At 71.1% G+C, this 45,183-nt stretch carries 25 protein-coding genes; 10 read left to right on the forward strand and 15 right to left on the reverse strand.

Annotation, left to right across the window (positions count from 1 at the left end; all coding sequences use genetic code 11):
* The coding region (locus FNH04_RS05445; protein WP_194236564.1) for a VOC family protein at positions 1 to 133 on the reverse strand (133 nt) is incomplete at its 3' end.
* Between the two features lie 249 nt (positions 134 to 382).
* On the opposite strand from FNH04_RS05445, the gene FNH04_RS05450 reads away from it, so the two are divergent.
* Positions 383 to 1,036 carry an ATP-dependent Clp protease proteolytic subunit gene (locus tag FNH04_RS05450; RefSeq protein WP_152780850.1) on the forward strand — a complete coding sequence of 218 codons (654 nt, stop codon included), beginning with the start codon at positions 383 to 385 and terminating at the stop codon, positions 1,034 to 1,036.
* A gap of 2 nt (positions 1,037 to 1,038) precedes the next feature.
* Positions 1,039 to 1,641 carry a ClpP family protease gene (locus FNH04_RS05455; RefSeq protein ID WP_152780852.1) on the forward strand — a complete coding sequence of 201 codons (603 nt, stop codon included), beginning with the start codon at positions 1,039 to 1,041 and terminating at the stop codon, positions 1,639 to 1,641.
* A gap of 27 nt (positions 1,642 to 1,668) precedes the next feature.
* Here the strand turns inward: FNH04_RS05455 and FNH04_RS05460 are convergent, their stop codons facing one another.
* Positions 1,669 to 2,151 (reverse strand): helix-turn-helix domain-containing protein, encoded by a 483-nt coding sequence (locus FNH04_RS05460; protein ID WP_322722625.1) that lies wholly within the window; start codon positions 2,149 to 2,151, stop codon positions 1,669 to 1,671.
* Between the two features lie 89 nt (positions 2,152 to 2,240).
* Here FNH04_RS05460 and FNH04_RS05465 point away from each other — a divergent pair, with 89 nt between their 5' ends.
* From FNH04_RS05465 to FNH04_RS05470, 3 genes are all read left to right on the forward strand, one after another.
* The gene (locus FNH04_RS05465; protein WP_152780854.1) at positions 2,241 to 3,023 is read left to right on the forward strand and encodes a class I SAM-dependent methyltransferase; all 783 of its coding nucleotides are present in this window, start codon (positions 2,241 to 2,243) and stop codon (positions 3,021 to 3,023) included.
* Entirely contained in the window at positions 3,010 to 3,075 is a 66-nt protein-coding gene (locus FNH04_RS49320) for a hypothetical protein (protein WP_386576081.1), read from the forward strand. Before FNH04_RS05465 ends, FNH04_RS49320 begins: the two co-directional genes overlap by 14 nt.
* Before the next feature lie 296 nt (positions 3,076 to 3,371).
* Complete coding sequence (locus tag FNH04_RS05470) at positions 3,372 to 4,841, forward strand: FG-GAP-like repeat-containing protein (RefSeq protein WP_152780857.1); 1,470 nt, start codon at positions 3,372 to 3,374, stop codon at positions 4,839 to 4,841.
* A gap of 63 nt (positions 4,842 to 4,904) precedes the next feature.
* On the opposite strand, the gene FNH04_RS05475 is transcribed toward FNH04_RS05470, so the two are convergent.
* Positions 4,905 to 6,188 (reverse strand): DUF6777 domain-containing protein, encoded by a 1,284-nt coding sequence (locus tag FNH04_RS05475; RefSeq protein WP_322722626.1) that lies wholly within the window; start codon positions 6,186 to 6,188, stop codon positions 4,905 to 4,907.
* Between the two features lie 269 nt (positions 6,189 to 6,457).
* Here FNH04_RS05475 and FNH04_RS05480 point away from each other — a divergent pair, with 269 nt between their 5' ends.
* Positions 6,458 to 7,747, forward strand: coding sequence for a streptophobe family protein (locus tag FNH04_RS05480; RefSeq protein WP_152780859.1), 1,290 nt, complete (start codon positions 6,458 to 6,460; stop codon positions 7,745 to 7,747).
* 28 nt (positions 7,748 to 7,775) lie between these two features.
* Here the strand turns inward: FNH04_RS05480 and FNH04_RS05485 are convergent, their stop codons facing one another.
* The 4 genes from FNH04_RS05485 to FNH04_RS05500 all read right to left on the reverse strand — a co-directional run bounded on the left by FNH04_RS05485 (position 7,776) and on the right by FNH04_RS05500 (position 12,208).
* Positions 7,776 to 8,723: a serine/threonine-protein kinase gene (locus tag FNH04_RS05485; protein ID WP_152780861.1), complete on the reverse strand. Its 948-nt coding sequence runs from the start codon at positions 8,721 to 8,723 to the stop codon at positions 7,776 to 7,778.
* Positions 8,716 to 9,342, reverse strand: a complete 627-nt coding sequence (locus FNH04_RS05490; protein WP_152780889.1) for an SH3 domain-containing protein — start codon at positions 9,340 to 9,342, stop codon at positions 8,716 to 8,718. The genes FNH04_RS05485 and FNH04_RS05490 overlap by 8 nt, the downstream gene beginning before the upstream one ends.
* Before the next feature lie 5 nt (positions 9,343 to 9,347).
* A complete protein-coding gene (locus FNH04_RS05495; RefSeq protein WP_152780863.1) occupies positions 9,348 to 11,699 on the reverse strand; it encodes an FHA domain-containing protein in 2,352 nt (783 codons plus the stop codon).
* A gap of 98 nt (positions 11,700 to 11,797) precedes the next feature.
* Positions 11,798 to 12,208 (reverse strand): hypothetical protein, encoded by a 411-nt coding sequence (locus tag FNH04_RS05500; RefSeq protein WP_322722627.1) that lies wholly within the window; start codon positions 12,206 to 12,208, stop codon positions 11,798 to 11,800.
* Positions 12,209 to 12,741: 533 nt separating this feature from the next.
* Between FNH04_RS05500 and FNH04_RS05505 the strand changes: the two genes are divergently transcribed.
* Entirely contained in the window at positions 12,742 to 13,020 is a 279-nt protein-coding gene (locus tag FNH04_RS05505; RefSeq protein WP_152780865.1) for a DUF1905 domain-containing protein, read from the forward strand.
* 354 nt (positions 13,021 to 13,374) lie between these two features.
* On the opposite strand, the gene mgrA is transcribed toward FNH04_RS05505, so the two are convergent.
* Positions 13,375 to 14,364 (reverse strand): L-glyceraldehyde 3-phosphate reductase, encoded by a 990-nt coding sequence (gene mgrA / locus FNH04_RS05515; protein WP_152780867.1) that lies wholly within the window; start codon positions 14,362 to 14,364, stop codon positions 13,375 to 13,377.
* Between the two features lie 115 nt (positions 14,365 to 14,479).
* On the opposite strand from mgrA, the gene FNH04_RS05520 reads away from it, so the two are divergent.
* Entirely contained in the window at positions 14,480 to 15,367 is an 888-nt protein-coding gene (locus tag FNH04_RS05520; RefSeq protein ID WP_152780869.1) for a LysR family transcriptional regulator, read from the forward strand.
* A 12-nt stretch (positions 15,368 to 15,379) separates the two neighbouring features.
* On the opposite strand, the gene FNH04_RS05525 is transcribed toward FNH04_RS05520, so the two are convergent.
* The 7 genes from FNH04_RS05525 to FNH04_RS05555 all read right to left on the reverse strand — a co-directional run bounded on the left by FNH04_RS05525 (position 15,380) and on the right by FNH04_RS05555 (position 32,183).
* Positions 15,380 to 16,879 carry a hypothetical protein gene (locus FNH04_RS05525; RefSeq protein WP_152780871.1) on the reverse strand — a complete coding sequence of 500 codons (1,500 nt, stop codon included), beginning with the start codon at positions 16,877 to 16,879 and terminating at the stop codon, positions 15,380 to 15,382.
* 159 nt (positions 16,880 to 17,038) lie between these two features.
* On the reverse strand, positions 17,039 to 22,243 hold the full coding sequence (locus FNH04_RS05530; RefSeq protein WP_152780873.1) for a family 43 glycosylhydrolase: 5,205 nt from the start codon (positions 22,241 to 22,243) through the stop codon (positions 17,039 to 17,041).
* Positions 22,244 to 22,616: 373 nt separating this feature from the next.
* Complete coding sequence (locus FNH04_RS05535) at positions 22,617 to 27,197, reverse strand: FtsK/SpoIIIE domain-containing protein (protein ID WP_322722628.1); 4,581 nt, start codon at positions 27,195 to 27,197, stop codon at positions 22,617 to 22,619.
* 60 nt (positions 27,198 to 27,257) lie between these two features.
* Entirely contained in the window at positions 27,258 to 28,511 is a 1,254-nt protein-coding gene (locus FNH04_RS05540) for a hypothetical protein (protein WP_152780875.1), read from the reverse strand.
* Positions 28,508 to 28,993 (reverse strand): sigma-70 family RNA polymerase sigma factor, encoded by a 486-nt coding sequence (locus tag FNH04_RS05545; protein WP_194236565.1) that lies wholly within the window; start codon positions 28,991 to 28,993, stop codon positions 28,508 to 28,510. Before FNH04_RS05545 ends, FNH04_RS05540 begins: the two co-directional genes overlap by 4 nt.
* Before the next feature lie 452 nt (positions 28,994 to 29,445).
* Positions 29,446 to 29,751, reverse strand: coding sequence for a hypothetical protein (locus FNH04_RS05550; RefSeq protein ID WP_152780879.1), 306 nt, complete (start codon positions 29,749 to 29,751; stop codon positions 29,446 to 29,448).
* A 188-nt stretch (positions 29,752 to 29,939) separates the two neighbouring features.
* Positions 29,940 to 32,183, reverse strand: a complete 2,244-nt coding sequence (locus FNH04_RS05555) for a collagen binding domain-containing protein (RefSeq protein WP_152780881.1) — start codon at positions 32,181 to 32,183, stop codon at positions 29,940 to 29,942.
* A gap of 251 nt (positions 32,184 to 32,434) precedes the next feature.
* On the opposite strand from FNH04_RS05555, the gene FNH04_RS05560 reads away from it, so the two are divergent.
* Both FNH04_RS05560 and FNH04_RS05565 read left to right on the forward strand, forming a co-directional pair.
* Positions 32,435 to 42,496: a scabin-related ADP-ribosyltransferase gene (locus tag FNH04_RS05560; RefSeq protein ID WP_152780883.1), complete on the forward strand. Its 10,062-nt coding sequence runs from the start codon at positions 32,435 to 32,437 to the stop codon at positions 42,494 to 42,496.
* Positions 42,493 to 45,174, forward strand: a complete 2,682-nt coding sequence (locus FNH04_RS05565; protein ID WP_322722629.1) for a right-handed parallel beta-helix repeat-containing protein — start codon at positions 42,493 to 42,495, stop codon at positions 45,172 to 45,174. Before FNH04_RS05560 ends, FNH04_RS05565 begins: the two co-directional genes overlap by 4 nt.
* Positions 45,175 to 45,183 lie beyond the last annotated feature (9 nt).

The raw sequence follows: 45,183 nt of genomic DNA on the forward strand, positions 1-45,183 counted from the left end.
GGCCCATCCCGCCCTCGGTGTAGCGGGTGATCCGGCCGATGCTGGAGTTCTTGAAGAGCGAGACGTAGTAGTGCGCGGCCTCCTCTGCCTGGCCGTCGAACCACAGACAGGTGGTGAATCCGTTCGCGGGCATGGTTGCCTCCTCGGGCACGCGTGTGTCGTCACCTGTATCGACCGGTCCTCGCCCGCGAACTCATCGGTGGCTCGGTAAGGATTTTCCGGCCCTGTGCAGTGAGCGTGACGCGCTCGGCGCCCTCTGCCCGTGGCTAATCTGCCACGGGCAGAGAAATCCCATGTCAGCGGCCATGTGCGGCAAGAGTGGAGAGGGCGGCGCCAAACCGCCGCGTCACGTTCACGGTCACCTTCACGACAGGGAGAGCCCATGACGCCACTCATCACCGGCCGGGAGCCGGCCCTCGCTCCGCGGGCCGAGGAGGGGGACACCCTTCCGTCCCGGTTCGACGACCACCTGGCCGCACAACTGCTCGGGCAGCGGATCGTGTTCCTCGGAACGCAGGTCGACGAGGTCTCCGCCAACCGGGTCTGCGCCCAGCTGCTCCTGCTCTCTGCGGAGGACCCGCGGACCGACATCAGCCTCTGCATCAACAGCCCCGGTGGATCGGTGACCGCGGGCCTGGCGATCTACGACACCATGCGTCTCATCCCGAACGACGTGTCCACGCTCGCGATGGGCTTCGCGGCGAGCATGGGCCAGTTCCTGCTCAGCGTGGGCGCGCACGGGAAGCGGTTCGCGCTGCCGAACGCGCGGATCATGATGCACCAGCCGTCGGCGGGTATCGGCGGCACCACCGCGGACATCGAGATCCAGGCGGAGAACCTGGAGTTCACCAAGAAGGCCATCGAGCGGATCACGGCGGAGCACACCGGACAGACCCCGGAGACGATCTCCCGGGACGGCGACCGGGACCGCTGGTTCACGGCCGAGCAGGCGAAGGAGTACGGGATGGTCGACCAGGTCGTGGAGTCGCTCGCCGATGTCCGGCCGGCCGCGTCGCGACGCAGGATGGGGCTGTAGACATGGGGACGTACACGATTCCGAACGTCGTCGAGAGGACCCCGCAGGGCGAGCGGTCGTACGACGTCTTCAGCCGGCTGCTGTCCGAGCGGATCATCTTCCTCGGCACCGAGATCGACGACGGGGTCGCCAACGTCGTCATCGCCCAGCTCCTCCACCTGGAGTCGGCCGCCCCGGAGAACGAGATCGCGATCTACATCAACTCGCCCGGCGGATCGTTCACTTCACTCATGGCGATCTACGACACGATGAGCTACGTCCAGGCACCGATCTCGACGTTCTGCGTCGGGCAGGCGGCCTCCACGGCGGCGGTGCTCCTCGCGGGCGGCGACCCGGGCCGGCGCTTCGTCCTCGAGCACGCGCGGGTGCTGCTCGGGCAGCCCGCGAGCGGCGGCCGCCAGGGAACGGTCTCGGACCTCGCCCTCCAGGCGAAGGAGATGGTCCGGATCCGCTCCCAGGTCGAGGAGGTCCTCGCCCGGCACACGCACCACGATGTCAGGACGCTCCGCACGGACATGGACCGCGACAAGGTCTTCACCGCTCAGGAGGCCGTGGCGTACGGGCTGGCCGACGAGGTGGTGAGCCGGCGGCTCGTGGGGGTCTGACCCAGCCGGGCCGCCGGGGTGCCCGGGTCAGGCGGCGAGGCAGAGTCCGCCGTACGGCGATGTGCCGGTGGTCCTGGTGGACGTCGCCGTACGTGTCCGGGCGCGCCGTGCCAGTTCGCCGTGGGCCAGGGAGAGCAGGTCCCCGAGGCCCAGTCCGAGGGCCTGGGCGGCGGCCGCGAGGACCTCCGACGAGGCCTCCTTGCGGCCCCGCTCCAGCTCCGAGAGATACGGCATCGAGATCCGCGCCGCCTCCGACACGTCCTTCAACGTCCGCTCCTGCGCGAGCCGTTCCCGCCGCAGCACGTCACCGACCAGGTCGCGCCAGAGGGGTTCCTTGGCGGGCGGTGTCCCGGGGGCACCTGCGGGGTGGGGGCGTGGAGCGAGAGTCGGCTGCCGCGGGGTGCGCGGGGCAGCCGCCTCCGTGCGAGGGGGAGCGTCCTCGCGGGCCGGAGTGGCCGCCGCCGGGCGCAGGGGAATGACGCGGGCTTCGTTCGACGCTTGGTTGCTCACTCCTTCAGCCTAGGAGCCGGGAGCGCCACGGGAAGGGAGCGGCGTTCCGCCCTGAGTGGAATCGCGGTCCGATGGGGAGAGTTGAGGCCATGCTGCGCGACACGTTCAACGAGGCGGCCGAACTGTACGACCGGGCTCGCCCGCGCTATCCCCGCGCCCTGGTGGAGGAGTTGGCCGGGCAGGTGGGTCTGGGTCCCGGCACCCGGGTCCTGGAGATCGCTCCGGGGACCGGCCAACTCACCGTCCCGCTGGCGGATTCGGGCTGTCACCTCACGGCTGTCGAGCTCGGCCCCGCGCTGGCCGAGGTGGCCCGGCGCAACCTGCGCCCCTTCCCGCACGCCCGCGTGGAGGTGGCCGACTTCGAGCAGTGGCCGCTCCCCGTCGAGCCGTTCGACCTCGTGGTCTGCGCGACCGCGTTCCACTGGCTCGACCCGGCGGTACGGGTCCCCAAGGTGGGCCGGGCGCTGCGCCCCGGCGGCATGTTCGCGCTCGTCACCACGGAACACGTCAGGGGCGGCACCGTCGACTTCTTCGCCCGTGCCCAGGAGTGCTACGAGCGCTGGGACCCTGCCACGCCGCCCGGGCTGCGGCTCCAGGACGAGGCCGAAATCGTCACGGACACCGGCGAGTTGGCGGAGTGGGACGGCCTCCGCTCGTATCGCTGCACCCGGGAGGTCACGTACACGACGCAGGAGTACATCGACGTACTCCTGACCTACTCGGGCCACCGCGCGCTCGACGCGGCTTCCCGGGAAGGGCTGTTGGGCTGCATCCGTGACCTGATCGACACGCGTCACGGCGGCCGGATCACCAAGTGCTATCTGCACGAGCTGATCACGGCGAGGCGGCCGGCGGAGGCTGCCGGCCACTGACCGGCTCCTGGCCCACCCGGCCGTCGACGCGTCCCGCCGGAGGTCCGGGTGAGCGTTGCGCCGGCCGTGCCCGGCGACCGTCCGGACGAGGACCTCGCGGGGGCTGCTCGGCTCGTCGCCGGTGGTGCCGGTGACGGAGAGACCGGGCGCGTCGGTCCGCGAAACGCTGGGCGAAGGCGACTTCGGCGCGCCACGCGTCCGGTCGGGGCAGCGGTGCGCGGAAGGTTCTTGGGAACACCTGTACAACCCTTGTGCCGCATGACGTGTCAAACAGGGCGCCGGACAAGGAACGGGCCCTTTCCGGACACCCCCCGCGCTGCCCGGCCGTTTTTCTTTCAGGAGCCGCACATGCGCAAGAACCAATCGGCTGCCCTTGCCGCGGCCGTGTTACTCATCGTCTCCGGCGCGGCCATCGTCGCCGCGCCCTCCGCGTACGCCGGTGCGCCCGGAGGCACGCGAGCAAGTGACCGCAACAGCGACTTCAACGGCGACGGTTACGAGGACGTGCTGGTCGGCGCGCCCGGCGCGACCGTCAGCGGCAAGAAGGGCGCCGGTCTCGTCACCGTGCAGTACGGCTCGTCGAGCGGTATCGGCACGTCCAGGGTGGCGCGGTTCAGCCAGTCCACGGCCGGGGTCGCGGGTGCCGCGGAGGTGGGCGACGGCTTCGGGAAGGCCGTGGCGACCGGCGACCTCGACGGGGACGGCTACGACGACGCCGTGGTCGGCATTCCCGGCGAGGACATCGGTTCCGTCACGGACGCGGGCGGGGTCGTCGTCCTGTGGGGGTCGGGGTCCGGGCTCTCCGGGAGCCTCAGCGACTGGCTGGAGACCGAGGAGCCCACCGCCGGTGAGCAGTTCGGCGTCGGTCTCGCCGCCGCGCACTTCACCGACGACACTCCGGGCGACGTACTCGCCGTCCTCGACCGGTACGACCTGGAGCTGTTCGCATACCAGTCCGGGACGCAGAACTCGCTGAAGAAGCGGTCGACGCAGCGTCTGTCCGCGCAGGCGGAACCTCGCGAGATCCTGCCCAAGTCGCTGACCACGGGCGACTACGACGGCAACGGTTACGCGGACCTGGTGGTGTCGGGCCTGACGGTCGGCGACGAGCCGGGGGACGGGTGGTCCGTCCAACTGTCCGGTCACGCCGACGGACTGGCGTACGAGCGGGATTTCGAGGGCGGCCCGGTCGCCGCGTCCGGTGACATCAACAATGACGGGTACGACGACCTGGTCACGGGTGAGCCGCACGGCCCCGACGACGTCTACGGCGAGGTGTGGGCAGGGGGCGTGCTCGTCGAGTACCACGGCGGCCCGGGCGGTCTCTCGGAGGAGCCCGAGTGGTGGACCCAGGCATCCCCCGGCGTGCCCGGAAACCCGGAGGTCGGCGACGGCTGGGGCACGGACCTGTCGATCGCGGACACCAACGGCGACGGGTACGCGGACGTCGCGGTCGGTGCGGCGGGTGAGGACATCGGGACAGTGGCCGACGCGGGCGCGGTGTGGGTGCTGCGCGGCTCGGCCGACGGCATCAGCGAGACGGGCGCCAAGTCGTGGGACCAGGACTCGGCCGACATACCCGGCGTCCCCGAGAAGGGCGACAAGTGGGGCGCCCAGGTCCGTCTCACCGACCCGAACGGCGACGGCCGCTTCGGCCTGCTCGCCTCCGCGCCCGGGGAGAACACCGGTGACGGCTTCATCTGGGTGCTGTCGGCGGGTTCGGGCGGCGTCACGGCCTCCGGGTCGTGGACGTACGACGCCGCGTCGCTGGGCGCACCGTCGGCGGACGCCGCGTTCGGTGCGGCGATCGACGAGTAGCGAGGAGCAGCGGGTGGGGGCGCCCGCCGAGGGACACGCCGGTTCCCGGCGCCCCGGCCGCTCTCACTCGCCCGGTGCTACGGGCTCCGTCTGGGGGACACTGCCGACGGTGCCCGAGGCGGTGGTCGTGTCGTCGCCGGTCGGGGAGTCCGGCGGCGGCTCGGTCTCCGTCTCCGTCTCCGTCTCGGGCGAGGTGGGCGGCGACTCCGGTTCGGTGGGCGACGTCTCGGGCGTCGAGGGCTCGGAGGGGGACGGTGTCGGTGACGTGGGCGGGCACGGGCTGAGGCTCGGCGACCCGTCCTCCGTCTCGCTCGGCGTCCTGCCCTCCGAGAGGGTGACGCACGGTGACGGCTGCTCGCTCGCCGGCGGCGAGTCGCTCACCGAGATCGACGGTGACGGCTGCGTCGTCGGCGGGGACGTCATCCTGTCCCCGCCCCCGGTGTCGCCCGCGCGGCGCTCGAACCAGCCTCCGTTGTCGGGGTCGTAGACGACGAAGGCGTTGATGATCGTCGTCGACTGCGAGACGACCACGACGTTCTGCGGCCGGTACGAGGGCCACGAGTCACCTGTCGGCTTGGGCGTGGACTTCTGCGGGACCGGCGGCCGCAGCGGATTGCCGCAGGCGCACCGCACCCGGGGCACTCCCAGGTCGTCGACCAGGACGGCCGTACCCGCCTGCAGGACCGCCTGGTAGGGGGTCGCCCTGCCGCCGCGGTAGCCGTGGTTGGTGACCCGGGTGTCGAACCGGAGCTGGAGGGGGGTGAGCGAGCGGAGGTAGGCGGGGACCTCCGAAGGCCGGATGCCCTGGGCGGACGCGAACGCGCCGTTCTTGGCCGGGTCGGCCCGGAGTGCGGTGATCTGCTTCTCCACGTCGCAGCTGGAGTTGTTGCGGGTGCCTCCGTAGAGGCCGGGTGAGGAACCGTCGATACCGCGTGTCACGTTGGCGGACTGTGTGGGTGTGCGGGTCTCCGTGGGCGTCGCCGGTGGTGCGGAGCTGTCGGTGGCCGTCGACCCGGTGAACGGGTCGGGACCCGACGACGCGGCCGCCTGGAGGAAGACCTCGTTGTCCGAGCCACCGTCACCGCCGGAGCGGCTGAACACGATCGCCAGCACCACGGCCGCGATGACCGCGGTGGCGATGACGGCGATCCGCGGCGTCGATCTCCACCAGGGCCGTTCGGGTCCCCCGCCGCCCTCCGGTCCGGGAGGCCCCCCGGGACCGGAGGGGCCGGACGGACCGCCCGAGCCTCCCCCGCCGGGCCGTGCCCGGCTCGGCTCTGACGGGCCCGCCAGCGGGCCCGACGGGGGCCCGGTGGGGCGGCCGGACGACGGCTGTTCGACGCTCACGAGCTCTTCTTCCGCCGTAGGGAACGTTCTTCCCCGATGGGGAACCTGCGGCACTTGAGAAGATTTGGGCCGCTTTGTGCACAACAGGCCCATTGTGTGTCCCGGTCCGGCGCGCCTCGCAAGCCGACGCCGTGCGGATCCGGGTGACGCTACCGGTGGAGCTGCGCGGTGCGGATCGCCGGTGGCGCCCGCAGGCCGCCCGGTCGGACCCGCCCGGCGCGCGGAGCCTCCCGGCCCTGCTTAGCGTGGGCAGGGTGAGTTCCCGGGCCATGCGCTCCCAGCCCCCCTCCGACCAGGCCTCGCATGGCCGCGAGGCGGCTCGGCACGGCTGGGTGGAGGCACTGGTGACGGTGCTCGCCGGGCTGGTGGTGATGCTCGCGGTCGCCGCGCTGGGGCTGTGGGCGGCCGGTGCCGCGGATCTCCCCGACAACGCCTTTCCCCGGGTCGCCGCGGCCGCCGTCGTGACGGCGGTCGGCGGCACGATCGAGCTCTCCGGTGATGCCGGGGAGCTCGCCGAGACCCAGGGCGGGCTGACCGTGATCCCCCTGTCGGTGACGCTCGCGGGGGCGCTGGTCATCGCCGCCGGGTTCCTGCGGCCGCTGCGCCACCGGGCGGTGGCGGGGACGCCCGAACTCCTCGGCTGGGCCGCACGCGTCGCCGTGCTGTGGGTGCTCGCCCTGATCGGCCTCGCCCTAGCGGCGCGCCAGACCTTCCAGATCTCCTTCGGCGACGACACGCTCGAGGACCTGGGGGACCTGTTCGGCATCCCCACCCCGGAGGTGGGCTTCACCACCGACGTACCGCTGACCGTGCTGTTCGGGCTGCTGTGGCTCGCCGGCGTGCTCCTGCTGGCACTCCTGGTGGCGCGCGGGGCGCCGCTGCCTGCCCGGCTGGTGCGTTTCCAGGCGTCGGTGCGTCCGGCCGCGTACGCGATGGTGCTGCTGTTGCTGGCGTGCGTCGTCGTGGGACTGGTGATCGCGCTGGTGGTGGCGGGCACGCGGGGGTACCCCAGGGAGACGTTCGCGGTGATCCTGCTCGGGCTGCCGAACCTGACCTGGCTCGCGTTCACGATCGGGCTCGGGGCTTCCTGGGAGGGCCGTGTGGAGGGCCCGTTCGGGCTGCCCATGCCGCATCTGCTGGACCAGGTGCTGCGGACGCCGGACGACTCCACGCTGAACCTGCGGACGCTCGCCGAGTACGACGGCAGGGTGTGGTGGCTGGTGGCCGTGGACGCCGTGCTGCTGCTGGGCGCCGCGTTCGTGATGGCCGCCCGCTCCCCGGCCCGCGTCCGGCTGTGGCAGCACGCCGTGCACATGGCGGCAGCCCTCGTCCTGACCGTGCTCATGATCTGCCTGGTCGGCCGGGTCAGCGCCCGCCTCGGGTTGTCGGTGCTCGGCATCGGCGACCTGGGCGGCGGACTGTCCGGTGAGCTCTACCTGCGGCCGCGGCTGTGGACCGCGCTCGGCTTCGCTGCGCTGTGGGGGCTGGTGGCCGGATTCCTCGGCGGGATGCTCGCGAAGGGGGTACGGCGACGGGGTGAGGTCACGGACGGGAGCTAGCGCCCCGGCAGCCCCGGCAGGCAAGGCCTCATCGGCGCGGCTGGTGGCGGAAGACCGGGCGGGCCCACAGCGGCGGTTCGGGTACGGCGGGCCGACGCGGCGCGCGCACGGAGGCGGCCCGCAGGGCGGCCACGAACGCCAGGCAGGAGCCGTAGCGGTCGTCCGGGGTCTTGGCGAGCGCCTTCGCGAGAACGCCGTCGACGGCGGTACCGAGGTCGGGGCGCCCGGCGCTGACCGGCGGCGGATCGTCGTACTGGTGGGCCCAGAGCAGCGCCATGTCGTCGTCGCGCCGGAAGGGCGGCCGGCCCGTGAGGATCTCGTGGACGACACAGGCCAGGCTGTAGACGTCGCAACGGCCGTCGACGGGCTTGCCGGAGATCTGTTCCGGGGCCACGTAGTCGAGGGTGCCGACGAACTGGCCCACGGTGGTGAATCCCGTCAGCGACAGCGATTTCTTCGTCAGGCCGAAGTCGGTGAGGTAGACGTGCTCGGGGTGGTCGCTGTCGGTGCCCGGAGCGACCAGGATGTTGCCGGGTTTGACGTCCCGGTGCACCAGCCCGTGGTCGTGGGCCGCGTCCAGCGCCGAGGCGACCTGCGCGGCGATCCGCGTGGCGGCCGGGATCGGCAACGGGCCCTCCCGGTCGAGCAGCTGACGCAGATCGCGCCCGGCGACGTACCGCATCGCGATGTAGAGGACACCGTCCGTCTCGCCCGCCTCGAAGATCGGCACGATGTGCGGGTGGTCGATCGCGGCTGCCACGCGCGACTCGTGGGTGAAACGGCGCCGGAAGGTGTCGTTGCGGGCGAGTTCCGGGGCGAGCAGCTTCAACGCGACCCGCCGGTCCAGGCGCAGGTCCCTGGCCTGGTAGACGACGGCCATACCGCCCCGCCCGAGCTCCGCCTCGACCCGGTAACCGGCGATCTGCCGTCCGACGAGTTCCGAGGGGTGCTCCCCGTACGACCGGGCCTCACTCATCGTGCGTCACCGGACGGACGACCCGCGTCGGTTCATGAGGGGCCTGGCCCCGTCCGGGCTCCGCCACGAAACGTGTCGGCTCCTGGCCCTCCCCCTCGGCTTCCTGTACGACGCGCGTCCGCTCAGGGGGCGGGGCCGTCGTCGGGTCCCCGGAGGTGGCGTACGTGGTCAGTCGTGACCCGTCGGAGTAGAGCCACCGCTCGCGGTCGGTGTCGTAGAGCCACAGCGACTCGCCGTCGGCGACGAACCCGATCCGCAGTCCGTCCAGGCGGGCGTGAAAGGACTCGGCGTCGAGGCGGCCGGCCACGAGGTCCTCCACCGCGCTCCGGTACGCCGCCAGCGTCTCCTCGATGTGGGCCAGCAGTGGCCGGGGGTCCTCCTCGCGGGAGGGGGCTCCCCCGGGTGTCGGCGGGTCCTGCGGTACGGCGACGAGGAGGCGGCCGTCCACCCAGGCCGACCAGCCGTTGGCGCACACCACTTGGCCCCAGTCACCGCGCCGTTCGACGAGCTGGACCGGCAGGAGGGCGTCGAGCGACGCGGTGGGCCGGGACGGATCGGGGCTCTCCCAGGCCGGCAGACCGTCCCGGGGGACCACGTGCGTGGGGCGGAAGCCGGGCATGGGCGTCACCGCTGCTTCCGCATGACGGCGGGTTCCTGGCGGCGCAGCAGACGGGCGACGGCGAATCCGCAGGCGGCGGAGAGGACGAGCAGCATGCCCAGGTCGAGCAGCCACACGCCGGCCGTGTGCTCGAACAGCGGGTCGTCGCCTTCCGGCGCGATCCGCACCAGGTCGATCGTGCCCGCCATCGCCGCGAACGCCCACCGGGACGGCACCAGCCAGGCCGCCTGTTCGAGACCGGGCACGCCGTCCACCCGCAACAGCGTGCCGCAGAAGACGACCTGCGCGATGGCGAGGAGCACCAGCAGCGGCATGGTCACCTCCTCCTTGCGGACCAGCGCGGAGACGACCAGGCCGAGCATCATCGCCGTGAAGGCGAGCAGCGCCACGGCGATGGTGATCTCCACCAGCGGTGGCATCAGGACACCCTCGCCGCCGGGCGCGCCGAGGTCGACGCCGACCAGGGCGACCAGGGTGAGCACCACGGCCTGGAGGACGGTGACGATGCCGAGGACGACGACCTTGGACATGAGGTACGCGGATCTGGACAGGCCCACGGCCCGCTCGCGCCGGTGGATGACCCGTTCCTTGACGAGCTCGCGCACGGCGTTGGCCGCTCCGGTCAGGACGGCGCCCACGCACAGGATGAGCAGCGCGTTCAGTGAGGTCTCGCGGTCCAGCCGGCCCCCGGCCAGGGCCCTCGTCATCCCTCCCAGGACGAACGGAAGCGCGATCATGATGGCCAGGAAGACGCGGTCGGCGCTGAGCACGGCGGCGTACCGGCGCACCAGCGTGCCGAGCTGGGCGGTCCGGCTCTGCGGTTTGGGCGGCTTCGGCGGCGGTTCCCCGGCGAGCGGTTCGAGCTCGGGCAGGTACGGCCGGTCCATCGCCGCCTCGACGTACTGGCGGTGGAACGGCGAGTCGTGGTACTCCCCCGCCCAGTCCCGGTCGAGATCCTGGTCGAAGGCCTCGAACGCCTCCGGCCACTGCTCGAAGCCGAAGAAGGCGAGCGCGTCGCCCGGCGGCCCGTAGTAGGCGGTCCTCCCGCCGGGTGCGAGGACGAGGAGCCGGTCGCAGACGTCGAGGCTGAGGACGCTGTGGGTGACCACGATGACCGTACGTCCGTCGTCGGCGAGGCCGCGCAGCATGTGCATCACCGAGCGGTCCATGCCGGGATCGAGGCCCGATGTCGGCTCGTCGAGGAAGAGCAGCGACGGCTTGGTGAGCAGTTCGAGAGCCACGCTGACCCGTTTGCGCTGACCGCCGGAGAGGCTGTGGATGGGCTGCCGGGCGCGCTGTTCCAGACCCAGCTCGCGGATCACCTCGTCCACGCGTGCCCGCCGCTCCGCCTTGGCCGTGTCCTGCGGGAAGCGCAGTTCGGCGGCGTACGTGAGGGCCCGGTGGACGGTCAGCTGGGTGTGCAGGATGTCGTCCTGCGGGACCAGCCCGATGCGCTGACGCAGCTCGGCGTAGTCGTGGTAGAGGTCGCGGCCGTCGTACAGGACCGTGCCCGTGTCGGCGGGGCGCTGCCCGGTCAGGGCGTTGAGGAGCGTGGACTTGCCGGCGCCGCTGGGCCCGACCACGGCGAGCAGGCATTTCTCGCCGACGGGAAAGGTCACCTTGTCGACAAGCCTCTTGCGGCCCTGGTCGACGGCGACGGAGAGTTCCTGGACATCGAGCGAGATCTCGCCGGTGTCGACGTACTCCTGCAGCTGGTCGCCGACGAGGCAGAACGCGGAGTGCCCGACGCCGACGATGTCACCGGGTGTGATCCGGGCCCGGTCCACCGGCAGCCCGTTGAGGTAGGTGCCGTTGTGGCTGCCGAGGTCGGCGATCTCGTACGTGCCGTCCGGGCGTGCCCGCAGTTCGGCGTGGTGCCGGGAGACGATGAGGTCGTCGATGACGAGGTCATTGTCGGCGGCGCGGCCAATACGGACGGTCCGCTCGGGCAGCGGGCGCACGCTGGTGGGCTGCCGGAACGTGCCGGTGGAGGCGGGCCGGTGGACGCCTGAAAGGCGCTCCGGGGCCCGCTCGGGAGCCCGGCCGGTGAGGACGGCACGGGGTCCGTCGGAGGGACTGCCGAAGCGGATCACGCTGCCCGGGCCGACATCCCACGCGTGGACGCGGTGGCCGTCGGCGTACGTGCCGTTGGTGCTGTTCTCGTCCTCGATCGTCCAATGGCCGACCCCGGCCCGGAGCACCGCGTGGTGCCACGAGACCCGGTCGTCGTCCAGGACGACATCGCTCAACGGGTCGCGCCCGACACGGTATTCGCGGCCCGGACTCATCACCGTGAAGCCTGTCTCGGTTTCCAGGACGAGTTCGGGCGCGGTCGGTGCGACCGGCCGTTCCACCATGCCGGAATTCTATCGATTCGCACCGATGTGCGCCCGATCGGGCAGCGCGGGCAGTGCGAGCCCGGTTCAGCGGGGGGCGGGAGCCGGACCGGTTCGGCTCAGGCGGCGGGGGTGGCGATCACTCGGGCGGTGCGCTGCATCCGGAGCGCGTCGACGGACTCCGCGAGCAGCTCGTACTCGGTGGTGTCGTCACTGGTGGCGATACGGACCAGGTTCCCGGCGGCCAACTCCTCGGCCACCAGCTCCTGTTCGGTCGCGTTGCCGCTCCAGGCGCGCAGCGCGCTGGGCACGTCCGGGACGGTGTCGGCCACCGGCACGACCGAGTTCGGCGGGTAGGTGGGGTTGTCGGGGTGCGGGTCGAGCCGCTCGGCGATCCATAACGCGCGGTCGCGCATCCACCACAACGCCAGGGCCAGGGTGGGAGCGCGGTACGTCCCCAACGGCACACCCACGCGCTGCCCGCCGCACACGCCGTACGCCGTGACATGGCACAGGAATTCGTCGTGCACGTTCGCTCCCCCATCGCACCGCTGACTGCCGGGCCGGCCCCGCTCGCCCTGAACCTCGCCCGCCTGCCCTGCCCTTGGCACACGCCGGGTGACGCACCGATCGCGCACGGTGGCGCCGGATGTTCATGGCGCAATCACCCTACGAATCGAGTATCGCCACTACTGACGCTCTGTCACCATGCCATTCCAGCCAGTCTCCTGGCATATGCGTGGCCGGAGTTGGCTGAAACGATTCGAAACAGCGGCCCGCAGGCGCTTTGCGGCGTCATCCCGAAGGCGATCGGCGTCTGCCGGACGGTCCGGGCATGGCTGCGGCACCGGATCACGGCGGCCGTCCCTGGCCCTGGAGTTCGCCCCTGACCAGCACATACGACATCTACGGGGGTTGACCGCCGAGGTCCGCGAACACCGAGCGTCACGGACTCCCCGACCGGAGCCGTGCGGGACCCGCCACACAGCGCGCGGGGCTCGCGATGAGTTTCCGTACGTCCGGTGGTCTCGTGTATAGGGGGCCACCGGGAGCGGAGGGCACCATGAGCAGGTTGCACAAGCAGTTCACCGCGGAGCTCCGCAGGCGCCCCGGCAAGGGCGGCTGGACCTGTCTCGTCTGGCCCGGGTCCGTGGAGTACTTCGGCACCCGCGGCCTGGTGAAGGTCCGCGGGACGATCGACGGGCACCCCTTCCGCAGTTCCTTCATGGCCCTCGGCGACGGCACGCACATGCTGCCCGTGAAGGCCGACGTGCGCAGGGCGATCGGGAAGGGGGCAGGGGACACGGTGACCGTGTGTCTGGAGGAGCGGCTCGGCACGTGACCGCGGCCCCGTGAGCGTCGCGGGCGGGGGCCAACGTCCGCATGCGGTGGAGGGGCACGGTCGGTGTCGTCCTCGGGCTGGTACTGGTGTCCGCGGCCGGTTGCGGCGGGGGCGACGACGGTGACGCCGTCCGCCGGACGAACCCGTCCGCGTCGGCTCCCGCCGGGGGCGGAAACCCCACCTCGACGACGCCTTCCCCCACCCCTGGCACACGGGTACGTCGACCCGGCCGTCTACACCACCGGCCGCGGGCCGGCGCGGGAGCAGCCGGCCCGCAACGGCTACGCGGTGCTGCACACCGACTACGGCCTGCTTCGAGCGGCACCTGGACTGCGCCAGGGGTGACGGAGAGGCTCAGCTCTCGACGATCTCGTCGATCCGGGCCAGCTCCTCCGGCGCGAAGTCCAGGTTGCCGATGGCCGCCACGCTGTCCTCCAGCTGCTGGGGGCTGCTCGCGCCGATGAGGGCCGAGGTGACGCGGCCGCCGCGCAGGACCCAGGCGAGCGCCAGCTGCGCCAGGGACTGGCCGCGGGACTTGGCGATGTCGTCGAGGGCGCGGAGCCGCGCCACGAGGTCCTCGGTGAGCTTGTCGGCGTTCAGGAACGGGCTGTCGCTCGCGGCCCGCGAGTCCTCCGGGATGCCGCCCAGGTAACGGCCCGTCAGCAGGCCCTGCTCCAAGGGGGAGTACGCGATGGAGCCGACCCGGAGCTCGTCCAGGGCGTCGAGGAGCCCGTCCTCGGGACGGCGGTCGAGCATCGAGTAGCGGGGCTGGTGGATCAGCAGCGGGGTACCCAGCTCACCCAGGATGCGGGCGGCCTCACGGGTCTGCTCGGGCGAGTAGTTGGAGACGCCGACGTACAGCGCCTTGCCCTGCTGCACCGCCGAGTGCAGCGCGCCCATCGTCTCCTCCAGCGGAGTGTCCGGGTCGGGGCGGTGCGAGTAGAAGATGTCGACGTGGTCGAGGCCCATACGGGCGAGGCTCTGGTCGAGCGAGGACAGCAGGTACTTGCGTGAGCCCCATTCGCCGTACGGGCCGGGCCACATGAGGTAGCCGGCCTTCGTCGAGATGACGAGTTCGTCGCGGTAGGGCGCGAAGTCGGCCTTGAGGGCCTCGCCCAGGGCGCTCTCCGCGGCACCGGGTGGCGGGCCGTAGTTGTTGGCCAGGTCGAAGTGGGTGACGCCCAGGTCGAACGCGCGGCGCAGGATGGCGCGCTGCGTCCGTACCGGCCGGTCGGGGCCGAAGTTGTGCCACAGGCCGAGGGACAGCGCGGGGAGCTTCAGGCCGCTGCGGCCGGTGCGCCGGTAGGGCATGTCCGCGTAGCGGTCGGGGTGTGCGGTGTACAACGCGTACTCCTGGTGAGCCGGATGAGCCTGGGAACCGGGGACCACTCTCCCCCGCGCACGGTACGGCGGTCCAACAGGGGAATCGGATGGTATTCAGCGTCTAGGCTTCTCAATCATGGAACTGCGTCACCTGCACCACTTCGTCGCGGTCGCCGAGGAGCAGCACTTCACCCGGGCGGCGGAGCGGCTCATGGTCTCGCAGTCGGGTCTGTCCGCATCGATCCGCTCGCTGGAACGGGAGCTCCAGGCACCGCTGTTCGTGCGCACCACGCGCCGTGTGACGCTCACGGAGGCCGGGCGGGCGCTGCTCACCGAGGCCGAGCGCGTCCTGGCCCAGGTCCGCGCGGCCCATGACGCCGTGGCGGCGGTACGGGGCGTGGTGCGCGGCACCCTGTCGCTGGGCACCGAGCAGTGCACCGCAGGGGTGTGCGTGGCCAAGCTGCTGGCTGCCTTCCGCAGGCGCCACCCGGATGTGGAGATCCGGCTGCGGCAGGCCGGTTCGGGCGCGCTGGCGGAGGAGGTGGCGGCCGGGCGCCTCGACCTGGCGTTCGCGGTCACGACCCGCGCCGACACCGCGCAGCTGCGCTGCATCCCGCTGGCCAGTGAGCCGATGACCGTGCTCTGCCATCCCACGCACCGGCTGGCGGGCGGGGGCCCGGTCACTCCGGAGGACCTCGGCGGCGAGGCCTTCGTCGACTTCCATCCGGACTGGGGCCCGCGCCGCACCACGGACGCGGCCTTCGCCGCGGCGGCCGTGCACCGGACGGTCGCCCTCGAGGTCAACGACGTGCACAGTCTCCTCGACCTCGTCCAGGAGGGCCTCGGTATCGCCGTCGTCCCCCGGCACTTCGGCCACAAGCGCGAGGCGTCGGTCCTCGCCGCGGTTCCGTTGAAGGGTGGCGGGGAGACGTCGTACGACACCGTCGCCATGCTCCCGCCCCCGGAGGCCACCAGCCCGGCGGCGCGGGCACTGATGCTGCTGCTGGACGACGGGGCCCGGTGACGGACCCGTGCCTCAGCCTCGGGGGCGGGCGCTCGGTGCCACGTAGAAGTCGAGGTGACCGGACCGGTGGACGGGCCAGCCGCGGGCGTAGTCGGGCGGGGCGGCCCTCGGCGGGGTGAGCACGGCGAACGGAGTCCGCCGGGAGGTGCGCAGGAGTTCCGCCCGGGTGACGTTGGTGTTGTTGCCCTCGGTGTAGACGGAGGAGCACCCGGCGTAGAAGCCGATCGGGATGGCCAGGTGACCGGTCAGCACACAGGGCGGCCGCACGCCGAGGCGGTGGAGCTCGACGGCGGTGCGGTCCCAGTCGCGGCGGGCTTCGACGGTGCGGTTCACCGTGCGCGTGAGCACCGCGAACTGCCCCGCCAGATGCCCGGCCAGCCCGACCACCACCAGCGTGACGGCGACCGTGCGCCACTTCCCGCCCGGCACCCTCACCAGGCGCGCCAGCCCGTCGGCGACCGGGATCGCGAGCAGCGCGTAGGCCGGGAGCAGGAAGCGCGGCGCCGCGTATCCGATCATGAACAGGTACGGGACGGCCGCCGACGCGGCGCAGGCCACGAGGACCAGCGTGGGCGCCGGGCGCCGGGCCCTGACCGCGACCAGCGTCCCGAGGGCGGCGAACAGCGGGAGAGCGTACCACCAGGCCGCCACCGCGATGTGGGCCGGCGGTCCGGTGCACGGGCGGCAGAGGGTACGGCCGCTCAGGCTGCGCAGCTGGTCGTCGACGGCGATGTTCCACCCCAGTCCGCCCTGGATCCGGGAGCCGTCGGCCAGCCGCTGCCCGAGGCCGCCGTAGCTGATGTACGCCTCGATCACCCACGGGGCCGTTCCCGCGGCGAGGCCCGCGAGAAGGGCCGCCAGCAGCCCGAGGTGCCGTCGGCGCGGTACGCAGAGCAGCAGGCCCAGAAGCGGCAGGGTCGCCCACACCGCGTCGGTGGGCCGCATCAGCGCCATCAGCGCCGCGCCGGCGCCCACGCCCCACAGGGCGGCCCGGTCGGAGCGGTCGGCCCGGGCACGCAGGAAGCAACCCGCGCAGGCCAGGGCGCCGATCGCCACCCAGTAGTTGGGCATGGCCTGCGGGCCGTAGTAGAGCGTCACCCACAGCGAGGCGAAGAGCGCTCCCCCGAGGGCCACCACACGTTTCGGGAAGACCCCTCGCCAGACGCGCAGCGCCAGATAGAGCGCCAGGCCCGACAGCAGCGCGAGAAAGATCCGCAGGAGAGCGGTCGAGGACGACCACGCGGCGATCGGCGCGACGATCCACGAGACGCCTCGCGCGCGCGGGGCGCTGAAGAACGCCGCCGGTGCGTGCGGGCTGACCTGGCTGACGTACACCGTCTCGTCCCAGCCGAGGCCCATTCCGGGCCGTACGAGGGTGAGCTGGGCGAGCGTAAACGCGGCCGCCACCGCGAGGAGTAAGGCGTCGCGGCGTATTCGCCCCGGCCTGCGGGCGGCCAAGGGCGGCCCGGCCTGTGAGGCGCCCACGAGCGTGGCGTGCGGGCTGTCGACCATCGTCCACCCTCCATCCGTGACAGATGGGGACAAATTAGGCTGAACAGCTTGTATGTGCAGACCGGACGTGGTCCATCCGGCGCAGGCGGTGCCGCGACACGCCGACGGCGCCCGGGGCTTGCCCCGGGCGCCGCTCGGTGGAGTACGGCCTGATTCCCGCTACAGCCGGCCGATGGTGATGCCGGCCGTGCTGGCGCCGGTCTCGTTGTCGTAGACGACCTGACCGGTGGACTTCTTCCAGATCTTGATGCGGTAGGTGTCCGGGCCGTCGGTGGCGGTGATCCGGAAACCGTAGCCGCTGGTGCCGCCCACGGTTCCGGAGCCCTGGTAGACGGCCTTCGAACCGGTGACCACGAGCCACTCGGAGCCGGTGGAGCGGAACTTCAGCTTGGCGCCCAGGAAGTCGAAGGTGGCACGGCCTGTCGGCACCGTGGCCCCCTTCTTGTAGTGGGCGTCGAACGAGAAGCCCGCGATTCCGGTCAGCTCCGGCTTGGCGGGGTAGGCGCCGACGGGCGAGAAGAAGAAGCCGACGCCGATCGCCGGACCCGCCGCCCGGTCGTAGACGACCAGCTCGGGGAGGGTCGTGCTGTCCGAGCCGCCGTCGTCGTCGGTGACGGTGATCTCCGGGCGGTGGATGCCCGCCTTGGTGTAGGTGTGGCCGGCCGTGCAGCCGGAGGACGTGACCGTGCCGGAGGTCGGGTCGCTTCCGTCCTTCCAGTCGACCCGGCAGGTCTGGGTGTCGTCGGAGCCCAGGTCGGTGAAGTCCGCGGTGACCACCGTGGACTTGTTCGCCGCCACCGGGTCCTTCGGGCCCGTCGCCGCCGTGATCACCGGGGCCGCGTTGCCGACCGTGACGGTGAGCGAGTCGCTGCTGCGGCCGCCGGTCAGGGTGACCTTGTAGGTCCCGTCGTCGTCGCAGGTGATCGTGGTGAGGATGGCGTCGGGGTCGGCGAAGACGCAGGGTGCGCCGTCCTCCACCGTCCACTTCGGGTCGCCGGCTCCGGAGATGGTGCCGGTGACCGGGATCGCGGTGCCCTCGGTGCCGGAGGCGCTGGGGCCTGCGTGGACGATGGTGACCGGGTCGACGCTGGTCAGGGTGGGCACCACGTCCTTGATCAGGCCCTCGGAGTCGAACTCCAGCTTGTCGATGGTGGTTTCGCGGTGGGTGCCGTCACCGCCGGGGATGGCGAAGCGGTGGTAGGCGATGTACCAGTCGTCGGTGTTCGGCACATCGACCACGGAGTGGTGGCCCGGGCCCTTGATCCCGAGGGCCAGGCGCTTGCTGAGGATCACTCCGCGCTTGGTCCACGGGCCGGTGGGCGAGTCCCCGGTGGCGTACGCCACGCGGTAGTTCTCGTCCCGGGTGTCGTTCTCCGACCACATGAAGTAGTAGGTGCCCTTGCGCTTGATGACGAAGGAGCCCTCGTTGTAGCCGCTCGGCGTGATGTCGGTGATCTTCGACTCGTCGAACGAGATCATGTCGTCGTTCAGCGGGACGACGTAGCCGCGGCCGTTGCCGAAGTACAGGTACGACGTGCCGTCGTCGTCGGTGAAGACCGCCGGGTCGATCATCTGGCCGGTGAGCTGCCCGGCCTTGAGCAGCGGCTTGCCCAGGGGGTCCTTGAAGGGACCGGTGGGCGAGTCGGAGACGGCGACGCCGATGTTCGCGTCCGCGGAGTAGTAGAAGTAGTACTTCCCGTCCTTCTCGGCCATCGTCGGCGCCCAGGCCCGGCTGTCCGCCCAGGAGATGTCGGGACCGAGGTCCAGGATGACGCCGTGGTCCTTCCAGTGGACCAGGTCCTTGGAGGAGTAGGCCTTGAACTGAGTGCCGCTCCAGCCCGGGAAGCCGTCGGTGGTCGGGTACATGTAGAAGGTGTCGCCGAACCGGACGATGTTCGGGTCCGCGTTGAGGCCCGGCAGGACCGGGCTGCGCATCCGCTGCGCCTCCACCGTCCAGGTGCGCTTCTCGCCGTCCGAGCCGGTGACCTCGTACGTGACCGGCTCGGTGAAGTCGTGCAGCGAACCGGAGGCGGGGCTGATGGCCGCGCCGTGGGCGAGGGTGAACTCGGGGGCGAGGGCGGTGACGTCGGCTTCCTCGGTCAGCGGCAGGATGATCCTGCTGTCCGCGTCGTTGATGATCGCGTCGACCTTCAGCGCGGGGTGGGTCGCCGCCGCGATTCCGGTCGTGTTGCCGCCGAGCTCCAGGACCTCGGCGGGCGACAGCGCCCGGTTGTAGATCCGGAAGTCGTCCACCTCGCCGCCGAAGTACGGGTCCGCGGAGTACAGGGACCTGCCGATGTAGCCGGAGTAGCCCTTGGTCGCGTCGTACAGCTCGTACGGCTTGATGGTCACACCGCTCACCCGGGACACCTCGACGCCGTCCACGTAGAGGACCGCGGTCTCGGTCGCGCCGTTCAGGGTGACCGTGACGTGCTTCCACTCACCGGGGGTGAGCTGGGAGCCGCCGATCATCTGGCTCTCTCCCCACCAACTGGTCTTGGAGATCGCCGAGAAGAGCTTGGAACCGCCGTTGGAGGGAGTGGCGAAGAGGTACTTGTTGCTGTCCGGGCCGAGGCCGAAGAGCCACTGGAAGTTGTCCCCGCCCTTCCACTTGGCGTAGGTGGAGACGGTGACGCTCTCGGTGCCCATCAGGACGCCGTTCGGGATCCGGACGTACGGCGAGGTGGTGGAACTGCTCGACCCGCCGGACATCTTGAACGAGCCGTCCTTCACGCCCGTGCCGAAGTCGGGCGTGCGGACGTAGGTGCCGTGATAGCCGTGGCCGCTGGAGTCACGGGCGATGTTGCCGCCGGTCTCGTCGAAGTCGTAGCGCAGGAGCAGGTCGGCGGGGACGTCGGGGCCCTTCTCGGAGACGGTGACCTCGGCGCGGACCTCCAGCGCGGCGCCGTCCGGCAGGCCGCCCTTCACGGTGAAGGTGCCGGCCTGGGCGTACGCCGACTCCGGGACGTCGTCCCAGTCGACGGAGACGGGACGCTTGACGCCGTCGGCGTACTCGGCGATGACGGTGGCCGGGAGGACCGGCGCGTCACCGATGCGTGTCTCGACCTTGATGTCCTCGACGCTCTCCACCAGCTGGTCGGGCTGGTAGGTGCGCAGCAGGCGGTCGTACTCGGCCTGCGTCACCGGGAGCACGGTGCCGTGGCGGGGCTTGGCGGGCAGGTCGTAGCTCGTGGACGGGGTCCAGGTGCCGGAGGCGAGGTCCGTCGTCTCGAAGGGGATGTAGCCACGGCCGCCGAACTCGTCGAGGAACGAGTACCACTTCTCCTCGGTGTTGGACTTGAAGACCAGGGGTCCTTCGGCGGCGTTCATCGCGCCCTTGCCGATGCCCTCCGCGACCGCGGTCCAGGAGGTGCTGAGGAGCGAGTCGCTCTTCTCCTCGAAGATGAACTTGCTGTTGGGGGTGGAGGAGGTGTTGTTCCGCTCGTCCTTGGACAGGCGGTAGTACGTCCCGTCGTGCTGGATCACCGTGGAGTCGATGACCGAGTAGCCGCGGTCGATCCAGACCTTGGGCTCGCTGAACGTGTGGAAGTCGCGGGTGGTCGCGTACATCATGCGGTTGTACGTGTCGCCGGAATGCGCCTCGTTGTCGTACAGCTTCGACGCCCAGAAGACGACGTACTCGCCGAGCTTCTCGTCGTAGTAGGCCTCCGGGGCCCAGGTGTTGCCCGCGCTGTCGGGCGAGACCTTGACCAGGCGCTGGTTGGTCCAGTTCACCAGGTCGGTGGACTCCCAGACCATGATGGACTTGCTGCCGGTGCGCTGCGAGCGGTCCCAGTCGCCGTTGCCGTAGATCCTGAGGTCGGTGGCGATCTGGTAGAACTTGTCGCCCTCCGGGGACCGGATGATGAACGGGTCCCGCAGGCCCTTCTCACCGAGCGTGGAGGTGAGGACCGGCTTGCCGTCGTTCAGCTCGCGCCACTTCAGCGGGTCGTTGCCCTTGCTGAGGGCGAAGTAGAGCTGCTCGCCGTCCGCGGTGCCCTCGCCGGTGAAGTAGCTGAACATGTAGCCCTTGAGGGCTTCCTTCTGCGGCAGTTCCGGCACCTTGGCGGTGAACTCGCGGGTCGCCTTCGCGTCGCCCTTGGTGACGGTGGCGGTCAGGGTGACCGTGGTGTCGCCGTCGCCGTGCGCGGGGCGGTGGACCACGCCGTCGCCGGAGATCACGTCCGGGTTCGCGGAGGACCAGGCGACCTTCGTGCTGAAGGCGCCGGTCGCGGGGAGCGTGAGGTTCCCGCGTACGTCGTCGAGGTTGTGCACGCTGAGCTTCTCGGCCGCCTGCTCGGTGGCGGTGGCGTCGTCGAAGTCGGCGGGGACCGTGATGTCGAAGCTCTTGGTGTCGGTGACGGTGCCCTTCTTCAGGGTCGCCGTGAGCGTGGCGTGTCCGTCGGGTTCGCCGGCGGCGGGGCGGGTGACCTTGCCGGTCGCCGAGACGACGTCGGCGTTGTCGGTGGCCCAGGTGATCTTGGAGCCGCCCGCCGTGCCGACCGTCGGCAGGGTCAGGTCGGAGGTGACGGCGCTGGTGTCGCCGAGGGTGAGGGCGGCCTTGTCGTCCGCGACGCCCTGAACGTCGACGGGGAGGGCGATCTGCTCGACCTCCGAGGAGGCGAGTGCCCGGTTGTAGACCCGGAAGTCCCGGATCCTGCCCTTGAAGAGCTTGTCCCCGGGATAGACCGACTTGCCGACGTAGTTGGCGGTGGTGGTGCCCGAGCCGATGGCGCCGGGAGTGATGGTGACCGCCGTGTTGCGGGCCACCTCCACGCCGTCCTCGTAGAGCACGCCCGTGTTGCCGGTCTGGGTGTAGGCGATGTGCTTCCAGACGGAACGGGTCAGGTTCGAGGAGGTGGAGGGCTTGGTGGTCTGCTCGGTCGACCAGTTGCCGGTGGCGATGGAGGTACGGAAGCTGTCGCCGGTGGTGAACAGGTAGCCGTTGCCCGCGGTGCCGCTGGTGTTGCCGAAGCCGTAGATGAAGTACGGGGTCGCCTGGGCGGAGTCGATCTTCACGTCCATCGAGACGGTGATCGAGTTCATGCCGCTCATGATGTTGTTCGGCACCTTGATGTAGGTGTCCGAGCCGTTGAAGGCGAGGCCCTCGCCGCTGCCCGACCAGCCCGCGGCGCCGTTCACGGTGCCGTCACGACCGTTGCCCGAGGAGTCGGCGGCCACGCTTCCGGAGGAGGCGTCGAGCTTGTACCGGAGCGCCAGGCCGTCGGTGACGTCCACGGGGTCCGCCGCCTGGGCCATGGGCATGGCGGGGCCGGCCAGACCGAGGAACAGCGAGGCGGCGGCGAGTCCGGCGAGACGGCTCGCCCCACGTCTCGCCCGGCTGGGTCGTGCGGTGTTGGTCATGTCGGGTCTTCCCTGCTGAGGCACGGCTTTGTGAGGCAAAGACAGGCAAGGCGGGCAGCGGGACCCCCTCCCCCGGGATTCCGCCGTTTCGTCGGTGTGACGTCGTGTTGCGAGAGTGTCAACTGGGGTGTGCAGGGGCGTCAAGGGTTTTCGAACGATGTCCGACCTGCCGAACAACTTGTTTTCCGCACACACCGGACCGGCCGCTCAGCCGCCTTGAAGAGGTGCCCTGTGCGCGGGACGGCCCTCGTCGTTCGGCACGCGAGCCGTCCTTTTCCGAGGTGCGCCTTCGAGCCGTTGCCGGTGTCCTGGTACGGCACGGCCGCGCACAGGGCGGGCCAGCCCTGTGCGCGGCCGTCCGGAACCGGACTCGTCAGTCGAAGGTGGTCTCGGGAATCTGCACGTTGATCAGCTCTCCCGAGCGCGGGTCGACGGTCATGCCCCGGCCGGGCCTGCGGTTGCGCAGGTGGGCATGGGTCAGGCGGATGCCCAGGACGTCGCCGTCCATCAGGCTCTGGGCGTCCAGCAGCACACCTCTGCGCTGCCGTTTCAGGGCACCGAGCCAGCCCATCGCTCCCGCCATGGTGTCCCCCGTGGCGGCGGCGGCCAGCCCGATGCCGCGTTCCCTGCCGGACTCGGCCAGGGCACGGAGGTCCTGGTCGAACTCCGGCAGCGCCACCAGGTCGGCGTCGTCGACGAGCACCACGCAGGGCTCGCTGCCGCTCTCCAGGGCGGCGGCGAACTCCCGTGCCGTGGGCGCCCGTGACGTGAGCAGCCGGACTCCCGGATGCCCGTCCAGAGCACGCAGCGGCGACTCCCGGGGCGTGAGGACGACGAGCCGGGTACCGGAGGCGAGCAGGGAGACCGCGAGGCCCGCCAGCGTGGTGCTGCGGCCGGATCCGGGAGGCCCGGCGACCACGAACGTCGGCGCGTCCGCGAAGTCCACCCCCACTGGCGCGACGTCGTCACCGCCCAGGCCCAGCAGTCCCCACAGGGGCCGGCGGAACTCCTCCGCCACCTTCTCGTACGCCTCCGTGAAGTCCACCTTCGCGGGCAGCGAGCCGATGCGGACGGGCCGGCGGGCGGCGGGCAGCCCCGCGTCACGACGGGTCGCCTCCTCGCCGATGGCGCGCAGTGCCTCCGCCTGCTCCTGCCCGGTTGCCCCGGGTCCGAGCAGCGCGACCTGGATCTCGGTGCCGTCGGAGGTCCAGCCCTGTCCGGGCTTGATGACGTCGGGCATCTCGGCCGGGCGTTTGCCCACGAGGTGGTAGTCGCTGCGGTCGTTCAGCCGCAGCAGCAGTTTGTTGTCGTTGAGCGCGCTGGCCCGCGAGGCGAGCAGGGCGCGCTCGGACGTGGCGACGACGTGCAGACCCGAGGCGGCTCCCTCGCGCAGGAGGCGGTTGAGCTGGTCCATCAGCCGGCCGCCGTGGTGATCGGCGATGAGGTCGACGAGGGCGTCCCAGCCGTCGATGAGCAGCATGACGTGTGCCGGGCGGGCCGCCGCGGGGACGATCTCGCGCAGCTCCGCCAGATTCGCCGCGTGATGCTCGGTCAGCAGTTCCTGGCGGCGCCCCAGTTCGGCATCGAGCCGGGCGAACAGCCGCTCCAGCCGCTCGGTGTCGCCGCGGAGCACGACGGCGCCGCAGTGCGGCAGCACGCCCAGGGCGGACAACGCGCCGCCCGCGAAGTCGATGCCGTACAGGTGGACGTCCGCGGCGGAGTGGCCACGGGCCAGCGCCCCGGCCATGGTCCGCAGCACCTGCGAGCGCCCGGAGCGCGGGATGCCGATGACATACAGGTGGCCGAAGGTGTCGAGGTCCAGCTGGACCGGCAGTTGCGCCTGGGAGCCGGGCAGGTCCGACAGCGCCCAGGACACCGGCGCCAGTCGGGCTCCGCCGGGCTCTTCAGGCTGCGGCAGGTCGGCCATCAGCACATTGCTGTCGAGCGGGGGCAGCCAAGGGCTGGGCTGGGGCACGCAGTCCAGGAGCTCCGTCGCCTCACGCACCGCCTCGACCAGCGCGTTGAGGTCGGTGGGGAGGTCGTCGTCCACGGCGGCGGCACGGGGCTCGTCGGCGGCATCCGGCACTCCGACGGCACGGCCGAGACGCTGCCACGGCAGTTCGGTCCCCCAGACCTGGGGCCTTTCCGACTCGACCGGCCGCTGTGGCTCCTGGGCCGGCGCGGGCCCGGGCCGGGTCGCACCGCAGTACGCGGTCTGGAAGGGGACGACCGTGCCGTGCCCGAGCCGGGCCAGGGCCCGGCCGGGGGTGTTCGGGGAGATGCTGACGGCGTCCTTGGTGTCGATGACGTCCTGGCTCTCGCCGGAGTCGGTGACGCGCAGGGCGATCCGCAGGTTGGTGTTGGCGCGGATGTCGGCGTTGACCACACCGGCCGGACGCTGGGTGGCCAGGACCAGATGGATGCCCAGGGACCGGCCGCGCTGGGCGATACCCACGAGGCCGGGGATGAAGTCCGGGATCTCCCGGAACAGGGTGGCGAACTCGTCGATGACGATGACCAGCCGGGGCACGGGCTGCAGCTCCGGGTTCCGGCGGCGCATGCTCTGGTACTCGGGCAGGTCCTTGGCCGCGGCGGCCGCCAGGATGTGCTCGCGGCGGAGCAGTTCGGCCGACAGCGAGGTGAGCGCACGCTGCACGAGATGGCTGTCGAGGTCGGTGACCATGCCGAGGGTGTGGGGCAGCTTCACACAGTCCTTGAAGGCGCTTCCGCCCTTGTAGTCGACCAGGACGAAGGTCAGCTCGTCGGGCCGGTTGACCGCGGCGAGCGAGGCCACGAAGGTCTGCAGCAGCTCCGACTTGCCGGATCCGGTGGTGCCCGCCACCAGGCCGTGCGGGCCGTCCTTCACCAGGTCGAAGGCGGCCGCGCCGTCGTAGCCCGCGCCGAGCAGCAGCGAGGTGGACGACGGTCGTTCCGTCCAGCGCGCCGCGATCATCTTGCCGCTCGGCTCCGGCATGCCCAGCAGGTCGAGCAGGCCGACGCCGTCCGGCAGGCCCTCGGAGGCGTCCGGGGTGACGTCGTGGATCGGGGCGATACCCCGGGCGAGGCGCTCGCACCACGCGGGTTCGACCAGGTCGGGGCGGATGTCGGGGACGTCGGGCTGTCCGGTGCGACGCAGGGTCAGCCGGTGGTTCTCGTACCGGACCACCGCGGTGCACTCCTCGGGGAGGAGGCGTTCCTCGTGGTCCAGGCAGAGGGGGAAGATCCGGGCCCCGGGGCCCTCCTTCAGGATGGAGACGACACCGGGGACGTCGCGCAGGCGGCGGGCGCCGTCCATCACGACCAGCACGTCCGGTTCGCTCAGCAGCGCCTTGCTCATGGTCGACTCGGCGGCCCGCTGGCGGGTGCGCAGGGTGGAGACCAGCTCGGCCACGCGGTTCGCCACCGTCTCCGGGTCGTTGCCGATGAGGGTGACGGCGCCGCCGCGGGATCCGGGCAGACCCTCCCGCGTGTGCGGCAGCCAGCAGGCCCACTCCCAGGACTCCTGCGACGCCTTGTCGGTGAGCACGACGATCCGCAGGTCGCGGGGGGTGTGCAGAACGGCGGCCTGGGCCGTCATCCAGCGCGCCAGCGCCTGGACCGGTCCGGTCTCCCCGGCCACGCCCACCACACCGCACGTCTCCAGGTCGACGGCGACGGGCGCGTCCGGGATGGTCCAGTGGACGGCGGTGTGGTTGTCCTCGCGCGCCGAGTCGTCGATGCCGAGCAGGGACGGCTGCTCGGCGGTCCCGATGCGCAGGGCGAGGTGGTCCGGGTCACCGCGGCGCCGTTCCCACAGCCGGTGGCCGGGGCCGACCGCCCACAGTCCGGCCAGCGCCGGGTCGGGTGCGTTCTCGGTCCGCAGCCGCTGCTCCTTGGCGACCCTGTACCGGACGTCCTCCTCCAGGGAGGCGCGGCGCAGACGGTAGACGCGGCATTTCTCCTCGTGGTCCAGGCGTGCCTGGCGCCGCCCGCTGAGGTGGTTCGCCGCCATGAGTATCGGCGACAGGAGCATGAAGATCAGGTAGAAGTACGAGTTCCAGAAGAGGACCATGACGAGGCCGAACACCATCGGGGCGAACGCCACGAGCAGCGGAATGGGCCGGCGCCCCAGCGGCTCGGGAGGTGCGGGCAGCCGGAAACGCTCGGGTGCGAGGTGCGGCAGGATGCGCGGCGGGCGGTTGTAGTCCAGGCCCCCACCGCCCTCCGACGGCACCACCGCGGCGTCCCTCGAGGTCGGTTCGGCCAGTCGCAGCAGGAACGCGCCGAGTTCGAGTTCGGCACCGACGGGCCAGGGTTCCCAGCCGTCGGGGAGGACGGCGGTGTCCCACGGCTCGTCGGTTGCCTGCTCCTCCTCTTCGTCCTCCGGCACGAGCGGCAGCAGCGGGAGGTCGGGCTTGCCCCGGTGCTCCGGCGGCTCGGGGACGGACAGCCGTGCCGCGCCGTCCGCAGGGAGTTCCACGATGGCCGACCCGTCCGGGCGCACGGTGATCCGTACGCCGTCGGACGGAACGCCGCGGCCGTGCAGCGGTACGGCGGAGCCCTCCAGCGGGCCGATGCCGTGGGTGCCGACACCGAGGGCGTACACCCGTCCGGCGTCCGGTCCCCCCACCAGCTGCAGTTCGACGACCGGTGCGTGGTCGACCCGCTGCGGCTGCGGCATCGCGGAGCGCTCGGGCCCGTACTCCAGTGCGGCCCGCGGAACGGGAGCGCCGAGGCCGATGACGCTGCCGTCCATGATCTCGGTGGCGGCCAGCGGCGCTCCGGGGGGCAGTGGTTCGTCTCCCAGATAGCAGGCGGGCGCGGTGGTCGTCGTGCCCGGTGCCGAGGCCTCGGCCCGCATACGGGCCAGGTGCTCGGCGACCTCCTGCACGGGGGTGGTGGCGTCGGCGCTCAGCACGACGTCCTGACGGCTCGAGAGGTCGCCGTCGGTGACGGTGGTGATGAGGAGTTTCACGTCTCCCCTTCGAGTGGTTCGGGGGCGAGCAACGGGACGGGGTGACGCAGCGGCGGCGGGCTACTGCTCGTCGGTGGAGGACGCCTGGGCGGGGCGCGTCCGGGCGGTGGCGGGCTCGGACAGCAGGTCGGCACCGGTCATGGTCCGGGCCGGGGCCGGAACCTGGGGCACGGGTTCCTCCACGAGCTCGGGTGACCGGGGCGCCCGCTGCTCCGGTTGGACGCGCGGTTCGACGGCCTGCTCGGCCGGCCGGTGTCGCTCGGGTGCGCGGCGCGAGCGGCGCCGGTCCGCCCGTACGGCTGCGGCGACGGCCCTGCCGAGCGGGGCGCAGTCCGCGTGCAGTCCGAGTTCCGGGGCGGTGACCCGGCCACGGGCGTCGACGCGGAGGGCCCAGCTGTGCCCGGGTGCGGGGCCGTCGACGAGACAGACCGCGGTGCCCGAGGCGGCGAGCTCTCCCAGCCTCCTGGTCTGCTCCCGGGTGGGGGCGGCGCAGACCACGACCCTGGTGGTGGCGCTGACCGTCTCCTCCGGCTCCGCGGGAGGCGTGTCCTCCAGTTCCCGCAGCACCGTCTCGAGCCGCTCCCCGTGGTAGTGCGGGTGGACACCGTCCGTCACGGTCACCGAGGCTCCGCTGCCGGGTCGGTCGAGCTGCGCGGCCAGTGCCTGGAACAGGCGCGTCCGGGCGGCGGCGTCACCTTCGACCGTGATCATCCGTGGTCCGGCGGCCAGGTCGAGGTGGACGCAGGCGTCGTCCGCCATACCGACGGCGACGGGCAGCGGCCGGACCCGTGCCCCGGCCCGGGGCACGGCGTCGGGCAGGGCCACACCGTCTTCGAGGCGGTCGAGTTCCAGGTACCAGGACTGCGGGCCGGGTCCCTCGTCGGCCTCCCAGGGGGCGGGGGGCTCGGGCAGCCGGCGGGCGGCGATCTGGACAAAGGCTCCCCCCGGCCCGGTCCGCAGCCCGTAGGGGAAGGCCCCGGGCACGTCGCCGAGGGCTGCCCCGGCCGCGTCCAGCAACCGCCGCACCAGCAGACCCGCCCGGGGGTCGCACAGGTGGCGGGCCAGGGTCCGTACTCCTCGGCGGTGGCGCCGGAAGGCGCGCAGCGGCTCGCCGAACGCCCGACGGGTCAGGGCGAGTTCCCGGGAGACGCGACGCCGGCACCGCCGCCAGCCACCGTGCTTGCGTACGAAGTACCGCAGCAGGAGGAACAGCAGCAGAAGCGCGACGACGACGACCAGGATCCCCGTCATCAGCGACTTGTTGGGCTTGGCCAGCGCGATCACGTGCCAGTGGAGCCGTGTACCCGCCGTCATGCCGCCACCAGCGTGTGCAGAGGGTGCCGCCGGCGCAGCTCGCGTATCGCGTGGTGGGCGCGGGACTTCACCGTACCCGGCGGGATGGACAGCGCGTCCGCGGCGTCCGGGCCGGTCCAGCCCAGCATGTAGACGTAGAAGAGCACCTCGCGGTGGGGCGGCGAGAGCCGCGAGAGGGCGTGCACGAGGAAGCAGCGGTGAACCGCCTGGCTGATCGGGTCGACAGGTTCGGCGTGGGTCTCCAGGAGCTCCTGGTGGAGCTCGGGGCGTGCCTGCTCGCGTCGCGTCCAGTCGATCACCAGGTTGTGTGCCACCCTGAACAGCCAGGCCCGCGAGGGCGACCAGCCCGGTGGCTGGTCGGCGGAGCTCAGCCAGGCGCGCAGCAGGGTCTCCTGGACGAAGTCCTCGGCGCGCTGCCGGTCGCCGCGCAGCATGCCGCTGACGTAGCGCAGGAGCGGCCCATGGTGTTGTTCGTAGAGCACACGGACCGGCCCGTCACCGGAAGGAACGGTCTCACCATCACTGGGAGCGCTCCCAGGCATGGATGGGCCGGGCAGGGACGTTCTCATGGGTTTGCCTCCCCCAGTACCGGTCTCGGTCCACGAGCCGGTCCCGTCAGGCGCCGCGCGTTGCGGCATGAGTCGAGCGAAGCGAGTGCAGGTCCCCAGGCACTCCCGCCCCCACAAACGGAATTGGCAGTTCCTGTCCCTGCTGGGGCGTGAGTCTATGTGCGCCGCGACGACTTTCAAGAGGTCTTGAGGTGAACGTGAGGTTCCACATGAGACCGTGATCCGGATGAAACGACCTGGTCCAGACCTGATGTCCGGCCCGTCGGCCAACCTGGCATCCGGTCCGCACAGCCGGCACACCAAAGGGGTGCCGGCCCGGGGAGGGGATTCCGGGCCGGCACCCCTGGATGCTGCGGTGAGGTCGGTCACCTACCAGTCGGGATGCTCTGCTTGATCTGAGCGTCCAGGTTCTTCACGGAGTCCTTGACGGACACGAACTGCTTGGCGAACTCCCTGATGTTCTGCACGGCCTCCGTCACCGACTTGTTGAAGTTCATGTAGGAGTCCTGCAGCGCGGGGCTGGTCTGCGCCAGCACCAGGCCGTTGCCGAGGAGATCCACGACATCCCGCTGCAGGCTCTCCAGCTGGGGCACGAGAGTGCTGTCGACGGCGGTGGTGAGCTTGGCGGCCGTGGCGTCGACCTGCTCGTCATCGACGTGGGTCTTGGGCATGGTGTCCTCTTTTGCGTTACGGTGCGCCCGGTCACGCGACCGGTGCACGGTGGTGATGGTGGAACCGCCGGCGCGCGACCGGGATGGCAGCGCTCCGGTGGGGCCCTGCGGGCACCCGAGGGGGGGATGTGGGCGCCCGCAGGGAGTCATGGGGTGGGAAGCCGGGGTGCACGTCCGTCCGCGGACGGTCACTGCCAGTTTTCTCCGAGCTTCCCGAGCGGGGGTTCGTCGCCGTAGCGGGTGTGCTGGGTGATGGATTCCCTCAGGTACCAGTCCCCGTTCCGGTTCTTGTACCAGATCTCCTGGATCTCGTTGTTCCCGTCGGCGACGTAGCGTGTGGTGTCCGTCGTGACGACCCTGAGCTCGGAACCGTCGGGGCGCATGTAGTCCGTCCGGGTGTTGCCGTCCGGCAGCTCGGTGGGCATCGGCGGGGAGAAGGTGTCGTCGGCCGGGCGCCCTCCGCCGTCGACGAGCGGCTTCTCGACCGTCAGGTACGCGGGGGGCCTGCCCACGCCGTTCGCGGCGTCCTCCTCACCTGAGGGAGAACTGCTTCTGTCCCAGACCATCCCCCACTCGCCGTCCGCCGTCTTGCGCCACGTCTGGATCGCGGCGCCCTTCTCGTCGGTGACATAGCGCATCGATTCCCCTGGGCCATACCCCTCGGGATTGTTGTCCACATAGACCTTGGTGACGGATCCGTCGGAGCTCCGGATCGTCGTCACGGAGTCCCCGTCACCGGGTAGTGGGTGGTGGGTCTCGGAGTAGACCATGCCGTTCTTCTTGTTGGTGACGGTGGTCGTCGTCTCGAGAGGCTGGCCGTTCTTGTCGAGCGCGATCTCGCCGTTCTCGTCGAGCTTGTAGGAGATCTCCGTCCTGCCGTCCGGGGTCTCCCGCACCAGGCCCTTGGGCACCGGTGACGGCTCAGGGACCGGGTCGTCGGCCCACTCACGGTGCCTGCGCAGCCAGCCGGTGTCCTTCTGCAATTCGGAAGCCGGGGTTCTCTCCAGTTCCTCGAGCTCTTCGGCACGGTTTTTCTGGAGTTCCTCCGACTGCTCGCGCAGCGGCTCCTCTTCCTCGTCGAGCCGGTCCTGCGCCTTTTCGTTCTCCGCCTGGTCCTTCCACAGGTCTTCCTGCTGCCTCTGCAGGTCGTCCGATTCCGGCTGCAGGGCGTCCTGGTCTTTCCGCAGATCGTCCTGTCTCCGGTTCAGGTCGTCCTGTTCCTTCGTCAGGTCTCCTTCGAGGACCTTCCGTTCGGCGTTCTGCTCATTCCAGAGGTCCTGCTGTTTCTCCTGGAGCTCGTCCTGTCGCTTCGTCAGCGGTTCCTGTTCCCCGGCGAGTTCCTCGCGCTCCTTGTTCAGGACTTCCTGCCTCGTCGACAGGGACTCGAACTCCTTCCGCTGGTCCTTCTCCAGTTGCTCCAGGTCGTTCCACTTCTTCTCGAGGGGTGCCCCCTCTTCCTCCCACAGGGCTTCCTGTTCCTTCCACAGGGCGTCCTGCTTCCTCTGCCAGGCGTCGAATTCCGCCTGGGTGACGCCCTTCTTCCGGAGCAGGGCGTCCCGCTCCTTCCAGAGGTCCTCCTGCTTTCTGGTCAGGGCGGCGCTCTTGGCGTCGTAGCGGTCCTGTTCCTGTTGCAGGGCGGTCTGCTGTGCGAGGAAGGCCGCCTCCTGCTTCTCGCGGAGGTCCGACTCCTCCTTCCACAACTCCTGCTGTTCGCGCTGCAGTTCCTCCTGGCGTCTCTGCAGCGGTTCCTGCTCCTTGCGCAGGGCCTCGTACTCCTTGTCGAGGGCGTCCTGCTGCTCCTTGAAGGCCGCCGCCTGGGCCTCACGCCGGGCGTTCTGCTCCTGCCACAGCTCCTGCTGTTCGCGCTGCAGTTCCTCCTGGCGCCTCTGCAGCGGTTCCTGCTTCTTCTGCAGGGCCTCCTGCTGCTTGTTCAGGTCCTCCTGCCGCTTCTGCTGGGCCAGCTGCTCGTTCTCGAGGACCGTCCGCTTCTTGTCCAGCTCGGCCTGCTGCTTGTCCAGAAGTGCCTGCCTGGTCCTGTAGCGCGCCTGCACCTCTTCGGCCTTCGCCTGCTTTACCCGGGCTTCCTGCTTCTGCTGGTTGGCCCTGTTCTGCTGCTCGATGTCCCGGCGCAGCATGGCCGCTTCCTGCTGGCGCGCGGGAATGGCGCCTTGTGCGTCCTGGTCGTAGAAGGCCTTGCCCATCTCGTCGAGGAGATTGCCGAGATCGGTCATCACCTGCCAGGCATCGCCGAACGACTTCTTCCAGGCATCGTAGAAATCGGTCAGCGAGTCGGCGGTCTGTTTGCGTGGACCGATGTCCGTCGGGGCGAAGTCGTGGTTGGCGCGCGAGGTGTCGAGCAGCCTGTCGCGGAGAGCCCATATGTCCCGCGCGAGCGAGTACATCAGATCGTAGTCGACGGTTATACGACCCACGTCTTCCGTCCTTTCTCCGGGGCGCGGTGGCGTGACGACTCAGTTGCGTGACGGCCTCGGCGTCGTGTCCGCCCTGTAGACGCAGTCAGGCGTACGAAGGGTTCAAAGGAATTTCGTCCGGACTCTCACCGACCTGCGAGTATGTGGCGTCCGTCACTCCGTTGAACTGCCGGTCCCTCCTTTTACGTCACCACGACGTCATCCGCGAACGCGCGGCCGACCCTCGAGTCCTGGACATCCTGGAGGACCCCGTGGCCACCCCCGACGACTGGAGCCAAGTCGGTTACAACGGAAATCCGGTAACCGGGAATCCCGAAGTCGTCGACGGCATCGCCAAGGGCTTCCGCCACCTCGAGGATCTGGCCGCCGAGGCCGCCAGGGGGCTCGACGCCTTCCTGCTCAAGGCGGAGGACGGGGGCTTCGAGGGAGAGACCGCGGACGGCCTCCGCGAGTACATCCGCAGGGAGCTCCGGACGACGTTCGTGCCGAACGTCCAGCGCTCCTTCGAACAGGCGGCCTCGGCCACGGAGCGCTACGCGAACGCCCTGAGGGACGCCCAGGGCAGAGCGGAGGGTGCCGCGAGGCGAGGCGGGGCCGTGGCGATTCCCCCGGCGGGCATCGTCGGGAAGAACGCCCCGCCGCCCGCGGAACTGACCGCCGCGAAGAACGACGTGCGGGCCGAGGTCGATTTCATCACCGCCGAGGCCAAGATCCTCGAGGACGCCCTGGACGAGGCGGCCGACCTGGTGTCCAAGCCCGTCCCGAAGACGAAGAAGACCGCCTGGCAGAAGTTCTGGCAGGCCCTGGAGATCATCACGATGGTGGTCTCGATCATTGCCATCTTCGTCGCAGGCCCCATAGGTCTGCTGGCCATGGCCCTGAACGCGGCGGTTTTCCTCAAGGCCGTGGCGGACTACGCGGCCGGGAAGACGAACGCCCTCGGCCTGGGCCTGGCCTTCCTGGGCCTTCTCGGTCCGTCGACCAAGGGCCTCACCACCTTCGGCAGGCTGGCGGGGCTGCTCAAGACAGCCGGCGCTCTCGGCCTCAAAGGTGCTCTCGCGGCTCTCAGAGGGGCTCCTCGAGCCCTGTCCGCGGGCGGGCGTCTGCTGCTGCGGAACGGCAAGCTGCTGTTCCACCCCCGCACCCTGGCCACCCTGACCGGTCAGTTTCTGACCAGGGGGGCGTCGAGGTTCGGCGGCCTGGCCTCCACGGGGCTGTCCCGGATATCCGGGTTCATGGCCAGAGCTCCCCGGATACTGTCGGGCGCGCTGCGGTCCATTCCCGGGTTCTTCAGGGGCATGTGGCAGCAGGGGCGGTTCGCGATACGCCGGGACTTCTTCATGTCCACCGCGTTCGTCAGCGGCAGCACGGGCCGGCGACTCGGCGTCTACGCGATCATCAACACGGGCCGGGCCTTCGACCTCGCGGTGTCCGCCCTCCTGCCGGTCAGATACGGGGAACTCGCCAGGTTCGGCTACCGGACCGCCTTCCGCATGGGCTTCCTCGAGCGCGGCCTTCTCATGCGGCCCTCCGTCGGCCGCTCGATCACCCGCGGCGCGGGTTCGGTCGGAAACGGCCTCTTCGACCTGACGAGGAAGGGCCTGCACACACCCGACACCGGACGGACGGGCGGGGACTTCGGTAAGCTGGTCACTCCCGGCACCCAGGCCTGGGACGACGCGCTCGACGAACTGACCGAGTTCGTGCCCCCGCCGGCCGCACTGCCGCGTACCCCGGCCGTGAGCTCCCTGTCCCGCGGTCCCGGGTCGACGCCCAACCAGTTCTCGAGCAGCCTCGACGATCTGGTGGAGCCGACCGTCATCAGCGACCTCGACACGGCGGGCTCCCGCTTCAGCACGCTGCTCGGCAAGCAGGGCGTCGACGTACTGGACCTGGATCGCGGCGGACAGCTGCCCCCGCCGCTGCTCCGGACCCTGGACACCCTCGACACCCTCGACGAGCTGGGCAGGCCGAGCGTGCCCGGCCCCCGGTCCGTGCTGCTGGAGCAACCGCCGAACGCGGTCACCCGGCTGCGGAACCTGGACACCGTGATGGGCCTGGACCGCACCGGAGCGGGCCTGCTGAAGCCCCTCGACGACCTGGAGGACCTCGCGAACCTCGGTCTCGACGGCGACTTCGGCGGCCTGACCGTCACCCAGCTGAGCAAGATCCTCGACGGTGAGATCGACCTCGTGAACGTCACACCGGACGGAGTGGTCCTGCGCATCGGGAAGACCGATCCGGTGGACGTCCAGGTCCGGCTGACGGGCGAGGTGACGGTCCGCGTCCTGAACCCCTCCGAGACCGTCAGCCGACTTCCCTCAGTCGTGGGGAAGTTCACCGGACCGGACGCGCCGGCCGGTCCCGGCATCAAGCTCGACGACCTGGTGCGGCTGCTACCGGACGCCGGTGGCGACACCCGCCGCGCGCGGCAGTTGCTGGGCCTCGGGCCGCTCAGGACCGACCTCGTCACCACGCCGGTCACGACACAGACCGGATTCCCGCCCCTGACCCTGCGGGAGATCATCACGGGCGGAGAGGTCGGCAAGACCGCCACGGACCGCTTCCAGGCCTGGCTGCGGGTGCAGAACGCCGAGATCGATCTGGACACGGCCGGCCGCGAACTCTCCCGGCTCACCGAGCTGCCCGACGTGCCCCCGCTGAACCGCGCCCAGGCCGAACTGGACCTGAGCGCCGCGGAACTGAAGTTCAACCAGGCACGGATGGACTTCGACAGGCTCGGGCTGAACCTGGACACCGTCCGCCAGGACATCACCGTGATGATGACCCGCTTCGACGGTCCGGCGGCCGGCCTGCCGACCGGTGAACTGCGGCTGCTGGACGACGTGGGACAGCCCACCGGCCAGTGGATCACGCTGGAGCCCGGGGCGAGCGTCCAGTGGGTGCTCAGGACCGACGCGGGAGTCGTTCCGCGCACCGACGTGCGGTGGGCCTCCGACGGCTTCGTCGTCACCACCCCCGAGGGCGTCTTCAAGGTCGGACCGGAGGGCAGGCCCGTGCCCCTCGACACGCCGGCCGTGCTCACGGGCCGCGGGCCTGTCAACCTTCCCTCGCCGGGCAGCCTCGACCGGCTGTTCGCCGCTGCCGACCGCTCGGTGGACATCCGGACGATCCGTCCGGAACCTGTCTGGCGCGAGGGCAACGAGACGCTCTGGCGCATCGGCGGCAAGCGGGGGCTGGACCAGATCTTCAGCGAGGGGTTCCGTCCGCGTGCTCCCTTGGAGACCAACCTCGACGTCATGGTCAGGACCGGCGATCCGTCGGCGTTCGTGAGCACCACGACCGACAGCAACCTCATCTGGGACGGCGTGTTCAAGTTCGAGATCGAGGCCCCGGGCGGGATCGACGTCGGCAGGACCTTCGAGCGTGCCCAGGGAACGGAGGCATGGAAGGCGTCGGGCTGGGAGTCCCAGCGCGAGATCGCCTTCCCCGGTGGCATCGCCCCGGAGTTCATCCGTGGCGCGTACCGGCTGGACGCGCAGCACAACCTCGTCGACTGGGTCCCGAACCCCAACTTCAAGGGCAGCAACCCGCTGCCCGATCTGGCGGCGGATTTGAGGCTGTCCGCCGAAGGGACCTCGGGCCTCAACGCGCTGGACTTCCAGGGGCTGTCCGTCGACGACCAGCTGCGCCTGCTGGACCAGCTGGATCTCGGCGGGTCCCAGGGTCTGAACAGGGTCGACAGCCTGGGCGACCTGGACCTCGGCAAACTGTCGGACTCGTTCGATCTGAACCGGTACGACGGACCGTTTCCCGAGAGTGAGCTGCGGCTGCTGGATCCCGGGCACTCCACCGGGCTGCGCCTGGAGTGGGAGAGCATGCCGCGTGCCGGGGGCGGCGCCACGGTCACCAACGCACTGGGGGACGTGCGCCTGCAGTACACCGCCGGCGGTGCTCTGGAGTTCGTCGAGGTACGAGTCCCCGGCAGGGGCGCCTTCCTGCAGTTCGACGCGGTCCCCGATATGAGATCGGTGCCCAAGGTGGTCGGCCCGGACGGCACTCCGTCGGCCGCCGGCGACGTGGTGATCAATCCGGTGCGCGGTGCGCTGGGAGTGGCCACCGGCGTGGAGGTACGGACGCTGGACGGGCTGTGGACCGCCCGGTTCGACCTGGACGGCACACGGCTGTCCGAGCGGCTGACACTGTCCGGCGTCAACGGCGGCCCGCTGGCCGGCGGGCGGCTGACCACGACGTTCACGCAGGTGCCGGGCGGCGGGGCGGCCCCGTCGTTCCGGCTGACCGTGCCGGGTCCGGGCGACGGCACCTTCTCCGTCAGATCGCTGGACGGCGAGCTCGCCCAGCGGCTGCCCGGCGGATTCCAGGTGACCGACACGAGGACCGGCGCCTCGTTCGTCCTCGACAGAGGCGGCCGGTTCGTGGATCTTCCCGCGGAAGGGGCGCCGTCGCCGTCGCGGCTGGACACGTCCGGAGCGACGGTGCCGGACACGAACGTGGTTGCGCGGATGGGTCCCATCGACTTCGGGGGCACACCGACCGAGCGCTTCCCGCTCACCTCCAACCCCGAGGAAAACCTGCTGGACATCGCCGCCACCGACCTCACACGGACACTCGACCGAGCCGGTGCCGTCGACACCCCGGTCACCGATGTCCGGCTGCCCGGACTCGACGAACGGGCCTTCCAGCGCCTGGCGGACACCGGACCGCCGACCGACCTGACGATCACCCGCCTCACCCCGTTCGACGGCGTCCCCCTGTCCGGGACGGGCGACCTGGCGGGCCGGGAGCTGCGGCTCGTGGCCGCTTCCCCCGAGGGCACCCCCGGCTCGTTCGGGCTGGAGGTCGTGGAGTTCTCACCGACCCGGGGCGGGGCAGGTCCGGAGCCGCGGTTCACGGTGGAGCGGATCGAGAGCGGTGGCTTCCGCGTCACCGATCCGGCCGGGACCACCCGGTGGGAGTTCAGCGCCGGCGGCGGCTTCGTCGCCCGCGAGACGGCACTCGTGGACAACGATCTGGGGCTGCCGCCCGACCTGTGGTTCAGGGTCACCAACCCGTCTGTCACGGCGGACGGGACGTCGACCCGGTTCGTGGGGGTGGTCCCCCCCGGAGGCAGACCCGCCTCCCTCACCGATTCCTTCCGGCTCACGCTGGTGGACCGGACGCTCCGGAGCGAGCTGCCCGGCGGCTTCACGCTGACCGACACCGTCTCCGGCGGCCGTTTCCACTTCGACGCCGACGGCAACCTCATGTTCCGGGACCGACCGGCCCACGACGGCTCCGGTCTCTGGCGTTTCACGGAAGGCGCGCCCGACACCCCGCCCGTCCGGCTCGACGACCTCGGCGCCCCCGGCGACGGGCTCGGCCCTCTCGCGGACGACGTCCTGGACGACCTGACGGAGAACTTCCACCGCACCCTCGACGATGCGTCGGGCGGCACCCGCCTGCCCGACGCCCCGGATCTGTCCTTGAGCAGGGACCTGCGGATGCCGCACGGGACGGGAGACCGATCCGGCCTGCCGCTCATCCGGTTCGGTTCCGACGATCTGCCCGAACTCGATGATCCGCGCATCTGGGCAGCCCTGGACGAGCACTGGCGGACGGTTCTGGACGCGGCACCGGGCACACGGCTGACCGGCATGGACGAACTCGCGGACTTCGACATACGGACGGTGAGGGTCCCCTCCACCGACACGGCACCCGGGTCGTTCCGCCTCGAACTGGTCAACCGCACCCCGGAAGCGGACGGGACGATCCGCGGAGCGGACTTCACCGTCGAGCGCGCCCCGGACGGTGGGTACGTCGTCACCGACCCGACCCGGACCACCACGTGGACGTTCGCCGAGGACGGCCGTTTCCTGGGACGCGAGACGATCCTCTCGGGAGACGGGCTCCCGGCCGATCTGCAGCTCAGGGTGACCGTCGTCACCGACGGGGACGGGACGGCACGTACCGTGGTCGACCTGACCGGTCCCTCCGGCTCGGTCAACTCGGTACGGCTCACCCCCGTCACGGGAACGCTGGCCGAGCGCCTGCCCGGTGGCTTCACCCTCACCGACACCGTCACAGGCAGCCGCTTCCACTTCGACAACACCGGCCGCCTCGCGTACCGCGACCTCCCGGCTCGAGACGGTTCCGGCTTCGACCGCTTCGCCGAGGGCGTGCCGGGCACCCCGCCCACGCGGCTCGTCGAGCCGCTGGCCGAGCGTTTCCCGCTCACCTCCATCCCCGAGGAGGACCTCGTCGACGAGGCCGTCCTCGACGACGTTCTGCGCGAGGGACTCCGGCCCGAGGAGATCACCGAGCTCGCGCCGATCTTCGAGCGCACCCTCGACGAGGCATCGGGCTTTCGCATCCCGCCCTCAGGCACGGCAGCGGACCTGTCGGACATCACGGGAGCCACGGACTTCCTGCATGCCGCGGACGACGCCCAGGCCTTCCAGACGCTCGATCTCCCCCGCCTCCAGCAGCTCGCCGACGGTGCGAGCGACTCGCTGAACAGGTTCGGTCTGAGCCCCGATCTCCTGCACGGCGACCTCCGTGGGATGACGGGCCAGGCCCAGCTCACGCTGCGGCGGGAGGCCGCCTCGGCTCTGGGCGACTACCTCGCGCTGCCTCCTGAGATCCGTGTGAGGGACATCGACGCCTTCGCCCGGGGAGAAGGCGGCCGCACCGTCGGAGACTTCACCGTCTCCGTCGTGCCGCGAGGGGGCCCCGGAGGCAGCCGGTACGTCCTCGTCCACAACCCCACCGGCCTGACCCACGGCTACGGCTTCAACCGCGAGCTCCTCTACCAGGAGATGTTCGTGAGAGGCGGCCCCGCCGAACTGGACGGGATGAGGGTCGGCCTCACCGGCCGTGCCGCCGGTGGAGGCGAGTGGACCCCCAGCTCCATGGAGTTCGTGGGCTCGCGGCCGGGTGACCTCTCCCTCACTGTCACGCCCCTCGTGCCGGACGGACTACCGCGTGAGCTCCGCGGCGGGTTCACCGTCACCGACGCATCGGGTGCCGTGAAGTGGCACTACGGCCCGGAGGGGAGAGTGGCCCTCCGGGATGTCGGGCTCCCCGCCGACCGGGGCGGCCTCCGCTTCGACATGGGCGCGCCCGACGGCGTACCGCAGGCACTCGACAGGGCGGGTCTCCCGTCCACGGCGCTGCGCGTGGAGCGGCTCGACGACGGCCGGATCGCCGCGTTCCCCACCGGACCGGCGGCCCACAGGCTGGAGCGGGCGGTGTTCGACACCCATGGCGGGACACTGCTGGAGGAGACCATCGCCGTACGCGGCAAGGGCGGCAGGTTCACCGGCGAGTTCTGGAACATCGACCACGTCGCCGGCAAGGCCGTCCGCACCGACGCCGACGGCACTCCGTTCACCGACGCCTTCAGCACCGCCACCGTGGAGAGGCCCGGCACAGGCCAGTTCAGGCTGACGAGCACCACTCAGGGCAAGGTGCCCCTCTTCGAGCGCGAGGTCCTCAGGAACGGCAACACCCTGCACGTCGACTGGCGTCCGTCCGGCCGCGCCCGGTGGACGGAGTTCGACGCCGTCGGCAGCCGGTTCCGGCACGGCCAGCGGGTCGGGGACGTGGACCAGCGCACCTTCCACGACGTGACGACCGGTACCTGGCGCGTCCTCAACACCATGGACGTACGGACGTACACGAAGGCCATCGACGGTGGGCTCGTCCGCGCCGAGAAGGGGGCGGACGGCCACTGGACGTGGCAGCGCTTCGACAAGAGCGGCACCGAGGTTCTGTCCGGCGACCGTCACTGGAGCTGGAACCACGTGGCCTTCCAGGACACCTACCGCGATCCGGTCACCGGGCTGGAGACGGTGGCCCAGCAACGCGGACAGACCTGGCCCTTCGGCGGGGTGGTGCACGGCTCGCGCACGTACTCGGAGCATGCGGTGATGCCCGGTCTGGCTCCCGCCGGGGGCCGTGTCGACCCCGGCGACGTCACCGGCTTCTCCCCGTTGAACGTCCAGGTCGAGCGCCTGGAGACACTGGCGGACGGCGGCAGCCTGTTCGTCCGGCGGTTCGCCGACATGCGTCCGCCCGCCTTCATGTGGAAGGGGGCCGCGGGCCGCAACCCGTTCGACGGCTTCTTCAGCGATCTGTTCGCCGGTGAGTCACTGGGCCGGGTCAGCTTCTGGACCGAGACCGCCGCCGACGGCACCGAGGTGACCGGCGTCCGCCTCAACCCGACCGGCGCCAACTGGGTCGACTTCGACCAGTACGGCCGCCTCGTGCGCGAGAGCCGGAAGCTGGAGAACGGCCAGGTCATCGAGGTCGGACGCGGCCTGGAGGACCCCGCCAAGTGGGCGCCGGTCCCGGAGTTCCGGAGCGGCGGCTCGTACGAACTGCACTGGAAGAACACGACGACCGGCCAGACGGGCACCCGGCACGTCGACGGCAACGGACGGTGGAGGGACATCTTCACCGACGACCAGGGCATCGAGCGGGTGCAGCTGCGCAGCGAGGGCAGGGGCACCCGGGAGTACCTGCACAACGCCCCCTCCACCGAGGAGCTCCGCCTCAACGACGACACGGGATTCTGGGTCGACAAGAACACCCAGCAGCACATCTCCGGCCGCCGCGACCTGGTGGACGACAAGATCGTGGAGTCGTCCGGCAGCCCCTACCGCACCAAGTGGACCTGGAAGGCGTACGACCCGAGCGCCCCGGAGACGGTCATCGGCGAAGGCATACGCCGACAGAACCGGGGCTCGATCTACACGCACCCCTGGGACGACTCGTTCAAGGACTTCGACCTCGACGGCAACCTCGTCCGAGAGCGCAACGCGACCGACACCGGGAGCTCCTGGATCGACGCGGTGAAGCAGGACGACGGCACCTGGAAGTGGACCAGGCGGGGGGCCGACGGCACGGTCAAGCCCGGGGACACGGGCGTCCGCGTCTACGACGACATCAAGGCCGGCCGTTGGCGCGACCTCATCGACGACCAGGTGGTCAGACAGCGGGTCGACGACCGGGTCCGGGAGTTCAAGTACGAGATCGTCGCCCCCGAGCCGCCTGCAGCGCCCACCGCGCCCCTGCGGAGAGGGTCGTTGCGTGACCTGCTCTCCGATGCCGCCCGCCACTTCGAGACGCCCGCCACGGTCCGCGTCGACCGGGACGTCTGGAAGGAGTTCGACGCCGGCAAGGTCTTCCGCGAGAGGATCGCCGTGGACGGCGTGCCGGGCCGCCACCGCGTGATCGACAAGCAGTGGGGCCAGTGGGTCGAGTTCCAGAACGGTCACCTGGTCCAGCGGCGGACCCCCGACGGACGGATCTGGACGACCGACGCGTTCGGCCGGTGGGGCACCTCCGGCCCGGCCACGGTGTTCCAGCGCATGACCGGGACCCTGCCCCGGGTCGGCGGCGATGTCGGTCTGCACGGCAGCCGTGGCTGGACGCAGATCGGCCGGGAGTTCGACTGGCGTGGCCTGGACGCCGAGATCATGGGCCATATGCGGGAGATCCAGGACGTGTGGCACGGGACGTTCACCCGCGTCAAGGACGGCGAGGCCCTCGAGATGCCGATGTGGCAGCGTGAGCTCCGCAGCGGTCTGCTCTCGTTCAGCACCACCTTCGTCACCGACTTCGGGGCGAGCCTGGCCATCACCGCCGCGGTCAACGACGGCCAGCTCACGAGGGACGACTACCTCAAGGCGCTGATCACCGGTGGCGTCGGCGGAACCTTCACCAACGGGCTCAACCTGCTGTACAACCACACGCGGCTGGGCTGGCTGAAGACCAGCATCGGCACGAGGGACTGGGGCGGGCATCCCAACCAGACCCTCGCCACGCAGACCGACGACTGGGTGACCGAGTTCGCCGCCCAGGAGAAGGTCACCCGCTGGCGCAACGCCACCTACGCCAACACCGTCGGCCTGGGCACCTCGGCGCTCAGCGCCTTCGTCAGCAACTCCGTCAACGCGGCGATCTTCGGCGTCAACGGCAACGAGACCAAGGGCTGGGACGCGCTGGAAGCGGGCGGATGGGGCGCGCTGGCCTCCGCCTTCGGCGGCGTGACCACCAACCTCGCGAAGAACGTCTGGCACCTGACCGCCGGCGGCAGGGTCTTCCACAAGGGCGGCTGGGGCGAGTACGCGGCGAACCTGGGCGAGTCCGCACTGAGCCGGTACTTCACATGGGTCCTGAACGAGCGGGACGACAACGACGGCCGCTTCGACCTGCCCAACGCCGGGCGGAGCTTCCCGACCCAGGCCCCCACGACCCCGCCCGTGGCGCCGCCGTCCCAGCAGCAGAACCAGCAACCCGCGCCTGACGCGCCCGCCGCGTTCACCGCAGACGATTTGGAGCTCCCGTGACCGCCACCGCCACCGTGCACCGGGTCGCCCCCAGGGGCCGCGGCGCCCACCGCAGCATCACCGCCGCCGTGCGCGCCGCCTCCGACGGTGACGAGATCCGCATCGCCCCGGGCGAGTACGTCGAAGTGCTGGTCCTGGACCGTGGGGTGTCCCTGGTGCCGGACGAGGCGCCGGACCACGCCGTACGGGTGCTGGCGGCGGACCCCGGTCGGCCCGCCCTGGAGATCACCGCCCCCGGTGTCTACGTCGGCGGTCTCGTGCTGACGGGGCAGGACCCCGGGCTGCCCGCCGTCCTGGTGGCCGCCGGCGGGCTGGAGCTGGACGGCTGCGAGATCTCCGGCGGCCGTGTCGAGGCGAGCGGTGACGCGGCGCTGACGACGCGCGGCTGCCATGTCTCCGGTGCCGCCCTGGCCGGGGTGCACGCGAACACCACCGGCCCGGCCGAGCTGGTCAACACGGTCGTCGAGGACATCGACGGCACGGGGGTCGTCCTCGGCTCCGCCACGGCCGCGGAGGCCACCGGGCTGACGGTGCGCCGGGTCACGGGCTCGGGAGTCCGGATACGGGGCGGGGCCGGGGCCGTACTCCGCGACTGCCGTATCACCGCCCCCGGCCGCAGCGGACTGCTGGTGGAGGACGACGCGACCGTGACCGCGCTGGACTGCCGGGTGGAGGAGACGGGCGCGGAGGGCATCCGGGTGCTCGGGAGCTCCCCCCGCCCCGGAGAGGCTCCCAAGCGTCCGGCGGGCGCGGAGGGCGGAGTGGTGCTCGCCGACTGCCAGGTGCTGCGGACCGGCGCGGACGGGGTGTCCGTCTCCGGTTCCGGTGACGTGCTGCTGATGAACTGTCGGCTGCGGGACGGCTCCGGTCCCGGGGTGAGCGGCGACGAGGACGGCAGGGTCGTCCTGGTGGACTGCCAGGTGGACCGGCCGCACGGCTCCTGTCTGGTGGCCCGGGGCAACGCCCGGCTGTCCGCGGAGGACACCTCGATGCACGGCAGCCGCGCCAACGGCCTGCTGGCGGGCGACCGCTCCCAGGTGAGGCTGGCGTCGAGCGATGTGACGGACTGCGGCTTCAGCGCCGTACACGCCTGCGACGACGCCCGGCTGTCGCTCACCTCCTGCCGTATCGGCACCACGCCCGAGCACGGCGTCCGGGCCACCGACCGGGCCGAGCTCACCGTGGAGGGCGTCCGGATCAGCGACTGCGGGCTGGCGGGCCTGCAGATCGACGCCGCGGCGGGCGCACGGGTGCGCGGTCTGTCCGTCGTACGGGGCCGTACCGGGATCAGCGCCGAGTCCACCGGGACGGTCGTCCTGGAGGAGTGCGATGTCGCGGACGCCGAACGCGCGGGCATCAGCTGCGGTACCGGCACGTCGGCCGTGCTGCGGGACTGCCGGATCACCGGCACCGGCACCGCCGGGCTGGTGGTCGGCGAACGCGCGACCCCCAGCATCGAGGGCTGCACGGTGCGCGACGCCGCTGGTTCCGGGCTGGTCCTGGGCCCGTCGGCCGAACCACGTGTCCGGTCCGTCACCGTGGCCCGTACCGGCAAGAACAGCCTGTTCGTCGGCGAGAAGGCGCGCGGCACCTTCGAGGAGTGCGTCTTCTCCGGGGCCGGCACCGACGGCGCCGCGTTCCCGGCCCTGCATGTGTCGGCCGGGAGCGCGCCCGTACTGCGCGGCTGCGTGGTGCGGGACACCGAGGAGGACGTGGCCGCGGAGAAGGGGGCACGGCCGGTGTTCGACGACTGCCTGTCGCGGAACGTGACGAACCCGGCGCTGCCGACCGGCCCCAGGGAGGCCCTGCCGTCCGCCGCGGGCGCGGACACGGCCGCCGCCGGGACCGGCGCGCGGGAGACCGAGGCGCCTGCCGAGGACACGCTGGAGGACCTGCTCGCCGAACTCGACGGCCTGGCGGGGCTGGATCGCGTCAAGAACGACGTGTCGTCCCTCGTGAAGCTGATGCAGACGGTTCGCCGCCGTGAGGAGATGGGCCTGGCCCCTCCCCCGCTCAGCCGCCATCTGGTCTTCACCGGCAACCCGGGAACCGGCAAGACCACCGTGGCCCGGCTCTACGGACGCATCCTGGCCGCCGTCGGCCTGCTGGAACGCGGCCATCTCGTCGAGGCGGACCGCTCGGCGCTGGTCGGCGAGTACGTCGGACACACCGGCCCGAAGACCACGCGGGTGTTCGAACAGGCCCGGGGCGGGGTCCTGTTCATCGACGAGGCGTACTCCCTCACCCAGTACACCGGTACCAACGACTTCGGCCAGGAAGCGATCGCCACCCTGCTGAAGCTGATGGAGGACCACCGTGACGACGTGGTGGTGATCGTGGCCGGATACCCCAAGGAGATGGAGGTGTTCGTGCGCTCCAACCCCGGTCTGGCCTCGCGCTTCACCCGCACCCTGCTCTTCGAGGACTACGGTGCCGCCGAGCTCGTCAGCATCGTGGAGCACCAGGCCGCGCAGCACCAGTACGAGCTGACCCCGACGGCCCGCGAGGCACTGACGGCGCACTTCGAGACGGTGCCCCGGGGTCGCGGCTTCGGCAACGGACGCGCCGCCCGCCAGCTGTTCCAGTCGATGACGGAGCGGCAGGCCTACCGCGTCGCCGAGCTGCCCGAGGCCTCGGAGTCCGACCTGATGACCCTCACGCCCGAAGACCTGCCGTAGGTGTCCCAC

The organism is Streptomyces phyllanthi, assembly GCF_009377205.1.
Lineage (GTDB): Bacteria > Actinomycetota > Actinomycetes > Streptomycetales > Streptomycetaceae > Streptomyces > Streptomyces phyllanthi.

Coding starts and splice junctions, on each gene's coding strand:
- FNH04_RS05450 (WP_152780850.1), top strand. CDS start 383: ATGACGCCACTCATCACCGGCCGGGAGCCGGCCCTCGCTCCGCGGGCC.
- FNH04_RS05455 (WP_152780852.1), top strand. CDS start 1,039: ATGGGGACGTACACGATTCCGAACGTCGTCGAGAGGACCCCGCAGGGC.
- FNH04_RS05465 (WP_152780854.1), top strand. CDS start 2,241: ATGCTGCGCGACACGTTCAACGAGGCGGCCGAACTGTACGACCGGGCT.
- FNH04_RS05470 (WP_152780857.1), top strand. CDS start 3,372: ATGCGCAAGAACCAATCGGCTGCCCTTGCCGCGGCCGTGTTACTCATC.
- FNH04_RS05480 (WP_152780859.1), top strand. CDS start 6,458: ATGCGCTCCCAGCCCCCCTCCGACCAGGCCTCGCATGGCCGCGAGGCG.
- FNH04_RS05485 (WP_152780861.1), bottom strand. CDS start 8,723: ATGAGTGAGGCCCGGTCGTACGGGGAGCACCCCTCGGAACTCGTCGGA.
- FNH04_RS05490 (WP_152780889.1), bottom strand. CDS start 9,342: ATGCCCGGCTTCCGCCCCACGCACGTGGTCCCCCGGGACGGTCTGCCG.
- FNH04_RS05495 (WP_152780863.1), bottom strand. CDS start 11,699: ATGGTGGAACGGCCGGTCGCACCGACCGCGCCCGAACTCGTCCTGGAA.
- FNH04_RS05505 (WP_152780865.1), top strand. CDS start 12,742: ATGAGCAGGTTGCACAAGCAGTTCACCGCGGAGCTCCGCAGGCGCCCC.
- FNH04_RS05520 (WP_152780869.1), top strand. CDS start 14,480: ATGGAACTGCGTCACCTGCACCACTTCGTCGCGGTCGCCGAGGAGCAG.
- FNH04_RS05525 (WP_152780871.1), bottom strand. CDS start 16,879: ATGGTCGACAGCCCGCACGCCACGCTCGTGGGCGCCTCACAGGCCGGG.
- FNH04_RS05530 (WP_152780873.1), bottom strand. CDS start 22,243: ATGACCAACACCGCACGACCCAGCCGGGCGAGACGTGGGGCGAGCCGT.
- FNH04_RS05540 (WP_152780875.1), bottom strand. CDS start 28,511: ATGACGGCGGGTACACGGCTCCACTGGCACGTGATCGCGCTGGCCAAG.
- FNH04_RS05550 (WP_152780879.1), bottom strand. CDS start 29,751: ATGCCCAAGACCCACGTCGATGACGAGCAGGTCGACGCCACGGCCGCC.